This window comes from Enterobacter sp. CFEC122 (assembly GCF_052983755.1).
On sequence record NZ_JBRIQR010000025.1, the window covers coordinates 1 to 57,671 of the forward strand.

The window sequence follows — 57,671 nt, forward strand, 5'->3', positions numbered from 1 at the left end:
TCTGATCCTTCAACTCAGCAAAAGTTCGATTTATTCAACAAAGCCCCTTTTTGGGTGTCAATATTTGACCGAGCACCTGTCGCAGAGTCGTTATAATCCCTTGCTCTCTGGCTCATTCCCGCATTTTCATCAACCCATTTTACCTGTATATCATCGCTGGCCTTATTAATCAGCCTGGAAGCAGATTCAAGATCTCCTTTTGCAAGCGCTTTCTCTGCTGCCTTAAGCGACTTACCAACCAGTTCCCCGCCCGGCATTATCGCAATTATCGCCGCCAGATAATCTATTGCAGATTCCGCTTCCGCAAATCCCTTGATATCCCCGACAACAGGAACGAAGTCTACACCAAGCGAAGCCATATCCTTCAGTGCTTCCCGGCGTTGATCATACATTTTGGCACCACAGGCGTCCGAACTTAATCCTGCACATTCTTCCCGCCTGAAACGCTCTTCTTCTGCCTTATTCAGCTTGTCGAGTTTATCTGCCGGTGACTCGCCGGTGGCTAACTGCTCTGCAATATCACTCAGCGTGTTATTCTCCACCGTCGTCTTCCCGGTCTGCGCCCCTGCCATCGCAGATGCCGTGCTGTCGCCCGTCAGCCCGCCCGCGATGCCTGCGGCGAGGGTCGCCAGAGCGCTGATGGTCTGCTTTTCACTTTCACTCAGCGCAGCAACATCCTTCCCGTACATCTCCAGCGCGAGCGTGCCCGCCAGCTCTCCGGCCGCAGCGCCCGCGGCACCCGCAAGCGCGTCTTTCCCCTGCACTGCCGCCAGTACGGCACTGGCCACCGCGTGGGCAGCGGCTTTTTCCATACCGTCGTCCAGCCCGGACCGGTGACCGATAATCTCCGCCACGTACGGTGCGGCCGCTCCGGCCAGCGCGGCGCTGATATCGCCCCCGGCAATCCCCTGAGCCGCAGCGGTGGCGGCCTGGATGGCCCGCTGGATGTCGCTGCCGGTGCCGGACTGAGTGTCCCCGTTCAGTTCGCCCTGCGTCCGGGCGATATCAGACACCTGGCTCCCGATGTCGCTGATAAGCTGCGCTTCGTCGAGCCTGCGCTGCTCTTTCTCCTTATCGAAGATAGCGTCGATGCTGCCGTTTGCATTTGCCGTGTCGCGGGAGAGGGCGGCAGTGTCCTGCGTCTGATTCGCTTTATCACGGACAATCACCGTGCCATTTTCAACCGCAGCACGCGTGGTGCCCTCCGCGCTGCCGCTGCTGCCTGCCCCGCTCAGCATGCCGTTTGCCATATTCCCGGCGAACTGTCCTGCGATACTGCCGCCGGTGCTGATGCCCGCGCTCTGGTGCTCCACGTTGTATTCGGCTGTGTTATGAATATCCCGCCAGCCGAGCGTGCCGGTGTCGAGGCGGTTTTTATCCGCCGTGGCGGTGGAGGCCATCACCCCGCCGTCCAGCTGCGTGTGGCCGCCCACCGTGACGTCAAACCCGCCGGAGCCTGCGACTATCCCGCTCTGTTCCCGCACGGAGGCAAAATCGCTGTCCATTTTGTCGCGGCTGTAGCTGATGCCGCCCGAGCCGGTCATGGTGCCGAAGCTGAAGCTGCCGCCTGCGCTGATGTTCTTCTGGCTGCTGTCGTAGTGGTCGGTGTCCTGTTCGCTGGTAATGGTCAGGTGACGCCCGATATCGGCCAGCACGCTCTCCCCGCTGACCTGCGCCCCGGTGAGATTCGTATCGCGGCCGCTGACGATCGTGAGCGTATCCCCCGCGTTAACCGTGGTTTCGGTGTGGGTGAGGGTGGTGCCGTTCTCCTTACCTTTCCCGGTATTCACGCTGGCGGAAACGTTGATGCCCGCGCCACCGGAGCTAATGCCAATCCCGATGCCCGCGCTGCTGCCGTGGCTTTCATTTTTGCCTTCAAGCGTTGAGGTGTTTTGAGCTGATATGAGGTTCACGTCGCGGCTGGCCTGAAGCAGCAGGTCGTTTCCGGCCTCAAGCTGGCTGCCCTGCACCAGCACATCCCCGTCCGTCGCTACCAGCGAGAGATTATTTCCGGCGAAGAGGCTGCTGCCTTTCGCCGTCGTCTCCTTCATGGTCTGCGTCGATGTTGAGGACTGGCTGCCGTAAGAGAGGCTGATACCGACCGTGTTGTCATTGCCCGCCTGGTTGCCGGTGGCCTGGTCGGCAAAGACCGCCTGCGCCCCCTGTCCCGCGGTCAGCGCACCTTTTACCGCCTGCAGTGCGGCCAGACGATCGTTATCGGTCTCCCTGGCCTGCTTTAGGGTGCTCACGCTGGTGTTAAGCGCGCTGCCCGCGGTACCGGACAGGGCGAGCGTCAGGCCGGAGGACTTCTGCTCCACGGTGTGGGTCTGTGTGCTGTTGTCCATAGCCGCGGTGATGCTGACATTTTTCCCGGCAAGCGTCATGTTCTGTCCGGCTATCAGGTCAGAGCCGTGTACCGTCAGATCATGGCCTGCGCTGAGCGAGACATTGCCATTTATGGAACCGATGGTGCTGCCGCGATGGGTCACCTCCTGCGCATTATCCGTTACCTTCAGGCTCTGGCTGCCGTAGCTGATACCGATGCCGCCCGTGCCGGAGAGGCCGGATTTTTTCTCCTGTCGCTGATGGCTCTCCTGGCCGTGCTCTTCTGCAGAGGTGACGGTCAGGTTGTTTCCGGCGGCGAGCCGGACATCGTTATCTCCGACAATATCGCTACCCTGAACCCGTAAATCATGTCCCGCCTGCAGGGTGACGCTGTCGCCGCTGAACAGGGAACCCTGCGCCGTCTCGCTATTTACCACATCGTGCGTGGTCACGGTTTTTTTCGAGAACGCGCCGCTGCTGCCGGTGGATTGATGGTGTGATTCAAATTCGCTGCTGTCGATGGCGGCGGTGATGGACATGTCGCGACCTGCGGTGACGGCAAGACTGCTATCCGCTTCGACGGTCGCGGCCTGAGCGTTAACGTCGCGCCCGGCCATCATCAGGACATCGCCCCCGCCAGCCACCTCGCTACCCACCTGCTGCGTGGTGGACTGCTTCAGCCAGTTATTTTTATCCCAGGTCAGGTTATCGCTGGCGGAGGTGGTCACAGTGGTGAGGTTCAGGTCACGTCCTGCGTTAAGTACCGTCTGGCTTTCGCTACCGCTGTTAACGACCTGCGCTCCGGTCAGGTTGAGATCGCGCCCGGCGCTCAGCACAAGCTTCCCGTCGTCACCCTGAACGTAGATGCCCGCAACACGCTCAAGGGTGGTACGTTCAAAGCTGTTTTTCCCGACGGTGCGCTCAACGCTGCGGGTCGTTGTGGTGAGGTTGATATCCCGCCCGGCCGTTGCCAGGACGGAATGGTTACCTGAGATAGTGCCACCGATGTTGTTAATGTCCGTGCGGGCCAGCAGGCTGACATCCGCACCCTGAATGGTGCCCGCGCGGTTGGTGAGGGAGTCTGCGCTAAGCTGAACCCTCTCCTTACCGTGGAGCGTACCGCTATTGACCAGATCGCGGTTCAGGTTCATCACCAGGTTCTGCCCACCCATCAGCGCGCCAGCGCCGTCAACGTCACCCGGCTGTACGCGAACATAAACCTGCGGCACCATCACCGTCTGCCAGCTTCCGTCCGCAAGCTGGACGCGGGTGTTGACCAGCCAAACCATATCTTCCGTCAGCAGACTCATCTGCTCGGCAGTGAGCGCCACCCCCGGAACAAGCTGATGCGCCTTACCGAAGGCAATACCGGCATCCATCAGCGCTTTGAACTGCGTTTCGTCGTCACGGTGATCGCCCAGGTAACGGCCGCCAGTAAGCGCGATGACCTGCTCGCGCACCAGCCGCTGCTCGTAATAGCCGTCGCCAAGACGCTTGTGCATATTGTCATGGTCCAGCGCGAACGCGTCCTGCATGTAGTCGCTGCCCAACCACTCTTTATTGTTCGTGAAGCGTGGGTCGGTCTCGATCAGGTAATGAGCATCGGGGGCTGGCAGCGTGTTAAACAGACTGTTGTCCGGCAGGCGGATGTCCGGGGCGATTGCGCGGATCACGTCGCCCGCTGCGCCACTGGCAGGGGTTTCGATCCATTTTCCTGCCGTATTGCTGGCTGGTAACACCGGGGCGAGTTTTTCCTGTTCCGGTGACGCCGCGTTCACGTCGACTGTCAGGCTGCCCGTCCCATTGAGCGTGGCATCTGTCCCGTGTGCGGTGGTAGGCGAAAGGGTCATGCCGCTGCCCTCGGACTGGCTGTATCCTTCCATTTTCCCCGGCGACAGGGTGATCGACTGAATCACCACGGGGGGCAAATAGTCCGAGGTACTTTTTCCCTGAGAGTCGCCGCCTTTTTTGGTTTTACGGCTGTAATGGGTGACGGAACCTGCATCCGTTATCCACCGGCTGCCCTCCGGCATGACGTTATCCACCGTATCGGCGAAAATACCTAGCGTACCCCCCGCGACAATCTGGCTTTTGTCGTTCAGCACGTGGTTCGCGCTGATGGTCATTTGCCCGCCGGAGAGGATCTTGCCCGGCTCGCTCTCTGCGATGACCTCCTCTTCGATGGTGCGGGTGTAGTTGTACTCGTAAAAGTTGTCGTTGTTGGCGCCTGTGTCTTCCGGCGTGTTGAGGTTCAACAGGTCGTCGGCCGAGTTGTTGTCGACAAACACGCCTTCCTCATCAGCGCTCCAGCGAGTGGGCGAACCCTTGTGCTGGTACTCGTGGATCTGCTCGGTGGAGATCAACGCCACCTCGGTGCTGAAATGGTCGTTGATGTTATTAAGCTGGCTGACGGAGAGCGCCATGTCACCTGCGGACTCAATGGTCGCACTGTGGTTGTTCAGCGTTTGCGCCTGTCCGGTCGCAAAGCCGTTTTCATCCACTCGTCCACCGATGGCGAGCACGCCGTCGCTGTAAATCAGCGCGTGGTCACGGTTGTTGATCGTCTTCGCTCCGATGTCCACGCGCAGGCGTCCGGCGAGAGTTGCCGCCGTACCGTCCTGTGCAAGGTTATTGAGCGTTGTCGCCTGAAGTGAGAGATGGTCGCCATAAAGCCGCCCCGTTCCGACGTTGGTCAGCGTGTCCGCTTTGAGCCACGTCTGGCTGCCGTCGATAAGACCGTAATTACTGAGGGATGAGGAGACAGTCACCCAGGTCGCTCCGGCGGCAATCTCACCGGACGCGGTATTGAGCAGGCTGGCAGCGCTGAGGTCAAGTTTTGCCCCTGCCAGCAGGTTACCGCTGTTTGTCACGCTACCCGGCGTGGTAAAGGTCATATTGCCGTTAGCGATGACATCTCCCGAGTTATCAAAATTCTGCTGGGTGCGAACCATCATGTCGCCGAGCGACAGGATTTGGCCATCGCCGGTCAGGGAGTTGGTTTCCAGCGTGACGCTCTCGCCGCCAATCACGACACCGTCAGTGTTGATGAGGCGCAGAGCCGCGCCGCTTAGCGACAGCGTGCCCGCGGCGGACAGTTCGCCCTGAGCGTTATTAAGGGTTTCGACGCGAGCGATCTGCAGCGTATCGCCTGAAATCACCGTTCCCTGCGCGTTATCAAGCTGCTGGCTGGCGATGGCCACATCCAGCCCCTCAATCCCTTTCCCGGCAGCCTGAGTGTTCTGGTTGATCAAGCTGGCAGCGTTGAGCGTTACCGTTGCGCCGCTGCGCATTAACCCAAGCGTATTGTCGATGACCCCCGAAACGGCGTTAACCACCAGGTTGCCGAGAGATTGTATTTCTCCCTCGTGGTTATCAAGACGTTCGAGATTTAACGCCATCGCCTGCTCGCTGACTACGCGCCCGCCTGCGCGGTTATCCAGCGACGCGGCGTGCAGCGTGATATCACTCTTTGCTCCGATCGTGCCGTTCTGGTTATTCAGGCTGGCGGTCGCCAGCTGCATTGACGCCAGGCTGTAGAGCGTTCCTTGCTGGTTATCCAGCTGATATCCGTGTGTATCCAGGAAAATGCCTTTGCCCTGCATCACTCCCTGATGGTTATCGGTATCGCTGCGCGTTGCGAGCGTTAGCATATCCAGCGCCACCAGCGTGCCAGCGATATTGCTGAAGCGGATGGTGTCTAATGTCGCTTGTTTTGTCGCCAGCACGACACCCGCATCGTTTTGCACATCGGCCGCCAGGATCGTTATGTTCCCCTGGCTAACGATCCCGCCAGCGTCGCCGCTTTCGCGGTTGCTGATGCGGTCGACATTCAGGGTAAGATTGCCGCCGCTCTGCACCAGACCGCCGTTGTTGTTATCCAGCCGCTGCGCCGTGAGCGTAAGATCGCGTTGGGCGGTGACAATCCCTCCCTGGTTGATGATTTGCGCGCTTTCTATACACGCGTCGTCACCCGAGACCAGCGTTCCCTGCGTATTCTCAAGCGCCCCGGCAAGGGCAGTGAGCGCCCCCGCCGCGCTGACCGTACCGTTGCGGTTATTCAGCACGTCAGTTAAGTCCAGCGTCATGCTTTCGCCTGCGCTCACAGTACCGAACCGGTTGTCAACGGAGAGCGCATTCAGATGCAGGGTGGCTTCAGAGGCCAGCATGCCGTGCTGGTTATCTATGGCGCTGGCGAGGACATCCAGCTCGCCAAAGCTGATGATTCCACCGGTAGTAAGGGTGTCCTTGTTTGAAATCGTATTGCCATTTGTATTGATGCGCATTGTCGAACCGGACTGGATAAGGCCGCTATCGTTATTCAACGTATCGCTTTCGAGGGACAGCGTGGTACGGGCTACGATTTGTCCGCTGACGTTGGTTATTGGCTTTATGCTGGCGAGCGAAACATGGCCTTTATCCGCGCTGATAAGTCCATCGTCGTTGAGCAACTGGTCTGCAGTTACGTCAACGTTTTCTGCAGCAGCCAGTATACCTCCACGGTTATCTGCCACAGCTGTGGTCTGAACCGACAGGCTACCCGCGTCTGCTGCCAGGATCTGGCCCTGACGGTTATCCAGAGTGGCGGCCTTAACGGTTATAGCGGCGTTGGCGGCAATGGTACCGTCGCGGTTATCTATACCGTCCCGATGGCTGAGTTCAAGCGTCTGCGTTCCGCTCTGGCTTATCTGGCCTTTTTGGTTTTGCAGCTTTTTCGCGGCGAGCGTGACGGCGTCGGCTGCAAGCAGGCCGCTGCTGTTATCATGGGTGCCGGATGTCGTGATGCGGAGTTGGTCATTCGCGATGACCTGCGCGCTGGCGGTACTGATATCGCCTGGTCCGGCATTGAGCGTAATGTTTTTTGCCTGCGTCAGGCTGCCGGTAGCATCGAGGCCCTGTCCGGAGGCGTTTACGTTACCGCCCGCCGCACTCAGTCCATGCAGCTCAAGTTTTCCGCTGGCGTTGAGCGTTATATCGCCGTCGCTGCCTAACGTGCCGTCTGGCTGCACGCCTGCGGCCAGCGTGCCGATGCTGGCAATCGTGTTGCCCGTCAGGCTGACGTTACGCTGGGCCGCGATGGAACCGCTGTTCTGTACGGCAGCAGTGCCCGAGAGGGCAACGTCAGCCGAGGACCAGATTGCACCGCTGTTTTCAATATGACCATCGGCTGAGAGGGTGATCATTCCGGCTTCTGCGCCAATGTTGCCCGCATTCCGCACTCCGACGCCTTTTTCCGTCCCGCGAAGGCGAATTTTGCCAGCATACATGCCGCCAACCTGCGCGACATCCAGCGCCAGACTGGGTTTTGGCGTGCCGTTATCCGCGAGCGCGGTTACCTGCTCGTGAGCGGCATCCACGCTGTTGCGCCCGGTTGTGACGCTTAAATCCTGTGCATGAATGGCCGCATTTACCTTCACCGCGCGGCCAATAACATCGGTGTGATTCTGGCCGGTTGAATCCAGACCGTTGCCGTTAATGTGGATTTCACCCTGTTCGACCTGGTAGCCCGTTATCTGGCCGTTCTGCATTTGCGCCGTACCCGTGGTGAGCGTGGCTCGTCCGGCGTTGATAAATCCGCAGCCGTCGCAGGTAATGCCTGAGGGACTGGCAATAACGACGTCCGCTTTTTGTCCCGCCACTTCGATAAAGCCGTTAAGGCGGCTCGGATCGCGGGCGTTGACCTCGTTGAGGATTATTTTCGCTTCACCTTTTGCCAGCCATGGGTTGGCTGCCACCATTCCACCAAGCTGGGTGGCCGTGTTTTTATGAGAGTTATTAAGAATGACTCCGTTCTGCCCGACATCGAACTGGCTGTAAGTATTGCGGGAAACGCCGCCCGCTGATGGTGTCTGGATATTCACCTGCGGCGTACCGTTGGCGGTGCTGATAATGGTTGGCTGCTGCTTATTGGGTGCTGATTTATCCGCTACGATTCCTGCGGCCTGTACCGTTAACGCTCCACTTGCCAGCCACAGGCTGAGGCTTATCGCCCCGAGGCGGCAAATAATCTGAGAGTGGTTATGTCGGATACCGGAAGAGGGCGCGCGACCAGAACAGCCCCGAGCCAGCTCCGATACCACCATCAGCATGCCGCGCGCTTTGTTAAAGACGATACGGTAAAGACGTTTGTTCATGTGAAAATCCTTTTATGTTTATCCGTTCAGCGGGTGCGTCTTTTTCCAGTGCTGCAACGCGTCGCGCGTGACTCGTTGGCCGTAAAACGTTTTGATACGTCGTCCTTTTTCTTCACCGCGATGCCAGAGAGAACGGGCCATGTGATGCGGGAAAATCTCATCGCGTAACAGGCGGAACATGTCCCGCGCGTGACCAAAGGGGGCGATAAAATCGCGAAACCACAGACGATCGCCACAGCACCAGTCTTCCTCTGGCAGGAAAATTGCGGCCTCGTTGAGGTAGCGGTGTTCAGCCTCTTCATTCATCCACGCCCAGCTCAGAAAAAAGATCGGGCGACCTTCCTTTTCCACCAGCACGTACTGCTGGCGTTTGATCGCGGGCAGAAGAACAACGGGCAGCACGTGCAACGGCGCATCCCGGTGGTTTAAGGAGTGCATCCAGAGCCAGACCGATGCGCCCAGCGCCTCCGCTTCGTTAAGCGTGTTGCCGAGCACGGACGGGCAATGGACCGTGTATTCGCCATAACGCATCGTCAGAGATCCATATTCAGGTTGAAGCCGAACGTGGCCGGGCTGGTTTTGAAACCCTCAGGTCGGGAGAAAGGCACCCCGGCAAACACGTCGAAGCCCACTTTCCAGAGCGTGCCGCGAAGCCCGGCTGCGCCGCCGGCCAGGTGATTTCCCGTTAGGTATTCCGTGCCGTTGCCCGCCACTTCGCCGTAGTCGGCTGCCAGATAAAATTCGGTGCCCGGGAGAGGGGTCTGCCAGGAGAGATCGTTACGTACCAGCCAGCCGCGATCGGCATTCAGGGTGCGTTCACCATCAAAGCCGCGCACGGTCCAGCGCCCACCAATGGAGAATTGATCCTGCGAGGTAAGCGGGGTGTTACTGGTCTGCCGCTGCCAGGCAAAGTCGTAGCGGAAATGCTGGTCGAGCAGCTCAAATGGCAGGCTCAGGCGAGCATCCGTACGAAGAATGCGGCTCAGCGCCGTGGCTTCATCGAAAACTTCTTCTGGCGCAGGCTGTGCGCCAAACCAACGGGTGCCACGCTGATAGCTTATTCCTGCGTCCAGCGTGGCCGGGCCGATATAGTGACGGTGCGAAAGCCCCGCTTTCCAGGAGGAAACGTGCCGACGCTGGACCTCAATTTCGGTGTCACTGATGTAATTTCGCGTTGTGCGACTCTCAACGTCCCACGTGAATGAGGTCTTTTGCGCGCTGCTGCGGTGCAGTACCCGGCTGAGCTGGGCAACCACGCTTTGGCTCTTCCCACTGTAGCGGTAATCATCGCTTAACCCGGCGACCGTCTGATGATAGTGGTAGTCGCTACCCGTTATGGAAAATCCCCACCAGCCTACCGGAACGGACCAGTGGGCACTGAGGTTCTGGTTGCCCCTCTCCGGCCCGGTTTGCAGGTCATGGTTAATGGAAAACCAGAAGAGATCGCTCATCGCCAGCGGGTTATCCAGCGAGAGAGTCAGCCCTCCCTGATAGCGGCCGGTTGATGACGAACCGGCGTCGTCAAGCGACAGGCCAAGCCGCCAGAATTTGCTCTGCTGGCGGGAAATGACAATATCGCTTTCACCGGGCTGCTCAGCAGGGACTATCTCCATTCCCACCTGCACGGTGGGCAAACGCTGGAGGTTCTCAAGCCCTTGTTCGATGTCTCGCAAATCGAGCAGATCGCCGTCGTGCGCCGGGAAGGCGCTGTATAGCCAAATCCAGGGACTGCTCTCACCGGTTAAGGTGACGTGACGAATTTTTCCCGGTATCACAGCCAGTTTTAAATGGCCGCTTTTTATATCCTGAGCGGGAGCCAGCACGCGCGAGGTCGTCCAGCCATGGGAAATCAGCCGGTTCTGGAGCGTGCTCATGAGGTAATTAATCCCTTTCGCACCGAGGCATCTGCCTACCGCGCGATCCGCAAGGCGTTGTAGCGGCAACCAGTGTGGCAGGGCTTCCTGTCCCGACAGCCTAACATCGTGAATAACAAAGCAGGGCGTTTCGGCAGGAAATGCCGTGGTGACCCCTGTTTCAGCAGGAGATTGTAAGCGAACATCCGGTGCCTGAGGGGTCAACTGGGCCTCCATGGCCTGTTGACGTTGCTGCTGAAGAATAAATTGCTCATCGGCCGGGGCTGCGACTGCAGCCGATGAAAGGCTGAGAATAGCGCAGCAGAAAAAGACGGTTCTGTTCGTCACTAAGCGTCGAAATTCCTTTTTCAACATTTTCCCTTACAAATTGTAATGATTTATTGCCGGGGATAGTGACGGAGTAATAGAGAGTTTTCTACGCGTAGCGGCTAAATAAAATCCTAAAATTTAGCGACAGGAGAGGTATCAGAGAAGTGTGAGAGCGGACAAAAAGAGAAATTACAGGCCGGGCAAGCACGCGCCGCCCGGCACTGTCACAGGGAATTACTCCCCTTCACCCGGGAACAGGAACGGGTTGATCGAGCTGCGGGCAAAGCCCTCCTGCTCCATCTTCGCGTCCAGAATCAGCGAGGCGAGATCGTCGGCCACCGCTTCGACTTTCGGGTCCTTTTCCTGATAGAGAATCTTAAGGTAGGTGCCGCAGTCGCCGCAGCTTTCGGCTTTCACCGCCGCGTCTTCATTCTCCAGCGACCAGTAGTTCAGATCGCGGGTCTGCTCGCAGTTGCTGCACTTGATGCGCACCACGTGCCACTCGGTTTCACACAGGTTGCAGTGCAGGTAGCGCAGCCCCTGAGTGGTACCGATTTGCACCATGCTCGATACCGGCATAGAGCCGCATACCGGGCAGAACTGGCGCGCCTCGCCGTATTCGGCGCGAGCTTTGCCCGGGATAAGGCTTGCCATTTGTGCCCAGTAGAGCGACAGCGCAGCCCAGATAAACGGCGCTTTATCGCTGCTGACCAGCGAGAAGTCGGACGCGAACAGCGCGCTCGCCATCTCTTCAAGCTCTTGTTCGGACGCTTTTTCCAGATTCTCAATGACCGCCAGCGCGGTTCCGCTCATTTCCGGCTTCAGCTCGGCAATCAGCGAATGCAGCAGCTTTTGCCAGTGCTTGTCGCGCGGCAGGACGTGAATGTCCAGCGGCGGCTTGCCCTGCGCGTTGGCTTCTTTGATCCGCGCGGTCAGGTCCATTTGCAGCGGGTGGTCGTACAGCACCACTTCCTGCGCGTGGGCGACCAGCGCGGCAAAACGCAGAAAATCGCCCAGCGGGTTGTTCTCTGCCAGCTCGCGCAGACGCTCTGCGCGGCGGTTGTAGAGGTTCTTGAGTCTGGGGAATAACAACGGCGGAATATAATCCGCCGTGCGTTTCTCGCTCGACCCCAGCTCATCTTGCGGGATTATGCGAATACTCATTCAGATGACTTTTCCTGTTTCTGGCGGACTTCACGGTACCAGCGCGGGTGATGTTTCTTCGCCCACGTGCTGGTGACCCATCCCTCCACCATCGCGGTAATGGTGCCTTTCACCCAGAGGGCGGCGTAGATATGCACCATGATAACCACAATTAACGCCACTGCGGCAAATGAATGCAGCATCAGCGCGAATCGGATCACCGGGATTGAGAAAGCAGGCGCAAAGTAGGGACGCCAGATGATCACGCCGCTGACCAGCAACAGGACCAGGAAGATAATCGCCGCCCAGAATACGCATTTCTGGCCGAAGTTATAACGCCCGGTGTCACCCACTTCCTCGTTGACGACGATCTTACGAATATTCTTCGCCCAAAAGATATCATCCCGATTGATTAGGTTATGGTGCCAGTAGCGGAAAAACATGATGATGAACGACGCGAACATGATGACGCCCACAAACGGGTGCAGGATGCGCGCCAGCTGTGGTGTCCCCATGATCTGCATCAGCCAGTTGAAGGACGGGAAGAAGAACCCCAGCCCGCTTATCGCCGCCAGCATGAAGCAGAAGGCGGTGACCCAGTGGTTGATGCGTTCCGGCGCGGTGTAGCGCACGATGGTGTCACGTTTTCTCATTTGCGCACCTCGTCTTTCTCTTCATGCAGGTTGTCGTCTTCCTCTTCCGCGCGGTTCGGACCGACGCCGACGTAGTGGAATATGCTCGCTGCGAAGGTGGCAGCAAAGCCCACCGCTGCCAGCGGTTTCCAGATGCCTTTCCAGAATTTCACGGTAGCGCTGATTTCCGGGTTCTCCGGCAGGCCGTGATACAGGTTCGGCTTGTCGGCGTGGTGCAGCACGTACATCACGTGCGTACCGCCAACCCCGGCCGGATCGTACAGGCCCGCATTGTCGTAACCACGGGTTTTCAGCTCGCCCACGCGCTCTGCCGCCAGCGTTTTCATATCCTCTTTAGAACCAAAGTGGATGGCGCCGGTTGGGCAGGTCTTCACACAGGCAGGCTCCTGGCCGACGGTAACGCGGTCCACGCACAGGGTGCATTTGTAGACGCGGTTGTCTTCCGGGTTCAGGCGCGGTACGTCGAACGGACAGCCCGCGATGCAGTAGCCGCAGCCAATGCACTGCTCGGACTGGAAGTCGACGATGCCGTTGGCATACTGAATGATAGCCCCTTCTGACGGACATGCCTTCAGGCAGCCCGGATCCGCACAGTGCATACAGCCGTCTTTGCGGATAAGCCATTCCAGCTTGTCGTTCTGCTCCACTTCCGAGAAACGCATCACCGTCCAGGACTTGGCGGTCAGGTCCGCCGGGTTGTCGTACACCCCGACGTTGTGACCCACTTCGTCACGCAGATCGTTCCACTCAGAGCAGGCCACCTGACAGGCTTTACAGCCGATACAGGTGGTCACGTCGATAAGCTTCGCCACTTCCTGCTGGTGGTCCCGCGCCTGAGGCGCGGGCGTGAAACCGTTAGTCGCGGAACGACGGATGATGTCTTGAGATTGATAAGCCATAAGTCTTCTCCGTTACACCTTTTCCACGTTCACGAGGAAGGCCTTAAACTCCGGCGTCTGCGTGTTCGCATCACCGACGAATGGCGTCAGGGTGTTCGCAATGAACCCTTTCTTCGCCACGCCCTCATAACCCCAGTGAATTGGGATGCCGATGGTATCCACCTGCTGACCGTGAACGTTCAGCGTGCGAATACGCTTGGTCACCACCGCCTTGGCTTTGATATAGCCACGGTTAGAGGAGACCTTCACGGTATCGCCATGGGCAATGCCGAGCTTGTTCGCCAGCTTCTCGCCGATCTCCACAAACTGTTCCGGCTGCGCGATGGCGTTAAGCAGCGCGTGCTTGGTCCAGTAGTGGAAGTGCTCGGTCAGACGGTAAGTGGTGCCCACGTACGGGAACTTGTCCTTTTTACCCAGCGCTTCAAAATCGCTCTTGAAGATACGGGCTGCCGGGTTAGAAACCACGTTCGGGTGCAGCGGGTTGGTGCCCAGCGGCGTCTCAAACGGCTCATAGTGTTCCGGGAACGGACCTTCCGCCATCTTATCGATAGCGAACAGACGCCCCATCCCTTCAGGCTGCATGATAAACGGCCCGACGTCGCTGCCTGGTGCGGCAGTGCTGTAGTCCGGAATATCCACGCCGCCCCATTTCGCACCGTCCCACTTCAGCAGCTGACGCTTCGGATCCCACGGGTTGCCCTGCGGGTCAGCGGACGCGCGGTTATAGAGGATACGGCGGTTGAGCGGCCATGCCCATGCCCAACCCAGCGTATTGCCCAGACCCGACGGGTCGGCGTTATCGCGGTTGGCCATCTGGTTGCCTTTCGGCGTCCAGCTACCGGCAAAGATCCAGCAGCCGCTGGAGGTGGTGCCGTCGTCACGCAGGTGCGCGAAGGTACTGAGCTGATCGCCTTTCTTCGCCAGCACGGTGCCGGTGGCCGGGTCGATAACGTCCGCCAGCGCCTTACCGTTGCTCTCCATCGCCACTTCTTCCGGCGCTGGGTTTTCCGGCGTCGAGTAGTTCCAGGTCATGTTCAGCACAGGCTCAGGGTTCGCGCCGCCTTCAGCCGCATACATCTTACGCAGGCGTAAGAAGATACCGGCCAGGATCTCGCCGTCGTTCATGGCGATGCCCGGGGCGTCCGCGCCTTTCCAGTGCCACTGCAGCCAGCGCCCGGAGTTGACGATAGAGCCGTTCTCTTCCGCAAAGCAGGTCGATGGCAGACGGAACACTTCGGTCTGAATCTTCGACGGATCGACGTCGTTCGATTCACCGTGGTTCTGCCAGAAGGTCGAGGTTTCGGTATTGAGCGGGTCAATCGTCACCAGGAACTTCAGTTTCGACAGCGACTCAACAACCTTGTTCTTGTTCGGGAACGAGGCAACCGGGTTAAAGCCCTGGCACAGATAGCCGTTCACTTTGCCCTGATGCATCATCTCGAAATACTGCAGAACGTCGTAACCTTTGTCCCACTTCGGCAGCCAGTCAAAGCCCCAGCTGTTTTCCGCCGTCGCTTTATCCCCGAAGAACGCTTTCATCATCGAGACGAAGAACTTCGGATAGTTGCCCCAGTAGTTCACCTGGCCTTCAAGCAGCGGTTTAGGCGTGCTGGCCGTCAGGTAGGTTTGCAGGTCGGTCTGTTTCTCGCTTGGCAGGTTCATATAGCCCGGCAGGCTCTGAGACAGCAGGCCGAGGTCGGTCAGACCCTGAATGTTGGAGTGACCGCGCAGGGCGTTCACGCCGCCGCCTGCCATCCCCATGTTGCCGAGCAGCAGCTGCACCATCGCCATGGTGCGGATGTTCTGCGCGCCGATGGAGTGCTGCGTCCAGCCGAGGGCGTACAGGAACGACGCGGTTTTGTCTTTCGCGCTGGTTTCGGCGATCAGCTCGCACACCTTCAGGAAGTCCGCCTTCGGCGTACCGCAGATGTTTTCGACAACCTCCGGCGTGTAGCGGGAGACGTGCTCTTTCAGCAGGTTCCACACGCAGCGCGGGTGTTGCAACGTGGTGTCACGCTTCGCAAAACCTTTCTCATCCAGCTCGTAGTTCCAGCTGGTTTTGTCGTACTTGCGTTTTTCGGCGTCGTAACCGCTAAACAGACCATCTTCGAAGTGGTAATCCTCACGCACGATCAGGCTGGCGTTGGTATAGGCTTCGGTGTATTCGCGGTTATATTTTTCGTTGGTCATCAGGTACAGCAATACGCCTGACAGGAAAGTGATGTCAGTACCTGAACGAATAGGGGTGTAGAAATCCGCCACTGACGCTGTACGCGTGAAGCGGGGATCGATCACAATCAGTTTAGCACCGTTGTGGATTTTGGCTTCCATCGCCCAGCGGAACCCGACAGGGTGCGCTTCAGCGGCGTTACCGCCCATCACCACAATGAGGTTGGCGTTCTTGATGTCGACCCAGTGGTTGGTCATCGCACCGCGACCAAATGTTGGAGCAAGACTTGCTACCGTTGGTCCGTGTCAGACACGCGCCTGGTTGTCGACCGCGAGCATACCGAGTGCGCGCGTAAATTTCTGGGTTAAATAACCGGTTTCGTTGCTGGAGGCAGAGGCACACAGCATCCCGGTGGAGAGCCAGCGGTTGACCGTGACGCCGTCGGCGTTTTTCTCAACAAAGTTGGCATCGCGGTCTTCTTTAATCAGTTTAGCGATGCGGTCAAACGCCTCTTCCCAGCTGATTTGCTGCCATTTGTCGGAACCCGGCGCGCGGTATTCAGGGAATTTCAGGCGGCTTTCGGAGTGGATAAAGTCCACCAGACCGGCCCCTTTCGGGCACAATGCGCCGCGGTTAACCGGGTGATCCGGGTCGCCCTCGATATGGAAAATAGACGCTTTGGCGTTTTTAGCACCGTCGCCGAGGCTATACATCAACAGCCCGCAACCGACAGAGCAGTACGTACAGGTATTACGGGTTTCACGGGTGCGCAGCAGTTTATACTGCCGCGTTTCCGCCAGCGCTACGCCGGGCGCAAAGCCCAGTGCCGCTGCCGTGGTGCCTGCCATACCGCCAGCGCAGATCTTAAAGAACTGCCTTCTGCTGACCTGCATGGGTCACTCCTTGTTTCGACATTGCTTACATATGTAGTTTTGACTTCGCGGTTGAAGAATGACCGCAAAGGAAAAAATTTGCGTTAATCCCTCAATTCCACGAGGGATATCATCAGAATACCACATTGTCGGTACAGCTGTTCTAATGGCGTTAATACAAAGTGAACGTATTATCACCATGTTGATTATAAAGTGTGATATTGATCACGTTAACAGCTCTGCATGTTAAAGCGGTGTAGCCGGTGGCAGGTTGCACCCCTGCTAAATGAGTAGGAGAATGGTTGTCGAAAAGTTGATCCATACTATGCGTACAGCCTGTGGTTTATGCTGCAATAGCACGCTCGCTTCCGTGGTTGTTCAGGAATACCGCTGTGTCTAAACAAAACCGTGATCCCCACTCGTCACCCCTGCCTGCCGGCATTGTGGAACTGTCGGTACACCGACCGCCCCACATAACCGATGCCATACCCGATTTTCTGGCCGAAGAAGTGCCCGTTGCGCTCGTTTACAACGGCATATCGCATGTGGTGATGATGGCGTCTCCGAAAGATCTTGAGCTGTTCGCCATCGGTTTTTCCCTTTCGGAAGGCATCATTGAGCATCCGCAAGATATCTATGGCATGGACGTGGTGCAGGCCTGCAACGGCCTGGAAGTGCAAATCGAGCTCTCCAGCCGCCGCTTTATGGGGCTGAAAGAGCGCCGCCGGGCGCTGGCCGGACGTACCGGCTGCGGCGTGTGCGGCGTTGAACAGCTCAACGATATTGGCAAACCTGTTTCACCACTGCCGTTTACTCAGACCTTTAATCTGGCGCACCTCGACCCTGCGCTTGAGCACCTCAACGATGTACAGCCTATCGGCCAGCTCAGCGGCTGCACGCACGCGGCGGCGTGGGTATTGCCGTCGGGAGAGATTGCCGGTGGGCATGAAGACGTGGGCCGCCACGTGGCGCTGGATAAGCTGCTCGGTCGTCGTGCGCGTGAAAGTGAGGTTTGGCAGCAGGGCGCCGCGCTCGTTTCCAGCCGCGCCAGCTATGAGATGGTGCAAAAATCGGCGATGTGCGGGGTGGAGATCCTGTTTGCCGTGTCGGCGGCAACGACGCTGGCGGTGGAGGTGGCCGAGCGCTGCAACCTGACGCTGGTGGGTTTCTGCAAGCCGGGAAGGGCGACCATTTATACCCATCCACAGCGATTAATAGTTAATCAGTAATTTTGAATGATAATAGCAAATCCTTCCGCTTTTAGTTGTTCGCGATGAGGTCTAGTATTTATCTCATCAAGGCACGGTGCCTTACCTGAACAACTTAATGAAAGGGTTTATATTATGAAAAGCATCAAAACTTTTGTCGCTGTAATCGCTCTGGCTACTTCTTTCGGTTCTTTCGCTGCACAGACCGTAACCGCAACCGCCTCTACCATTGATGGTGCAGAAGCGAAAATCGCGGCTCAGGCTCAGGAAGCGGGCGCGTCTTCGTACAAAATTACCCAGGCATTCACCGGTAACCGCGTACACATGACTGCTGAACTGAACAAATAAGCGAGTCACACCGTCGAAAGAGCGCCCCCGGGGCGCTTTTTTAGTTTATGCCCGCCACGCGCAGCAATGCCGTCACCACCGCCGCAGCCACAATGACCACGATTAACGGCATTTTCCGCCAGGCCAAAAACACCGCAAACGCCACGCCCAGCACGCGCGCCATGCCCGCGAAGTGGTCTCCCTCATAAAAGGTGGTCGCCAGCGCCACGGAGAACAGCAATACCGTTGCCGCATCTGACAGCAGCGCCTGAGAACGCTCCGACAACGCCAGCCGGTTGCCGAGTTTGGCGCCGCCAAGGCGCATTAAATAGGTTCCGGCAGAAAGAATGGCGATGCCGAGAATAAAGACCGTCATGTTTTCCATTATTTTTTCCTCGCGGCAAGACCGAGTAAAGAGAGCAGTACAGGTAATCCCACCGGGGCAAACGGTACGGCGGCCAGCGATAACACGGCGCCGCTGCAGGCGCGGATCAGCGTGGTACGGTTTTTAAAAGCGGGAACCACTAATGCCAGCAGAATGGCCGGAAATACCGCATCCAGCCCGATGGTCTCCGGGTCGGGCAACAGTTTGCCGACCATAGCCCCCAGCAGTGCGCCAAGCGGCCAGACGAGGGCGACGCCTAAGCCGCACAGCCAGTAGGCGGCTTTACGCTGCTCGGCGGTTTTTTGCGACAGGCCAAACACCACGCTTTCATCGTTCATGATGTGGCAGCCTAGCAGGCTCAGACCGCGCTTGCCCACCAGCTCTCGCACCGTCACGCCAAACGGCACGTGGCGCGCGTTGACCAGCAAACCTGCCGCCGCGGCCGCCAGCGGATTGCCGCCGCTCGCCACGATGCCGATAAACATGAACTCAGACGCGCCCGCCAGCACGGTAATGGAGAGCACAAACGGCACCCAGACCGGGAAACCGTAGGCCATCGCCAGCGAGCCGTAGGACATCCCGACCACGCCCACCGCCAGGCAGACCAGGATGATTGCTTTTATGGTGTCGCCTTTCAGACAAGAGAGATGATGCTTCATACAATTTTAGCCATATCGAACGTGTATCCATTATAATGAACGCAACGAAACTGATTTTCAAGACGAACGATTTGTTCGTTTTATAGAACGCGAGGCCGTTATATGACGCAGCCGATCAGCCTGATCGCCAAAAGTCTGGTGCGAGAACGCCTGCGAACCGGGCTTTCACTGGCGGAAATCGCCCGCCGTGCCGGGATCGCAAAATCCACGCTTTCCCAGCTGGAGTCCGGCAACGGTAACCCTAGCCTGGAAACGCTGTGGTCGCTCTGCGTGGCGCTGGATATTCCTTTCGCCCGTTTGCTTGAGCCGCAGCTACCGACCACGCAGGTGATACGCCGTGGTGAAGGGACGAAAGTGGTCGCCGGAGAGGCTAATTATGAAGCCATTTTACTGGCGGCATGCCCTCCCGGCGCGCGCCGCGATGTCTATCTTCTGATGACCCAACCGGGTGCAGACCGTCTTTCTCAGCCGCATCCGCCGGGCTCGGTTGAACATATTATTGTGACGCAGGGGCGGGCGCTGGTCGGCCTGCTCGACGCGGCGGAAGAGCTTGGCGCAGGGGATTACATTTGTTATCCCGCCGACCAGCCGCACATCTTCAAGGCCCTGGAGCCAGACACTTACGCGCTGCTGGTGGCGGAACAAAACTAACGAAGATAGGGAAAATCATGTCGCTCAAAGCCATCGCCAAAGAACTGGGGCTCTCTGTTACTACCGTCAGCCGCGCCCTTAACGGATATGATGACGTTTCTGACGAGACGCGCGCTCGCGTAGAAGCGGAAGCCCAGCGACGCGGCTATCGGCCTAATACCTTCGCTCGTCGTCTGAAGATGGGCAAAATCGACGCCGTTGGGCTGGTGTTCCCGGTCCATCCTGTTCCGCTCAATAACAGCGTATTTATGGACATGGTGGGTGAGATTAGCCACGAGCTGGCGCGACATGAAATCGACCTGCTGCTCATCGCAGACGACGATCTGGCGGATAAGCACAGCTACATGCGCATGGTGCAAAGCCGCCGCGTGGATGCGCTGATCGTGGCCCACACGCTGGATCGCGATCCCCGTCTTGAGCAACTGCAGGCCGCCGGTTTTCCTTTCCTGGCGCTCGGGCGCAGCCAGCTACCGCAGCCGTACGCGTGGTTCGACTTCGACAACTATGCCGGTACGTACAATGCGACCCGCTGGCTGATCGGAAAAGGCCATCAGCGCATTGCCCTGCTGGGCGAAAGCAACAATCAGGCATTCATCACCCAGCGCCGTCAGGGCTATCTGGACGCGTTGCGGGAAGCCGGGCTTTCCAGCGAATGGCTGCGCGCCATGCCCCCTTCACGCCGGGTGGGGTATGCCACCACGAAAGAGCTTCTCTCGCTATCGCAGCCGCCCACGGCCATCATTACCGACTGCAACACTCACGGCGACGGCGCGGCGATGGCGCTGGCGGAGCTGGGCCGCCTGACCGGCGAGAACGCCGTTGCGCTGGTGGTTTATGACGGGCTTCCGCAGGACAGCATCGTCGACGCTGACGTGGCGGCAGTGATCCAGTCCACCCGTCAGGGCGTCGGGAAACAGATTGCCGATATGGTTCGCCAGCTGATCAACGGCGAGGCGATTGAGCAGCTCCAGGTGCTCTGGCAGCCCGAATTCTCTCCCGGCCAGACGGCCTGAATCTCTCCATTTTCTAAACCCGATCACAAATCCGAAACGTTTTGGTTTGTATCCGAAACGTTTCGGATCAAAACTCAAGGCATCCCATGACAGGAGATGTCTGATGCAAGATTCCATTTTACGACTCGAAAGCGCGACGGTGGATGTGGTGATAAAAACGCACCCGTTCGCCGAAATTATCTACTGGGGGCCGCATCTTCAGTACTTTTCGCCGCAGAATGCAGAAACCCTTTCCCGGCCGGTTGCCAACGGCAGGCTGGATGTGGATTCTCCGGTCACGCTGATGGCCGAGCTGGGGCACGGCCTGTTTGGGTCGCCCGGTATTGAAGGGCATCGTCTGGGCCTGGACGGTTCACCTCTCTTTAGCACCACAGACGTCCAGCAGCAGGGGCAAACCCTGACGATTACGGCAGAAGATGAACATGCGGGCCTGCGGCTGACCAGCGAGCTGGCGCTGGATGACAGCGGCGTGCTGGCGGTGCGTCACGGTTTAACCAACCTGAAAGCGCAGGCGTGGCAGGTGGACCGTTTTGCCATAACGCTACCCGTGGCCGAACGCGCACGGGAGGTGATGGCCTTCCACGGACGCTGGATCCGGGAATTTCAGCCGCACCGCGTGACGCTTGAACACGACAGCTTTGTGATTGAAAACCGCCGGGGTAAAACCTCCCATGAACACTTCCCGGCGCTGATTTCGGGTACGCCGTCGTTCAGCGAAATGCACGGCGACGTCTGGGGCGTGCATCTGGGCTGGAGCGGCAACCACCGCCTGCGTGCGGAAGCCAAAACCGACGGCCGCCGCTATCTGCAGGCTGAAGCCCTCTACCTGCCGGGCGAAATGGCGATTGAGGAGGGCGACACGCTCTGGACGCCGCGCCTGTATGCAAGCTACTCCGCACGGGGCCTGAACGGCATGAGCCAGCAGTTTCACCATTACCTTCGCGACAACGTTATCCGCTTCCCCGAAAACAAACCGCGCCCGGTTCACCTCAATACCTGGGAAGGCATCTACTTTAATCACGACCCGGACTACATCATGCGCATGGCCGACGAGGCGGCCGCGCTGGGCGTGGAGCGCTTTATCATCGACGACGGCTGGTTCAAAGGTCGCAACGACGACTACGCCGCGCTGGGTGACTGGTATCTGGACGAGAAGAAGTACCCGAACGGCCTCACGCCGGTCATCAGCCATGTGAAACAGCTCGGCATGGCGTTTGGCATCTGGGTTGAGCCGGAAATGATTAACCCGGATTCCGATCTTTATCGTGCGCATCCCGACTGGGTGCTGGCGTTGCCCGGCTACAGGCAACATACCGGGCGGCACCAGCTGGTGCTTAACCTGAACATTCCGCAGGCGTTTGATTACCTGGTGGAGCGCATGAGCTGGCTTCTGGGTGAACATGAGGTCGACTACGTGAAGTGGGACATGAACCGTGAGCTGGTGCAGCCGGGTCACGACGGGAAGGCCGCCGCCGACGCGCAAACCCGCCAGTTTTATCGCCTGCTGGACGTGCTGGGCAAGCGTTTCCCGCACGTCGAATTTGAATCCTGCTCCTCCGGCGGGGGGCGAATTGATTATGAGGTGCTGACGCGCTGCCACCGCTTCTGGGCCTCGGACAACAACGATGCGCTGGAGCGCAACGCTATCCAGCGCGGCATGAGCTATTTCTTCCCGCCGGAGGTGATGGGGGCGCATATCGGTCATCATAAATGTCACGCCACCTTCCGCCAGCACAGCATTGAATTTCGCGGTCTGACGGCGCTGTTTGGCCATATGGGGCTGGAACTGGATCCCCTCACCGTTGATGAGCAGGAGCGCGAAGGTTATCGCCGTTACGCCGCGCTGTATAAGCAGTGGCGCGAGGTTATCCATCAGGGCATCCACTGGCGCGTGGATATGCCGGATGCCACTACGCTGGCACAGGGTATTGTGAGCGAAGATAAAACGCAGGGACTGTTTATCGTGAGCCAGCTCGCCATGCCGGACTACACGTTGATGATGCCGCTGCGCATGCCGGGGCTTGAGGCCAGCGCGCAGTATCGTATTTCGCTGCTCGATCACCCTGATATTCACATCACCGGTGAAGGAGGCCATACCATGCGCAAGCTGCCGGCATGGATGGAGGCCCCGCAAACGGCGAGCGGTGAGTGGCTGATGCAGGCGGGCATTGCGCTGCCGATTCTCGATCCGGAAAGCGCCATCCTGATTGGCGTGGAACGCGTGTAAAGGTGACGGGCCGGGAAACTGGCCCTCCGTTGAGGATAAAAATAATGAACACAACAACCTGTACCCACAAAGACAACCCTAATTTCTGGATTTTCGGGCTGTTCTTCTTTCTCTACTTTTTCATCATGGCCACCTGCTTTCCGTTCCTGCCGATCTGGCTGTCGGATATCATCGGCCTCAATAAAACCCATACCGGCATCGTCTTCTCCTGCATCTCACTCTCGGCCATTGCCTTCCAGCCGGTGCTTGGGGTGATCTCGGATAAACTGGGGCTGAAAAAACACCTGCTGTGGATCATCTCCGTGCTGCTGTTCCTGTTTGCCCCTTTCTTCCTCTACGTCTTTGCGCCGTTACTGAAAGCCAACATCTGGCTGGGCGCGCTGAGCGGCGGCATTTATATCGGCTTTGTCTTTTCGGCGGGCTCAGGAGCCATTGAGGCCTACATTGAACGCGTGAGCCGTAACAGTTTCTTTGAGTACGGCAAGGCGCGCATGTTTGGCTGCCTCGGCTGGGGGCTGTGCGCCTCCACGGGCGGGATCCTGTTCGGCATCGATCCGTCGTATGTTTTCTGGATGGGCTCGGGGGCGGCGCTGCTGTTGATGCTGTTGCTGGTGGTCGCAAAGCCAAGACCCAACCAGACGGCGCAGGTGATGAATGCGCTGGGTGCCAACCAGCCGCAGATCACCGCGAAAACGGTCTTTAGCCTGTTCCGTCAGCGCAGAATGTGGATGTTTATTCTGTATGTGATTGGTGTGGCCTGCGTCTACGACGTCTTCGACCAGCAGTTTGCTACCTTCTTCAAAACGTTCTTCGCCACGCCGCAGGAGGGCACTCGCGCCTTTGGTTTTGCGACCACTGCCGGGGAAATCTGCAATGCGATCATCATGTTTTGTTCACCGTGGATCATTAACCGCATCGGCGCGAAAAACACGCTGCTGATCGCCGGGGTGATTATGGCGACGCGCACTATCGGCTCGTCGTTTGCCACCACCGCCGTAGAAGTGATTGCCCTGAAGATGCTGCACGCGCTGGAGGTGCCGTTCCTGCTGGTGGGGGCCTTCAAGTACATCACCGGGGTGTTTGATACGCGTCTTTCGGCGACTATCTATCTGATTGGCTTCCAGTTCGCGAAACAGTCGGCGGCAATCTTCCTCTCCGCGTTTGCCGGGAATATGTATGACCGGATCGGTTTCCAGGAGACGTACCTGATGCTGGGCTGTTTCGTGCTGGCGATTACGGTGGTGTCGGCGTTTACGCTCAGCAGCAGGGAGGAGATTGCGGCAGGCAATAAGGCGCTAGAAGTTCATTAACGCCCTGAACCCACTCACTATTCCGGCGTTGGTCAAAAAATGAATAACCTTATAAAAACTACGGCATTGATAATCATTTTCAATATCATTTAATTAACTATAATGAACCAACTGCTTACGCGGCATTAACAGCTGTGCCGCCCGACAATAATGGAGAGGATTATGAGTTATACACTGCCATCCCTGCCGTATGCCTACGACGCACTGGAACCGCATTTCGACAAGCAGACGATGGAAATCCATCACACTAAACACCACCAGACCTACGTGAACAACGCGAACGCCGCGCTGGAAAGCCTGCCTGAGTTCGCTAACCTGCCTGTTGAAGAGCTGATCACCAAGCTGGACCAGCTGCCAGCGGACAAGAAAACCGTGCTGCGCAACAACGCGGGCGGTCACGCTAACCACAGCCTGTTCTGGAAAGGCCTGAAAACCGGTACTACCCTGCAGGGCGACCTGAAAGCGGCTATCGAGCGCGACTTCGGTTCCGTTGACAACTTCAAAGCGGAATTCGAGAAAGCCGCTGCAACCCGCTTCGGCTCTGGCTGGGCGTGGCTGGTACTGAAAGGTGATAAACTGGCCGTGGTTTCTACCGCGAACCAGGACTCCCCGCTGATGGGTGAAGCGATCTCTGGCGCATCCGGCTTCCCAATCCTGGGTCTGGACGTGTGGGAACACGCTTACTACCTGAAATTCCAGAACCGTCGCCCGGACTACATCAAAGCGTTCTGGGACGTGGTGAACTGGGACGAAGCAGCAGCGCGTTTCGCCGCTAAAAAATAAGGTTGCATTGACGCCTGTGAGAAGCGAGTCTGATGGCTCGCTTTTTTTGTATCTGCGTAATGGAGGCAGCGATGCATTATCCGGTGAATGTATTTACAGGCAAGGTAAGGGAGTACGACGGCAGCCGCCCGAGCGCCATCGCCAAAATTCAGATCGACGGTGAGCTGACGTTAACCGACCTCGGGCTTGCGGGTGACGAGCAGGCCGAAAAGAAGATCCACGGCGGGCCGGAGCGCGCGCTGTGCCACTACCCGCGCGAGCACTATCAGCACTGGAAGGCAGAGTTCCCGGAGCAGGCGGATCTCTTCGTTGCTCCCGCGTTTGGTGAAAATCTCTCCACTGAAGGGCTCACCGAAAAGAACGTGTTTATTGGTGATATCTACCGCTGGGGCGATGCCCTGATTCAGGTGACGCAGCCGCGCTCGCCGTGCTTCAAGCTCAACTACCATTTCGGCATTCATGACATGTCGGCTCAGATGCAAAGCGCGGGTAAAACCGGCTGGCTGTACCGGGTGGTGCTGGCTGGGCAGGTTTCAGCGGATGCGCCGCTTGAGCTGGTATCACGCCTGAGTGAGGTGTCTGTTTACGACGCCTGCGCCATTGCGTGGCATATGCCGTTTGATGACGAGCAGTATCATCGCCTGCTGTCGGCGGCGGGGCTGTCGACCAGCTGGACAAGAACGATGCAGAAACGGCGTTTAAGCAGCAAGATCGAGGATAATTCGCGGAGGTTGTGGGGTAAATAGACCTCAGTAAAAAGTAGGCCGGGTAAGGCGAAGCCGCCACCCGGCACTAACAGCTACGAACGCTTATACAACGGTAGCCACAGCGTTAACCGCAGCCCACCCAGCGGGCTGTCGTCGGCTTTCACCCAGCCGCGATGCTGCTGCATGGCGGTTTCCACAATCGCCAGCCCCAGCCCCGTACCGCCCGATTCCCGGTCGCGCGCCTCGTCGGTGCGGTAGAACGGACGGAAGATCTGCTCGCGGTCTTCCGGGCTGACGCCAGGACCGTCGTCGTCGACGATGACGGTGATCCCGTCTTTATCCACCGAGAACGCCACCTCAATCTTCGTGTGCGAGTAGCGCAGGGCGTTACGCACGATATTTTCCAGCGCGCTTTCCAGCGCGTTGGGGTTACCGTACAGCGGCCATGGACCCGGCGGGAAGTTAACGGTGAAGGATTTGCCCATCTGCTCCGCTTCGAACGCCGCGTTATCCAGCACTTCATGCCACAGATGATTGGCTTTCACCGTTTCGCTCACCAGCGCGTTTTTCTGCTGATTGCGCGACATGACCAGCAGATCGTTGATCATGCTGTCCAGACGATGCGCTTCGGTTTCGATGCGCTCCAGCTCTTTGCTCTCACCGCTGCGGCGACGCAGCAGGGCGGTACCCAGCTGTAAGCGCGTGAGCGGGGTACGCAGCTCGTGCGAGATATCCGACAGCAGGCGCTGCTGGGCCGTCATCATGCGATCGAGCGCGCTCACCATCTGGTTAAAACTGGTCCCGGCGGCCAGGAACTCCTGCGGTCCGGACTCCAGTTCCGGGTGCTGCCTCAGGTTGCCCTGCGCCACTTCGTCGGCGGCGTTTTTCAGCTTACGTGCGGGTTTTGCCAGGCTCCACGCCAGCCATAACAGCAGCGGCGAGCTGACCAGCATCGTGACAATCAGCAGCAGGAGAGGGCGGTCAAACAGCAGGTTGATAAAATCGGACTGGGAGCTGCTCGCGGGGCGAATCAGGTAGAGCTGATAGTTATCCTCGCCATCTCTGACGGAGAACGGCCCCACCATCTCTACGCGGCCATATTTTTTCTTCTGGGGGTGATCGGCATTATCTGCCTGGCCAATGAAGTTGCGGATGATCTGCATTTCATTGCGATCGGCGCCAATCACGCGGCCTTCGCTGGTCACCAGCAGCAGGCGTTGTCCGGGCGGCGCCCACTTGTCGATAGCGCGAAATAGCCTGCGCCACCACATCAAATCGTTTGGCGGATCGTTTGCCAGCTCGGCTTCCACGTGCTGCTCGATCATCACGCCCTGACGTTGCTCGCTGTCGAGCAGCTCCGTCATCTGGCGTGAGTCGAGTTTTGGCAACATCAGTACGAGCATTAAAACCAGTGCCAGCGTCAACCAGAAGATGGCGAAGATGCGGGCGGTTAAGCTTCCTATCATGAAGCGGAAACCATCAGATAACCGCGACCACGCAGGGTTTTAAACCATGGGTGACCGTCTTTACGCTCCGGCAGCTTACGGCGCAGGTTAGAGATGTGCATGTCGATGGCGCGGTCAAACGGGGTAAGACGCTTGCCCAGCACTTCCTGACTTAAATGTTCACGCGATACCACCTGGCCGAGGTGCTGTGCCAGCAGATACAGCAGGGTGAACTCGGTGCCGGTGAGTTCGAGCGTCTGGCCATCAAAGCTCGCTTCCTGGCGGCCCGGATTCAGGCTCAGGGAGTCGACTTCAAGGGTAGGTGAGCTGTTGTCGGTATTCTGCTGCTGCTCGCTCCAGTGGGAACGACGCAGGATCGCGCGAATACGGGCGACCAGTTCGCGGTCGTTAAACGGCTTCGGTAAATAGTCATCCGCACCCAGCTCAAGGCCGAGTACGCGGTCGAGTTCGCTGCCGCGCGCGGTCAGCATGATAACGGGAGTCTGGTGTGTCTGGCGAAGCTCTTTCAGCGTATCAATGCCGTTTTTCTTCGGCATCATCACGTCGAGCAAAAGTAAATCGATGCTGTCGTCAAGGAGACTCAGCGCCTGCTCGCCATCATGGGCAACCAGGACGTTGAAACCTTCCATGTCGAGCAACTCCTTTAAAAGGGATGTGAGCTCTCGGTCATCATCAACTAACAGGATTTTATTCATTGTTTAAATACCTCCGAGGCAGAAATTACGACATCAAGGCTGTCTAATCCATGACTTTACGTTGTTTTACACCCCCTGACGCATGTTTGCAGCCTGAATCGTAGACTGTCTCTCGTTGAATCGCGACACGAAAGATTTTGGGAGCAAGTGATGCGCAAAGTTACCGCTGCCGTCATGGCCTCAACGCTGGCGTTCAGTGCGTTTAGCCAGGCTGCTGTAGCTATCATCAGCGATAACGGTCCCTTACAAGAGGGCGCAACGCAGAACAGCAGCCAAAGCCATATGTTTGACGGCATAAGTTTAACCGAACATCAGCGTCAACAGATGCGAGATCTGATGCAGAGGGCGAGACACGACCAGCCCCCTGTTAATGTTAGCGAAATGGAGACAATGCATCGCCTTGTCACCGCAGAAAATTTTGACGAAAGCGCTGTGCGCGCTCAGGCCGAAAAAATGGCACAGGAACAGGTTGCTCGTCAGGTTGAAATGGCGAAGGTCCGCAACCAGATGTTCCACCTGCTAACGCCGGAGCAGCAAGCGGTTTTGAACACCAAACATCAGCAGCGTATGGATCAACTGCGTGAGGTTGCACGGATGCAGCGAAGCTCAGAAACCTCGTTTTTCAGTAGCAATAGCAGTACCCGTAGTAACCAGTAAACCCTGTTTTCCTTGCCATAGACACCATCCCTGTCTTCCCCCACATGATGTGGGGGTTTTTTTTGCCCCACATTCTGGTTTGTTAACCGTTTATTCATCCTTCGACTCCACATGCTTCCGTTATACTAGCGGCATGACATGACAGGAGCGTTTATGAATCAATCCTATGGAAGACTGGTCAGCCGGGCCGCCATCGCGGCGACCGTCATGGCATCCAGCCTGTTACTGATTAAAATCTTTGCCTGGTGGTATACCGGCTCGGTCAGTATTCTGGCGGCGCTGGTGGATTCGCTGATGGACATTGCCGCCTCATTGACCAACCTGCTGGTCGTGCGTTACTCGCTGCAGCCAGCGGATGAAGAGCACACCTTTGGGCACGGTAAAGCGGAGTCGCTGGCCGCGCTGGCGCAAAGCATGTTCATATCCGGTTCTGCGCTGTTCCTGTTTCTCACCGGCATACAGCATCTCGTCTCGCCGACGCCGATGAACGATCCTGGCGTCGGCGTCGTTGTGACGGTCGTTGCACTTATTTGCACACTTGTTCTGGTAACGTTCCAGCGCTGGGTGGTACGCAAAACGCAAAGTCAGGCCGTACGGGCGGATATGCTTCATTATCAATCTGATGTTATGATGAATGGGGCTATTCTTATTGCGCTCGGTCTGGCCTGGTATGGCTGGCATCGGGCCGATGCGTTGTTTGCGTTAGGGATTGGTATCTATATTTTATATAGCGCCCTGCGGATGGGGTATGAAGCAGTGCAATCGCTGCTTGACCGCGCCCTCCCGGACTCAGAACGTAATGAAATTTTTTCTATCGTGACCGCCTGGCCCGGCGTCAGCGGTGCACACGATCTTCGAACGCGGCAGTCAGGGCCGACCCGCTTTATTCAGATTCATATTGAAATGGAAGACAACCTGCCACTGGTTCAGGCTCACGTGATTGCTGAGCAGGTCGAGCAGGCGATTTTGCAGCGTTTTCCTGGTTCAGACGTCATCATTCACCAGGATCCCTGCTCGGTTGTACCCGGACATGTTGGGCTTTCGTAATTCGTTGTAAAAAAGTGAGCCAGGCCAGCATTTTGTGTATAAATTACCGCCATTTGGTCTGACCTGAATCAATTCAGCTGGAAGGGATTGATATACTATTTGCAGTATTCGTTGGTCGATAAGTTTCTTCCGGCAACAGATTTCAATTTTGCATTCCTAAGTTCAGAGGTAGTCATGATTAAGAAAATCGGTGTGTTGACAAGCGGCGGTGATGCGCCGGGCATGAACGCGGCAATTCGTGGGGTTGTCCGCGCGGCGCTGACGGAAGGTCTGGAAGTTTTTGGTATCTATGATGGTTACCTGGGTCTGTATGAAGACCGTATGGTTCAGCTCGACCGTTACAGCGTGTCTGACATGATCAACCGTGGCGGTACCTTCCTTGGGTCTGCGCGCTTCCCGGAATTCCGTGATGAACACGTTCGTGAAGTGGCTATCGAGAACATGAAAAAACGTGGACTGGACGCCCTGGTGGTTATCGGCGGTGACGGCTCGTACATGGGTGCAAAACGTCTGACTGAAATGGGCTTCCCGTGCATCGGCCTGCCGGGCACTATCGACAACGACATCAAAGGCACCGACTACACCATCGGTTACTTCACCGCGCTGGGCACCGTTGTGGAAGCGATTGACCGCCTGCGTGACACCTCTTCTTCCCACCAGCGTATCTCTATCGTTGAAGTGATGGGGCGTTACTGCGGTGACCTGACCCTGGCTGCGGCAATTGCGGGTGGCTGTGAGTTTGTCGTGGTTCCGGAAGTGGAATTCAGCCGTGAAGATCTGGTAGCTGAAATCAAAGCCGGCATCGCGAAAGGCAAAAAACATGCGATCGTGGCTATCACCGAGCACATCTGTGACGTAGACGAGCTGGCGAAGTACATCGAAACCGAAACCAAGCGTGAAACCCGTGCGACCGTACTGGGGCACATCCAGCGTGGCGGTTCCCCTGGCCCGTACGACCGTATTCTGGCGTCCCGTATGGGTGCGTACGCAATCGAACTGCTGCTGCAGGGCCACGGCGGCCGCTGCGTCGGTATTCAGAACGAGAAACTGGTTCACCATGACATCATCGACGCGATTGAAAACATGAAGCGTCCGTTCAAAGGTGACTGGCTGGACTGCGCGAAAAAACTGTACTGATCGGCGTTTGGTTTGTGCCGGGTAAGGCGTAGCCGCCACCCGGCTTTTTTATGCGTACACGCTTTATTATTCCACTACGTTATAGCCAATCTTTTTTTATTCTTTAATCCTCGATTCGCTTTCTGGCACGCTGCATTCATCAAAACACTACACAAGAGAGCTGGGCGATGAATAAATGGGGCGTGGGTTTAACATTATTGCTGGCATCGACCAGCGTTCTGGCTAAGGATATCCAGTTACTGAACGTGTCATACGACCCGACGCGTGAACTGTATGAACAATACAACAAAGCGTTTGCGGCACACTGGAAGCAGGAAACCGGCGACAATGTCGTGGTTCGCCAGTCTCACGGTGGTTCTGGCAAGCAGGCGACCTCCGTCATCAACGGTATTGAAGCCGACGTGGTGACCCTGGCGCTGGCCTACGATGTTGACGCGATCGCCGAGCGTGGCCGTATCGACAAAAACTGGATCAAACGCCTGCCGGATAACTCCGCGCCCTACACCTCGACCATCGTTTTCCTGGTACGTAAAGGCAACCCGAAACAGATCCATGACTGGAATGACCTGATTAAGCCGGGCGTGTCAGTTATTACCCCTAACCCGAAAAGCTCCGGCGGCGCACGCTGGAACTATCTGGCCGCCTGGGGCTATGCACTGCACCACAACAACGGTGACCAGGCTAAAGCCCAGGAATTCGTGAAAGCGCTGTACAAAAACGTCGAAGTGCTGGACTCCGGCGCGCGCGGTGCAACCAACACCTTCGTGGAGCGCGGCATTGGTGACGTGCTGATTGCGTGGGAAAACGAAGCCCTGCTGGCGACCAACGAACTGGGTAAAGATAAGTTTGAGATCGTGACTCCAAGCGAATCTATTCTGGCTGAGCCGACCGTTTCCGTGGTCGATAAAGTGGTTGAGAAGAAAGACACCAAAGCGGTGGCGGAAGCCTACCTGAAGTATCTCTACTCGCCGGAAGGTCAGGAGATTGCAGCGAAGAACTTCTATCGTCCACGCGATGCGGCTGTGGCGAAGAAATATGACGGCGAATTCCCGAAACTGAAGCTCTTCACAATTGATGATGTTTTCGGTGGCTGGACGAAAGCGCAGAAAGAGCACTTCTCTAACGGCGGCACCTTTGACCAGATTAGCCAGCGCTGAACATAAATAAACGACACGGTGACCCGGCGTGAGAAATCCGCCGGGTTTTTTATTTGGTCATCATTTTGCGTTACTCTTTTGCCTCTATTGAAAACAGGGAACGCGTTGTGAAAAAAATTATCTTATTGATCCTCATTGTCATCGCCCTTGCCGCTGGCGGCTGGTACTGGATGAAAGCGGGTAATCCGAATGCGTTGCGACATATCGTTCTCGACCAGTGCCTGCCGAATCAACTGCAACACCGTAACCCGGCACCGTGTGCGCAGGTGAAGCCTGACGCAGGCTATGTAGTCTTTAAAGACCGCAACGGGCCGCTGCAATACCTGCTGATGCCGACATATCGCATCAACGGCACCGAAAGCCCGCTGTTGACCGAAGCGCATACGCCGAACTTTTTCTGGCTGGCCTGGCAGTCGCGAAGCTTTATGACCCTGAAGCGTGGAAGCGAGGTGCCCGACAGCGCCATTTCACTGACGATTAACTCGCCGACAGGGCGCACGCAAAACCATTTTCACATTCATATCTCCTGCCTGCGCCCGGACGTGCGCGAGAAGCTGAACGCGGCACAGGGAGACATCAGCACCCAGTGGCTGCCCCTTCCTGGCGGCCTGGAAGGGCATGAGTATCTTGCTCGTCGGGTGACGGAGAATGAACTGGTGCAGCGCAGCCCGTTCATGATGCTGGCTGAAGAGCTGCCGGAAGCGCGCGACCATATGGGGCGCTTCGCGCTGGCAATGGCGCAGCAGTCAGATGGTTCGTTTGTGCTGCTGGCAACCGAGCGCAACCTGCTGATGCTTAACCGCGCGTCTGCTGAGGAACTGCAGGATCATCAATGCGCTATCCTGAATTGACCCCACCATAAATAGCGTTTACTCGCCCTGCCTGTCGCCGTAGACTTGCTGAAAAATTCTACAGGAGACAGGTATGTCGCTCTGGTCAACGTATCCTCTGCTGCTGCCTTCACTGATCGTTGGCGTCACTATTGTGCTCTGGGCGACGTCGCTGTTGCCGGAATTCATCACCGCGCTGCTGTTCTTCACGGTGGCAATGACGGCGAAGATCGCCCCGCCGGAGGTGATTTTCGGCGGTTTTGCCTCGTCGGCCTTCTGGCTGGTCTTCAGCGGATTCGTGCTCGGCGTGGCGATCCGTAAAACCGGTCTGGCAGACCGGGCCGCCCGGGCGCTGTCGGCAAAGCTCACCGACTCCTGGGTGTTGATGGTAGCGAGCGTGGTGCTGCTGAGCTATGCGCTGGCGTTTGTGATGCCGTCGAATATGGGACGTATCGCGCTGCTGATGCCGATTGTCGCCGCAATGGCGAAACGCGCCGGTATCGCCGACGGCTCCCGCGCCTGGTTTGGTCTGGCGCTGGCGGTAGGGTTCGGGACGTTCCAGCTTTCGGCGACGATTCTGCCCGCTAACGTGCCTAACCTGGTGATGAGCGGTGCGGCAGAAGGTTCGTACGGCATCCACCTGAACTATGTCCCGTATCTGCTGCTGCACACGCCGGTGCTGGGCATTCTCAAAGGCCTGATCCTGATTGGCCTGATCTGCTGGCTTTTTCCCGGTAGCCCGAAACCGCCGAAGGAACAGGCGCCGTCTGAACCCATGGACCGGGATGAAAAGCGTCTTGCCTGGCTGCTGGCGATAGTGCTGGGGATGTGGGTGACGGAGAGCTGGCACGGCGTGGGGCCCGCCTGGACCGGGCTGGCGGCGTCGGTCATCGTTATGCTGCCGCGCATCGGTTTTATCACCGGGGAGGAGTTTTCTGCCGGTGTGAATATGCGCACCTGCATCTACGTTGCCGGTATTCTGGGGCTGGCGATCGTCGTGACGCAAACCGGTATCGGCACGGCGGTGGGCGAGGCGTTGCTCCGTATTATGCCGCTCGATGCAGACCGACCGTTCACCAGCTTCCTGGCGCTGACCGGTATTACCACCGCACTCAACTTCATCATGACCGCTAACGGCGTTCCGGCGCTGTATACCACCCTGGCGCAGAGCTTCTCGGATGCGACCGGCTTCCCGCTGCTGTCGGTGATCATGATTCAGGTGCTGGGCTATTCTACGCCGCTGCTGCCGTATCAGGCGTCGCCGATCGTGGTGGCGATGGGGTTAGGAAAAGTGCCTGCCAGGGCGGGGATGGTGCTCTGTCTGGCGCTGGCGGTGGCAACGTATCTGGTGCTGCTGCCGCTGGATTATCTGTGGTTTAGCCTGCTGGGACGGCTGTAAAAAAGCCCGGTGGCGCTGACGCTTACCGGGCCTACAGAACCGTAGGGCGGGTTAGCGAAGCGCCACCCGCCACAAAGGCAATTACGCCTGTTTAGCCGCTTCTGCCGCTTTAACGATCACCGCGAAAGCGTCCGCTTTCAGGGATGCACCGCCAACCAGCGCGCCATCGATGTCTGGCTGGGTGAACAGCTCAGCAGCGTTAGACGCGTTAACGGAACCACCGTACTGGATGATCACTTGCTCAGCCACTTTGGCGTCAGCTTTCGCAATGTGGTCACGGATGAATTTGTGAACCGCCTGAGCCTGCGCAGGGGTGGCTGATTTGCCGGTACCGATCGCCCAGACTGGCTCGTAAGCGATAACCGCGCCTTCGAACGCTGCTGCGCCCTGCGTTTTCAGCACTGCGTCGATCTGACGTGCGCACACTTCTTCAGTTTTGCCCGCTTCGTTTTCTGCTTCGGTTTCACCGATGCACAGAACCGGGATCAGACCCTGCTCTTTCAGCACGGCGAATTTCTTCGCGATGAACTCGTCGGATTCTTTGTGATAGGTGCGACGCTCGGAGTGGCCGATGATGATGTATTTCGCGCCGATATCTTTCAGCATTTCAGCGGACGTTTCACCGGTGAACGCGCCAGACAGGTTAACGTCAACGTTCTGCGCGCCCAGAATGATGTGGCTGCCGTCAGCGGCACGTTTAGCCAGATCCAGGTACATATCCGGCGGAGCGATAGCAACCGCGCAGCCGGTCACGCCAGCCAGCTCTTTACGCAGGTTCGCAACCAGTTCGTTTACCATGTGGCGGCTGCCGTTCAGTTTCCAGTTACCCATCACTAAAGGATGTCGCATTTCAATTCTCCACGCTCAATAAGCGAATTAAGGAATATGGCCACCCTGTCGGGCAGCATGGTCTGTGAATCAGTATAGAGATTTTCCCTCGAAAGGCTTTGCTTTTTGTCATTAATTCGCCCCGCCGAGAGTGTCAGATAGTGCCAGCTTAATCGGTTCAACAGCGAAGGTCAGTCCTTTTTCGCCGTTGTCCGCCACCACATAGCGGATCGCGCCTTCGGTATCGGCGTAGTAACGCTTATTTTTACCGGCGGTGAGGAGTTTTTGCAGCTTTTGCTGGCTTTGCTTTTTCGTCAGCGCAGGGGTAAACGCCTGCAGGACCGCGCTCATGTACTCCAGCGCTTTCGCCTTCGCGGCTTTCTGCTCTGGGCCCTGTATTGGCAGCCAGGTGATTTGCATGCTTTTGATTTTTAACGTCCCGCGCTCCAGCGCCGTGGAGGCATACAAATTCTCGTTAATCTTGCTTGCCGCACGGGTCAGGGTAGGCGTGTCGCGGGGGCCATCAATGGCACGAAACTCATCCAGTTGCAGCGTGGGATTGGCCTGATTGAAGGCTTCACGAAACTGGCTGATGGACTGATCGAACGACGGTGCGCCCGCCAGCAGGTACGGTGCTGTGGTCGGGGCTGTGGTTTCGGCGGCGTGCAGGGTAAAACCCGCGCTGAGCAGCGCTAAACACAGGAATAGAGAATGTGCCGAACTTTTCATCAACATTGCCCCTGGCCGTAAGTGCTCATGATTAAAACGATATCTGGTCGGCTTGTCAAAAGGTCACAACTCCAGGGTAAAATGCGGGCTAAACGATAATAAGGAACCTTACATGACCATACAGCAGTGGCTGTTTTCATTCAAAGGGCGTATTGGACGCCGTGATTTCTGGATCTGGATGGTGACGTGGGTTGTCGCCATGCTGCTTCTGTTTTTCGTCGCCTATAACGCGTGGCTGAGCACGCAAACGGCGGCCTTCGCGCTGGTCTGCCTGCTCTGGCCAACGGCGGCTGTCGTGGTGAAACGCCTGCACGATCGCGGTCGTTCCGGCGCGTGGGCATTTCTGATTATTCTGGCGTGGATGCTGGTGGCGGGAAACTGGGCGATGCTTCCATCCATCCTGCCGTGGGTGGTGGGCAGGCTGCTGCCGTCGGTCATCTTCGTGATGATGATTGTCGATCTGGGCGCGTTTATTGGCACCCAGAGCGAAAACAAATACGGTAAAGACACCGTTGAGGTGAAATACCGCTGATCACCAGTAGTGTTCGGCGGTCATATGGCCCGGTCGGCGGCGAAGATGTTTCGTCATCTGCCGGGTATCCTTCAGAAGCTGCTGCGTGTCGCGTACCATCTGCGGGTTGCCACACAGCATGACGTGGCTGGTTTCAGCCGTCATCGGTAAACCCACCGCCTCTTCCAGGGCACCATTCTCAATTAACGCCGGCACGCGACCGGTCAGCGTTCCTGCTACGGTTTCGCGGCTGACCACCGTCTGAATCTTTAACTTTCCGCCGTACTGCTGTTCCAGCGCCTGCATCTGCGGCAGGTAGCTCAGGTCTGCGGCGTAGCGCGCAGCGTGAACCAGCACGATGTTTTTAAAACGCTCCAGGTCTTTGCCGTACTGCAAAATAGAGAGATAAGGGCCGATGGCCGTACCGGTTGCCAGCATCCAGAGCGTGTCACAATCCGGGATCTCTTCGAGCACAAAGAAGCCTGCTGCTTCACTCACGATTTGCACCTCGTCGCCGGGCTTGAGGGCGGCAAGGCGCGGGCTGAGTTTACCGTCAGGTACGGTGACCAGATAGAACTCGAGAGCCGGGTTATCAGGCGCGTTAACGTAAGAGTAGGCGCGCTGCACGCGCTCGCCGTCGACATCCAGCCCCAGCTTCGCAAATTGCCCGGCTTTAAACGGGTGGACGGGAGCATGCAGGGTGAGACTAAATAGCGCATCGGTCCAGAACTGTACCTTTGTGACTTTACCTGTTACCCAGTCCGCCATGATCTTCTCCTGTGCTGTTTCTCTGTTCTATCTTCCGTACTTAACGGGGAGATTTCCAGCCCATTTGGGCCGGAAAGCTCTATCGATCAAACGGTTTTACAGAATGTGCGTCTGTACGTCCGGGTCTTTGCGGTCGAGATAGTGGATAGACTGGATGCGGCGAATGGTGCGTGATTTTCCGCGGATCAGCAGCGTTTCAGTGGTGGCCATATTGCCCTTGCGGCTGATGCCGTCCAGCAGATCGCCTTTGGTGATACCTGTCGCCGAGAAGACCACGTTATCGCTACGGGCCATATCATGCAGCGCCAGCACTTTGTTGGCCTCGATGCCCATCGCTTCGCAACGTGCCAGCTCGTTTTCCCCGATACGGCGGTTCTCTTCGCTGTCGCCTTTCACCTCGTGGCGGGGCAGCAGACGAGCCTGCATATCGCCGTCCAGCGCGCGGATCACTGCCGCAGAGACTACGCCTTCCGGCGCGCCGCCGATGCCGTACAGCACGTCTACTTCGCTGTCCGGCATGCAGGTCAGGATCGAGGCGGCAACGTCACCATCCGGAATGGCAAACACGCGCACGCCGAGCTTTTGCATCTGCGCGATGGTGGCGTCGTGGCGCGGTTTGGCCAGAATGGTGACGGTGAGTTCGCTCAGCGGTTTGTTCAGCGCGCTGGCGACGTTACGCAGGTTCTCTTCCAGCGGCAGGCTAAGATCGATTGCGCCTTTCGCACCAGGACCGACAATCAGCTTTTCCATGTACATATCCGGCGCGTTGAGGAAGCAGCCCTTATCGCCCACGGCCAGCACCGCCAGGGCGTTGGCCTGACCCATTGCGGTCATGCGCGTACCTTCGATCGGGTCGACGGCGATATCCACGGCATCACCTTTGCCGGTACCGACTTTTTCACCGATGTAGAGCATTGGCGCTTCGTCGATCTCACCTTCGCCGATCACGATGGTGCCGTCGATGTTGACCTGGTTAAGCACAATGCGCATGGCATGGACGGCTGCGCCGTCTGCGGTATTTTTGTCACCACGACCCAGCCACTTATAGCCTGCAAGGGCAGCCGCTTCGGTGACGCGGGAAAACTCGATAGCAAGTTCACGTTTCATGAGGTACTCGTACAATCAAAAGGAATTGCACGAAGTTTATCACAGAGTGGGGAGGGGTGAGGGGACCGGTGCGGTCCCCTCACCCTGACCCTCTCCCCAGGGGAGAGGGAATATATGATTACTCTTCGTGCTCTTCCCACGCCAGGGCGCGTTTCACCGCTTTCTTCCAGCCGCTATAGCGGAAGTTACGCTCGGTGGTTTCGATGCCCGGGCGGAATTCGCGTTCGATCACCGCTTTTTCCTGCAGCTCGTCCAGGTTCTGCCAGAAGCCTACCGCCAGACCGGCAAGGTATGCCGCGCCCAGCGCCGTGACTTCACGCACTTCAGGACGCTCAACGCGGGTGCCCAGAATGTCGGACTGGAACTGCATCAGGAAGTTATTCGCTACCGCACCGCCGTCCACGCGCAGGGCGTGCAGACGAATGCCGGAGTCCGCCTGCATCGCTTCCAGCACGTCGCGCGTCTGGTAGGCGATGGATTCCAGGGTGGCGCGAATAATGTGGTTAGAGTTAACGCCACGCGTCAGGCCAAAAATTGCGCCGCGTGCATACGGATCCCAGTACGGCGCGCCCAGACCGGTGAATGCAGGCACCACGTACACGCCGTTGGTGTCTTTCACTTTGGTCGCGAAGTACTCGGAGTCGAACGCATCGCTGATCAGCTTCATCTCGTCGCGCAGCCACTGGATAGACGCACCGGCCATGAACACCGCGCCTTCCAGGGCATAGTTCACTTCGCCGCGTGGTCCACAGGCGATGGTGGTCAGCAGGCCGTTTTCTGATTTCACCGCTTTCTCGCCGGTGTTCATCAGCATAAAGCAGCCGGTGCCGTAGGTGTTCTTCGCCATCCCTTCTTTGACGCACAGCTGGCCGAACAGCGCCGCCTGCTGGTCACCGGCAATACCGGCGATAGGAATACGGGTGCCGCCTTTACCGCCGATGTTGGTCTGGCCGTAAACCTCAGAAGACTTGCGCACGTCAGGCAGCATCGCACGTGGGATATCCAGCGCGTCCAGCATCTTGTCATCCCACTCCAGGGTGTTGATGTTGAACAGCATGGTACGCGAGGCGTTGGTGTAGTCGGTGACGTGGACGCGTCCCTGGGTCATCTTCCAGATAAGCCAGGTGTCGACGGTGCCGAACAGCAGCTCGCCGCGTTTTGCACGCTCGCGTGAACCTTCCACGTGGTCGAGGATCCACTTCACTTTTGTGCCGGAGAAATACGGGTCAACCACCAGACCGGTGGCGCTGCGCACGTACTCTTCCATGCCGTCGCGCTTCAGCTGCTCGCAGATCTCAGAGGTACGGCGGCACTGCCAGACGATGGCGTTGTAAATAGGCTTACCGGTTTCACGTTCCCAGACAATCGTCGTTTCACGCTGGTTAGTGATTCCAATCGCGGCAATCTCGTCGGAACTGATATCGGCTTTTGCCAGCACTTCGACCAGCGTGGAGCTTTGTGACGCCCAGATCTCCATTGGGTCGTGTTCGACCCAGCCTGGACGAGGATAAATTTGCTCAAATTCGCGCTGTGACACGCTGACGATGTTCGCGTCATGATCCATTACGACAGCGCGGGAGCTGGTAGTGCCCTGGTCGAGCGCAACGATATATTTTTTTTCGGTCATGGTATGTGTCCCGTAGTCAGATTACAGCGAAGCTTTTTGTTGTGCGGTAGAAGTCGTTTCCTTCTCCTCTTCCACACAGGTATCGCACGGTAAATGGTGACCAATTAATTTGCGGTAGCTGAACGCACCCAGCGCAGCCCCGACAACTGGCGCAAACAGCGGTACCAGGAAGTAAGGAATGTCTTTGCCACCGGTGAAGGCGACGTCGCCCCAGCCTGCGATAAAGGCGAACGCTTTAGGTCCGATATCACGCGCCGGGTTCATCGCGAAGCCGGTCAGCGGGCCCATGGAGGCACCAATCACCGCAATCAGCAGGCCAATCAGCAGTGGGGCCAGCGGGCCGCGCGGAATGCCGTTTCCGTCGTCGGTCAGCGCCAGGATAACGCCCATCAGAATAGCGGTAATCACCATTTCAACTGCGAACGCCTGCACAAAATTGATATGCGGGTTTGGATAGGTTGAGAAGATGCCTGCCAGATCCAGACTTACGACGCTGCCGCGCACCATATGATGCGTCTGTTCGAAGTCGATGAAAAGATTGTAATAAAGCCCGTAAACTAACGCCGCTGCGCAAAACGCGCCGGCAAACTGAGAAAGAATGAAAGGAACTACTTTGCGTCCGTCGAAGCACGCGAACAGCCACAGTGCGATAGTCACCGCCGGGTTAAGATGTGCACCAGACACCCCTGCAGTCAGGTAGATGGCCATCGCCACGCCCAGACCCCAGATGATACTGATTTCCCACTGACCAAAACTGGCACCCGCCACTTTCAGTGCAGCGACACAGCCCACTCCGAAGAATATCAACAACCCGGTACCAAGGAACTCGGCAATGCACTGGCCTTTTAAGGTTGATGTCTGACTCATAATCGGAATCCTGAAGAAATTGATGTTTATTGTTAGCATGGCCGCCCGTGACAGCCACGATGCCCTGTAGACATAGTGTTAATTTATCGTTAACGAGCAAAAACGAGAAATATCGAAATCGAAATGTGTGGTCTGCGTCAATAAAATGAGCGTTTTCGCGCCATAAAGCACATTTTTGCAGCAGTACAGGATCAGTACAGGAATGTGAGCTGAATCATTTCATTAACGAATAAGTTAACAATTTAGGGGTATATGACGCGAACGCACCAGGACCAGACCTAAAAGTGTTGCAAACCGCGATCTGCGCGGTGTGTCGCTGGACACAGAGCGCCGCGCTCCATACAATCGACGGTATATGTCGTGCGCGTTTATGTTAAAGCGTCGCCTTGCAATTCAGGAGAGGTAGCATCATGTCTTTAGAAGTGTTTGAGAAACTGGAATCGAAAGTACAGCAGGCGATTGACACCATCACCCTGCTGCAGATGGAAATTGAAGAGCTGAAAGAGAAGAACAGCAGCCTGGCGCAGGAAGTACAGAACGCGCAGCACAGCCGCGAAGAACTGGAGCGCGAAAACAACCAGCTGCGCGAACAGCAGAACGGCTGGCAGGATCGCCTGCAGGCGCTGCTGGGACGTATGGAAGAGGTTTAATTCCCATTGGGATTAATGAGTAGGCCGGGTAAGGCGAAGCCGCCACCCGGCTTTTTTTATGGTTTGATGTCAGTCGGCGATCACCATAAAAAAGGCCGCCAGAGGCGGCCTTAACGCTACTTGTCCTGCGCTATCATAGTAAAAGCAACGAACACATTCGGTTCATCACTCTTTACAACGAGTACGCTGGCGACAATGAACGCGATACATAAATAGCGTTTCATTATGCGGTCCCTGCAGCTAACCGCTCCACCGTTCACCACCGGTGATAAGTCGGTGGACACAAGCCTGATCAAGGGTTGCTTTACGGTTGTGAAGACACCTTTCCCTGGACCGATGCCCATGTGCGAGATGGCGGAAAGGGACGCAGCATCATAGTAAGCAACAGCAGCGTAGTTAAGGTCTGTATAGATAATTAGGAATTTATAAAGGGTCGAGGGGATTACCTGAGATTTGAATCAGGGTAAGATAAAAACCCTGGTCAAAGGTTGCAAGCCTTCCCAACGGACCGCGAATCCCGAGGGACAAAAAAACCGCCACATTACTGTTGGCGGTTTTTTTATGGTTCACGCTTACGGTTTTATTACTCGATATCCAGCGGATCTTCGGAAAGGATAATGCCGGTATTATCGGCGTAGAGATGGTCGCCGGAGAAGAAGGTCACGCCGCCGAAGTTAACGCGGACGTCGCTTTCGCCGATGCCGTCACCTGCCGCCCCTACCGGTATGGCTGCGATGGCCTGAATCCCGATATCCAGGTCTTCCAGATCGTCCACCTGGCGCACGGAACCGTACACCACTATGCCTTCCCACTCGTTTTGTGCGGCAATACCGGCCAACTCAGCATCAATCAATGCGCGGCGTACGGAACCACCGCCATCGACCACCAGTACGCGGCCACGGCCGTTCTGTTCGAGCAGATCGTACAACAACCCGTTATCCTCGAAACATTTCACCGTGACGATCTGTCCGCCAAACGACGACCGCCCACCAAAGTTGGAGAACAGCGGTTCAACGACATTGACATCTTCCTGGTAGATGTCACAAAGCTCGGAGGTATCGTATTTCATAGGTTTAACGCTCAGTTGCTGCGAATGTGTTCAGTATATCGTGCGAAATGCGTTGTTGGCAAAATCATCAATTGTTAATTGATATTTGTCAGCTAACTGAGCGTCTGGCTTAAGACAATCCCGATGACGAACAACAGGTTAGTCAGCAGCGCGCCTTTTACCGTGCGTTCCAGCATTGGCGGCATGGCGGCCGGGCTACGTTCACGCATCACAAAACGGGCCTGCTTAATCAGCAGCGGCGCGGCAAGCACAAACAGCCAGCCCCACAGACTGTGCAGGGAAATCAGGTTAAACAGCGCCAGGCAGACCAGGGCACCCATCAGCAGGCAGGCATGGTAGCGACGCGCATTCACCGGCCCCAGACGGACCGCCAGGGTGTTTTTGCCGTTCTCCCGGTCGCTGTCGATGTCGCGCAGGTTGTTGATGTTGAGCACCGCGGTCGCCAGCAGACCGCAGGCGGTCGCAGGCAGGAACAGCGCAGGGATCACCGTATGCGCCTGTAAGTACCAGCTTCCCATCACGCTCAGCCAGCCGAAGAACACCAGTACGGAGATATCCCCGAGCCCAATGTAGCCGTAAGGACGCGTGCCGACGGTGTAGGTGATGGCTGCGATAATGGCCAATAAACCCAGCACCAGGAAGCCAATAAAATCGCTGGGGGTCTTAGACGCCACTGTCACCAGCGCCAGACCCGATAAACAGATCAGCACCACGGTGATAATCAGCGCGCGCTTCATCTGCGCCTGGGTAATCACCCCTTTTTGCATCCCACGCAGCGGCCCAATACGGTCAGGTTTGTCGCTGCCTTTCACCGCGTCGCCATAGTCGTTGGCGAGGTTGGAGAGAATTTGCAGCAGGCCGGCGGTAATCAATGCCAGCGCGGCAACCAGCGGATCGAAATAACCCTGCCACCAGGCAAGCGCCGTACCGACGATAATCGCGGCGAAGGCCAGAGGGAGTGTTTTAGGGCGCAGACTTTCGAGCCACGCCTGAGTACGGCTGATGTCAGTCATAAGTATTTAGCCAATAAAAATGGGGGCATTAGCCCCCATTAAACGTGATGAGAATCCAGTAACCGCGATTATAGGATAAAACGGCTCAGATCTTCATCTGCCACTAACGCATCCAGATGTTTACTCACAAATTCTGCGTCAATGGTAACGGTTTGACCGTTCAGATCGCTCGCGTCGTAAGAGATATCTTCCACCAGGCGTTCCAGCACGGTATGCAGACGACGCGCACCGATGTTTTCGGTGGTTTCGTTCACCTGCCATGCAGCCTGGGCAATACGTTTGATACCGTCTTCAGTGAACTCGAGGTTCACGCCTTCGGTTGCCATCAGCGCTTTGTACTGAACGGTTGCAGAGGCGTTTGGCTCGGTCAGGATACGTTCGAAGTCTTCGGTCGTCAGCGCCTGCAGCTCAACGCGGATAGGCAGACGGCCCTGCAGTTCCGGGATCAGATCCGACGGGCTGGCAACCTGGAAGGCACCTGATGCGATAAACAGGATGTGGTCCGTTTTCACCATGCCGTGCTTGGTGGAAACGGTGCAGCCTTCAACCAGCGGCAGCAGGTCGCGCTGAACGCCTTCGCGGGACACGTCCGGGCCGGAGCTGTTGCCGCCGCGCTTACAAATTTTGTCGATTTCGTCGATAAACACGATACCGTGCTGCTCAACCGCGTCGATAGCGTCCTGCTTCAGCTCTTCCGGATTCACCAGCTTCGCCGCTTCTTCTTCAATCAGCAGCTTCATCGCGTCTTTGATTTTCAGCTTACGCGTTTTTTGCTTCTGACCGCCCAGGTTCTGGAACATGGACTGCAGCTGGCTGGTCATCTCTTCCATGCCCGGAGGTGCCATGATTTCCACACCCATTGGCGCGGCAGCGAGATCGATCTCAATCTCTTTATCATCCAGCTGGCCTTCACGCAGCTTTTTGCGGAACGCCTGACGCGCCGCAGACGGTTCCGCCTGCTGTTCAGCCTGACCCCAGTTGTTTTTTGCCGGTGGGATCAGCACGTCGAGAATGCGCTCTTCGGCCATCTCTTCCGCGCGATAGCGGTTTTTCTCAATGGCCTGGACGCGCACCATTTTGATCGCCGAGTCGGTCAGATCGCGGATGATGGAGTCCACTTCTTTACCCACATAGCCCACTTCGGTGAACTTGGTGGCTTCAACTTTGATGAACGGTGCGTTGGCCAGCTTCGCCAGACGACGGGCGATTTCGGTTTTACCGACGCCGGTCGGGCCGATCATCAGAATGTTTTTCGGCGTCACTTCGTGGCGCAGCTCTTCGTCAAGCTGCATACGACGCCAGCGGTTACGCAGGGCGATAGCCACGGAACGCTTGGCGTTATCCTGGCCGATAATGTGTTTGTTCAGTTCGCTGACAATTTCGCGTGGGGTCATTTCAGACATGGGAGATCCTTACGCTTTGGAGGTCAATTCTTCGATGGTGTGGTTGTGGTTGGTATAGATGCAGATATCACCTGCAATATCCAACGCCTTCACCGCGATATCACGCGCGTTCATGTCGGTATTTTCCAACAGTGCGCGGGCAGCAGCCTGGGCATAAGGGCCGCCAGAGCCGATGGCAATCAGGTCATTTTCCGGCTGAATTACGTCACCGTTACCGGTGATGATAAGCGAAGCGGTTTCATCGGCTACCGCCAGCAGCGCTTCGAGCTTGCGCAGCATGCGGTCGGTACGCCAGTCTTTTGCCAGCTCAACGGCGGCTTTCACCAGATGACCCTGGTGCATTTCCAGTTTACGTTCAAACAGTTCAAACAGCGTGAAGGCATCCGCCGTGCCGCCTGCAAAACCGGCGATCACTTTGTCGTTGTAGAGACGACGCACTTTCTTCACGTTGCCTTTCATGACGGTATTACCCAGCGTGGCCTGGCCATCACCGGCGATTACCACATGGCCGTTACGGCGTACACTTACTATTGTTGTCACGAGCAGACCCCCTGGTTACAGAATCGGGAAACAGAAGCCCTGAGCCTGTGCCCAGGGCTGAATTAAATGATAGATGGGGGGGATTTTGGGGGTTTCAACCCCCGGAGGCGAGTCGAATGCAGTTTGTGTGACCGGCGATTTTCAAACGAGAAAGGGTGCCATCGGCATTTTCTTTGCCTTTGACCGGACCTATCACCACGCGATTCCAGCCGTTATTGGTGGTAATACGCGAATCAAACCCTTCAAAGGCCAGCTGCGCGCGCACCGTTTCCGCCTGCTCCGCACCTTTGAACGAACCGCACTGTACCATCCAGCGACGTTCGTCTTTTTTCTCCGCCGTCTGCTTCGGCGCTTCGGTCTCTTTCGTGACCGGCGCGGCCTGCTGCGTTTTCGGCTGCTGCGCAGTGGTATGCGCTGGCGTCTGGAGCAGATCCTGATACGGCTGAGCCGCCTGCTTCTGCTGCTGCGCTTTAGGCTGCTGCTGGACAGGCTGAGACTGCACCGTACGCGTCGGCTGCTGATACGGCTGTTCCGTTACCCGCGGCTGTGCCTTAGGCTGCTGTACCGGCTGGGTTTGCGCCCACTGCTGTTGCTGCTGAATCTGCTGTTGTGCCTGGCGACGCTGCAGCGTTTGCTGACGCTGTTCCGGCGTCTGCTCATTCCACGGCACTTCGTTCAGCTGCGTAGGCTGCTGGCGCATATCGGCCTGCATTTGTGCCAGCAGCTGACGCTGTTCATCCGTAAGCTGATTCGCATTCTGCACTTCACCACCCGCAGAAGGTTCGGTTGGCGCACGTACCCCAGGCTGACGGCTTTCCAGCTCTTTGATATAGCGCCAGCGCTCTTCAGGCTTCGGAGGGAGGCCATTTCCGGCGACTTTACTGGCCTGAAGCGCCTCAGACTCTTCTTTTTTATGGTGCGTGATAAAGTACAGGCCACCAATAAAGGCGACGACTACAGCCGCAGCAATAGCGACCATTGCTGGCGAGACAGCAGGCAGGTTACGTTGCTTTTTTCTTGAGCTACTCTTTTTGCGTCGCGAAGGTGCCGGCTGGCCGCGACGTACATAATCTCGTTGTGCCACTATCGTTTCGCTGTATTTATTCGTTCGTCAGTCCGCCATGTTACTTAAGCGGCGGGGCTTTGACCAGATAAGGGTATCCGAAAGACGTTTACTTTAAGTCAATGCCTGGGTCGTGCCTCGGACGATCAGTTCGCAGTCCAGCAACCGTGAGCCGCTGCTAACTGTTTGACCGTGAAGCTGATCCAGCAGAAGCAGCATCGCTTCGCGGCCGATTTGGTAGCGCGGCTGAGCGACCGTTGAGAGCGGCGGATCGCAAAATTCCGAAAGCGAAATATTATCGAAACCGATGATGGATAAATCTTTCGGTATGCGAAGGCCGCGGCGTTTGGCATACGATAATGCGCCCAGCGCCATCACGTCGCTGTGGCAAAATACGGCGGTTGGCGGCTCAGGCAGGTCCAGAAGTTTCTCCAGTGCCTGTCCACCGGCTGCGAAGGTAAAATCACCGCGCGCAATGTAGTGCGGATCGACGGTGACGCCGGTCCGGCGCAGCGCCTGAACGTAGCCCTGCAAACGGTAGTGACACAGCGGCATCTCTTCCGGCCCGGCGATGCAGCCAATACGCTTATGCCCCAGCTCCTGGAGATAGTTTACGGCGTTGAACGCGGCGGTAAGGTTATCGATATGGACCGTCGGCAGCTCCAGCTCTGGCGCAAACTCGTTGGCCATCACCATCGGCGGTAAATTACGCTGCTCTTCGATGCTGGCATCAAACGGCAGGCGAGAGCCAAGCAGCAGCATGCCGTCGATCTGCTTGGTGATAATGAGGTCGATGAAGGTTTTTTCCTGCTGGTTCTGATGGGCGCAGTCGCCAATCAGCACCAGGTACCCCTGTTCCGCCGCGGTGACTTCAATACCGCGGATAATCTCGCTAAAGAAAGGGTCACAGATGTCCGGCACAATCACCAGGATGGTGCGCGACTCGTTGCGTTTGACGTTACGTCCCATTGCCTGCGGAAAATAGCCCACTTCAAGCGCAGCCTGCTCCACCCGGTTACGGGTCGCCTGGGAGACTTTATCCGGGTTCATTAATGCGCGGGATACTGTTGCCGTAGAGACCTGTGCTTTCTGGGCAACGTCTTTCATGGTCGCAGCCGCAACCTCTTTCCTGGACTTCAACGTCTTCTCCTCGCCTGAACACCGAACTTCTGCCATCACCATTTTTACAGATAGTTAATGGAATCGGTTACAGAATTTTCATAAAAAGTGTGAGGAGCGTTAAATTTTTCGATCCGTCTTCAACCTTCGATGGGATCGACGTCCAGTACCCACTTCACTTTTCGCGCTTCGGGCAGGGTATTAATCAGTGCCAGCGCGCCGCTGACGATGTACTGAAGACGAACGCGCGAGGGGTGCTGGAGCAAAATTTGCCAGCGGAAACGGCCGCCGCGTTTTGGCGCCAGCGCCGGCACCGGGCCCAAAATCCACAGCTGACTATCCACCAGCGGGCTGGCCTGCAGGAGGTTTCTCAGCTGCTGCAGGAAAAGTGGCGCCTGCTGGTTGTTATGATCTTCCGCGCGGATGATGACGTGGCTGGTCCACGGCGGTAGCTGCATGGTCTGGCGTTCGGCCAGCGCCTGCTCGGCAAAGGCGTCATAGCCTTTGTGCAGCAGGGTTTGCAGCAGCGGGTGCTCCGGGTGGTGCGTTTGCAACACCACTTCGCCCTGTTTACCGGCGCGTCCTGCACGCCCTGCAACCTGGGTGTAAAGCTGGGCGAAGCGCTCGGCTGAACGAAAATCTGCCGAGAACAGCGCGCCGTCCACGTCCAGCAGGGCAACCAGCGTCACGTCCGGGAAGTGGTGGCCTTTGGCCAGCATCTGGGTGCCAATCAGGATGCGCGCGCCACCGCGATGCACTTCCGCCAGCTGCTGTTCGAGTGCGCCTTTGCGGCTGGTGGTGTCCCGGTCGATACGCGAAATCGGCACGTCCGGGAAAAAGGGCCCAAGCGCCTGCTCCAGCTGTTCCGTCCCCAGACCGACCGGCACAATATGCGTTGAGCCACACGACGGGCACTGGCGCGGCACCGGACGCTGGCTGTCGCAGTGGTGGCAGCGCAGATGACGCTGGGCCTGATGGAAGGTGTAGTAGTGATCGCAGCGCGGGCACTCGGCAATCCATCCGCAGTCGTGGCACAGCAGGGCAGGTGCAAATCCGCGACGGTTGAGGAACAGAATGACCTGATTCCCCGCCTGCAAATGCTGGCGCATGCGGGTAATCAGCGCGGGCGCTAGCCCCGCCTGGACCTGCTGACCTTTCAAATCCAGCACGTGCTGAATGGCCGGACGGGCATTCCCCGCGCGACGCGTCAGGCGCAGCATGTGGTATTTACGCTGGCGCACGTTGTGCAGCGTTTCGAGCGCAGGCGTGGCGGATCCCAGAACAATAGGAATTTGCTCGCTGTGCGCGCGGTAGACGGCCAGATCGCGGGCGTGATAGCGCCAGCCTTCCTGCTGTTTATAGGAGCTGTCGTGCTCTTCGTCGATCACGATAACGCCAAGATTTTTAAACGGCGTGAACAGCGACGAGCGGGTGCCGATCACAATCGCTGCTTCGCCGTTTTTCGCTTTCAGCCAGGCGCTGAGCCGCTCGCTGTCGTTCAGGCCGGAGTGCAGAACCTCAACCGGCGCGTTAAAGCGCTCGCGGAATCGGGCGATGGTTTGCGGCGTCAGGCCAATTTCCGGCACCATCACCAGCGCCTGTTTGCCCTGCGCGAGCACGTTTTCCAGCACGCTCAGGTAAACTTCGGTCTTGCCGGAACCGGTGACCCCCGCCAGCAGCCAGGCAGAGAAACGATCGGAGGCGCTATGAATTGCGCCTACCGCGGTGGCCTGCTCGGTATTCAGACGCAGGCGATCCCCTGAAACGGAGAAACTCTCCCGCCAGTCGTTAAGGGCAGGCGCCTCGCTTGCCAGGTCGCTCAGCCCTTTTTTTCTTAATGCCTGTAGCGCCGTTTCGCTGACCTCAAGCTCGTCGACCTGATGCCGCCAGATTTTCCCCTGACGCAGCGCCGCCAGCGCCTGCTGCTGTTTCTGCGAGCGCTTCAGGCTGTTGATGTCGACGGCCTGGCCTTCCTCTGTGGCAAACCAGTACCACATCGGCGCATGGCTGGCGCTCTTGCCCTGACGCAGCATCATTGGCAGGGCGTGGAACAGGACGTCGCCGATGGGGTGATGATAATAATCCGCCGCCCACAGCAGCAGTCGCCAGGTGCTGGTGGAGTAGACGGGCTCGCTGTCCAGCACCTCAACGACCGATTTCAGTTCGTTAAGCGGCAGTTCGCTCTTATCGCTGACGGAGACCACAATCCCCACGCGCTGCTGTTTGCCAAACGGCACGGTCACGCGACAGCCCGCTTTGGCGCTCATGCTGTCGGGCAGCAGATAGTCAAAGGTGCGGGAAAGCGGAACGGGCAGGGCAACGTGAGCGACGGGCATCGAATCTTCCTGACTTGAAAAGTGGCGCGTTAGTATACACATTAGTAAAAGCGGCGTGCGGATCAGTTTGCATACGTTGGTCAAATTCTGTATGATTCGCCGCCTTTGGTGTACTTTACGCCAAAGAACTTACAATCAACATCGCGTGGTGTCTGGCGTTAGGGCTGGAAGAGCGACGCGGCCTTAACTGAGGTTCTCCCATGAAAAAAGATATTCACCCGAAATACGAAATGATTACTGCAAACTGTTCTTGCGGTAACTCTATCCAGATCCGCTCTACCGTGGGTCACGATCTGAACCTGGACGTGTGCGGCAAATGCCACCCGTTCTACACTGGTAAGCAGCGTGATGTTGCAACCGGTGGCCGTGTTGACCGCTTCAACAAGCGTTTCAGCATCCCGGGCGCTAAATAAGTTTCCCGAAAAAAAGGCACCGCAAGGTGCCTTTTTTGTATCCGCTTCTCAGTATTCCCACGTCTCCGGGTCAATACCCAGTTCACGCATGATCACCTTCGCCTCTTCCGGGATTTCATCACTACGCTCTTTGCGCAGATCGTCATCGTTCGGCAACGGTTGACCGGTAAACGCATGCAGAAACGCTTCGCACAGCAGTTCGCTGTTGGTTGCGTGGCGCAGGTTGTTCACCTGACGACGCGTACGTTCATCGGTGAGGATCTTCAACACCTTCAGAGGAATGGAAACCGTAATTTTCTTTACTTGCTCACTCTTCTTACCGTGCTCAGCGTATGGGCTGATATATTCGCCGCTCCATTCAGCCATGAGATACCTTTAATCCTCTCAGTCATTTATCTAAAGGTGCAAAACCGGTAACCACCCGTTTTGAACCGCAATCTTGCCTAGTTTACCGTAGAGACGATACCGTGGCACGGATATTGCCGCTGCAGCGTGCACTAAAGCATATAATTTTAACGGCTATTTGCGCATTGCTCAATCTATACGCAAAGAAGTTTAGATGTCCAGATGTATTGACGTCCATACTTTCAATGTTTACTCTGGTGCCTGACTTTTCACCTCATTCGCCAGGAAGCCCTCACCATGACGCGTAAACAGGCCACTATCGCAGTGCGTAGCGGATTAAATGATGACGAGCAGTACGGCTGCGTTGTCCCGCCCATTCATCTTTCCAGTACCTACAATTTCACCGGATTTAATGAACCCCGTGCGCATGACTACTCGCGTCGTGGCAACCCTACGCGTGATGTAACCCAGCGCGCGCTGGCCGAGCTGGAAGGGGGCGCAGGCGCTGTATTAACCAACACGGGGATGTCCGCCATTCACCTGGTGACCACGGTGTTCCTTAAACCCGGCGACCTGCTGGTTGCGCCGCACGATTGCTACGGCGGTAGCTATCGCCTGTTTGATAGCCTGGCAAAACGCGGCTGCTATCGCGTGCTGTTTGTCGATCAAAACGATGAACAGGCGCTGAAACAGGCGCTGGCAGAGAAACCGAAGCTGGTTCTGGTAGAAAGCCCAAGCAATCCATTGTTGCGCGTTGTCGATATTGCGAAAATTTGTCAGCTCGCAAGGGATGCGGGAGCGATAAGTGTAGTGGATAATACGTTCCTCAGTCCGGCCCTTCAGAACCCACTCGCACTGGGTGCCGATCTGGTATTGCATTCATGCACTAAATATCTGAACGGCCATTCTGACGTGGTGGCAGGCGTGGTGATTGCCAAAGATCCGGATGTTGTCACCGAACTGGCATGGTGGGCCAATAACATTGGCGTCACCGCAGGCGCCTTCGACAGCTACCTGCTGTTGCGCGGCATCCGCACGCTGTCGCCGCGCATGGACGTGGCGCAGCGCAATGCTCAGGCGATTGTCGACTTCCTGAAAACCCAGCCGCTGGTGAAGAAGCTGTACCACCCGTCGCTGCCGGAAAATCAGGGGCACGAGATTGCCGCGCGCCAGCAGAAAGGGTTTGGCGCGATGTTAAGTTTTGAACTGGACGGTGACGAGCAAACGCTGCGTCGCTTCCTGAGCGGGCTGTCATTGTTTACGCTGGCGGAATCCTTAGGTGGGGTTGAAAGCTTGATCTCCCACGCCGCGACCATGACGCACGCAGGTATGGCACCCGAAGCACGTGCCGCCGCCGGGATTTCTGAGACGCTGCTGCGGATCTCAACCGGTATCGAAGATTCTGAAGATTTAATTGCCGATCTGGAAAATGGCTTCCGGGTCGCAGCCAAGGGGTAATCATGAGTGTGATAGCGCAGGCAGGGGCGAAGGGTCGTCAGCTGCACAAGTTTGGTGGTAGTAGTCTTGCTGATGTGAAATGTTACCTGCGTGTCGCAGGGATCATGACGGAATATTCACAGCCGGGTGACATGATGGTTGTCTCGGCGGCGGGCAGCACCACCAACCAGTTGATTAGCTGGCTGAAACTGAGCCAGACCGATCGCCTTTCTGCGCATCAGGTGCAACAGTCATTACGTCGCTATCAGAGCGAATTGATTGCCGGCCTGCTGCCTGCGGACGTGGCGGACGGGCTGATCGGCGCCTTCACGCACGATCTTGAGCGTCTGGCTGCCCTGCTGGACAGCGGCATTACCGATGCGGTGTATGCCGAAGTGGTGGGCCACGGTGAAGTATGGTCCGCGCGCCTGATGGCTGCGGTTCTGCAACACCTGGGCGTGGACGCCGCCTGGCTCGACGCGCGTGATTTCCTGCGTGCCGAACGCGCCGCGCAGCCGCAGGTGGATGAAGGGTTATCCTACCCGCTGCTGCAGCAGCTGCTGGTGCAGCACCCGGGCAAACGCATTGTGGTTACCGGCTTTATCAGCCGCAGCAACGCGGGTGAAACCGTGCTGCTGGGCCGTAACGGCTCCGACTACTCGGCGACGCAAATCGGTGCTCTGGCGGGCGTGTCCCGCGTCACCATCTGGAGCGACGTGGCCGGTGTTTATAGCGCGGACCCGCGCAAAGTAAAAGATGCCTGCCTGCTGCCGCTGCTGCGCCTGGATGAAGCCAGCGAGCTGGCGCGTCTGGCGGCACCGGTGCTGCACGCCCGTACGCTGCAGCCGGTTTCCGGTAGCGATATTGACCTGCAGCTGCGCTGCAGCTACACCCCGGATCAAGGCTCCACGCGCATTGAGCGCGTGCTGGCCTCTGGTACCGGGGCGCGTATTGTTACGAGCCACGACGACATCTGCCTGATTGAGTTCCAGGTTCCTGCGGGCCAGGACTTCAGGCTGGCACATAAAGAGATCGACACGATCCTGAAACGCGCCCAGGTGCGTCCGCTGGCCGTGGGTGTTCATAATGACCGCCAGCTGCTGCAGTTCTGCTATACCGCAGAAGTGGCGGACAGCGCGCTGAAAATTCTGGATGAAGCGGGCCTGCCGGGCGAGCTTCGCCTGCGTCAGGGGCTGGCGCTGGTGGCGATGGTGGGCGCGGGCGTCACCCGTAACCCGCTGCACTGCCACCGCTTCTGGCAGCAGCTGAAAGGCCAACCGGTGGAGTTCACCTGGCAGTCGGAAGAGGGCATCAGCCTGGTTGCCGTTCTGCGCAAAGGGCCAACCGAAAGCCTGATTCAGGGTCTGCATACCTCTCTGTTTCGCGCGGAAAAACGCATCGGCCTGGTGCTGTTTGGTAAAGGCAACATCGGTTCCCGCTGGCTGGAGCTGTTCGCCCGCGAACAGGTCACGCTCTCGGCGCGTACCGGGTTTGAATTTATTCTCGCAGGCGTGGTGGACAGTCGCCGCAGCCTGCTGAACTACGAAGGGCTGGATGCCAGCCGCGCGCTTGCCTTCTTTAATGATGAAGCCGTCGAGCAGGATGAAGAGTCGCTGTTCCTGTGGATGCGTGCGCACCCGTATGACGATCTGGTGGTGCTGGACGTGACCGCCAGCGAACAGCTTGCCGATCAGTATCTTGATTTCGCCAGCCACGGTTTCCACGTCATCAGTGCGAACAAACTGGCGGGGGCAAGCAGCACCGATAAATACCGCCAGATCCACGACGCGTTTGAAAAAACCGGCCGTCACTGGCTGTATAACGCCACCGTGGGCGCGGGCCTGCCGGTAAACCACACCGTGCGCGACCTGATTGAAAGCGGTGACAGCATTCTGGCGCTGAGCGGTATCTTCTCCGGTACGCTCTCCTGGCTGTTCCTGCAGTTTGACGGCACCGTGCCGTTCACTGACCTGGTGGATCAGGCGTGGCAGCAGGGCTTAACGGAACCCGATCCGCGCGTTGACCTCTCCGGTAAAGACGTGATGCGCAAGCTGGTGATCCTGGCGCGTGAAGCAGGTTATGACATCGAGCCGGATTCCGTCCGCGTCGAGTCGCTGGTGCCTGCCGGCTGTGAGGAAGGCTCGGTGGATCATTTCTTTGAGAATGGTGAAGAGCTTAACGAGCAGATGGTGCAGCGTCTGGAAGCGGCGAACGAGATGGGTCTGGTGCTGCGTTACGTGGCACGTTTTGAGGCCAACGGAAAAGCGCGCGTCGGTGTCGAGGCGGTGCGTCCTGAACATCCGCTGGCGGCGCTGTTGCCGTGCGATAACGTCTTCGCCATCGAAAGCCGCTGGTACCGCGATAACCCGCTGGTGATCCGCGGCCCGGGCGCCGGGCGCGACGTCACCGCCGGGGCGATCCAGTCCGACATTAACCGTCTGGCTAAGCTGCTGTAAAAACTCAATTTCCCTCTCCCTGTGGGAGAGGGTTAGGGTGAGGGCATCGGACCGCGCTCACCCCCATCATGAATTTCCCTCATCTTCCCTGAGCAAACCTCACCGTTATTGTTGATTATTTCTATTGACGTCCCTCCGCTTTTCCGTCATTTTTACATCTGGACGTCTAAACGTATAGAAGTTCACAACACAACAGACAATGACACGCGATTGATAGGGGTAGGGTATGAGCTTTTTTCACGCCAACCAGCGGGAAGCACTGAACCAGAGCCTGGCCGAAGTAAACGGTCAGATTAACGTCTCTTTTGAATTTTTCCCGCCGCGCACCAGTGAAATGGAGCAAACCCTGTGGAGCTCTATCGATCGTCTCAGCAGCCTGAAACCAAAGTTTGTCTCCGTGACCTACGGTGCGAACTCTGGCGAGCGTGACCGTACGCACAGCATCATTAAAGGCATCAAAGATCGTACCGGTCTGGAAGCGGCGCCGCACCTCACCTGTATCGACGCTACCCGCGACGAGCTGCGTGCCATCGCCCAGGACTACTGGAATAACGGCATCCGTCATATTGTCGCACTGCGCGGCGACCTCCCGCCCGGCAGCGGCAAGCCAGAGATGTATGCGGCCGACCTGGTTGGGCTGCTGAAAGAGGTGGCAGATTTCGATATCTCCGTGGCTGCTTACCCTGAGGTTCACCCGGAAGCGAAAAGCGCCCAGGCGGATCTGCTTAACCTCAAGCGTAAAGTGGAGGCTGGTGCCAACCGCGCCATTACCCAGTTCTTCTTTGATGTCGAAAGCTACCTGCGCTTCCGTGACCGCTGCGTCTCCGCGGGCATCGACGTTGAAATTATCCCGGGCATTCTGCCGGTCTCTAACTTCAAACAGGCGAAGAAATTCGCCGATATGACCAACGTGCGCATTCCGCTGTGGATGTCCAAAATGTACGAAGGTCTGGATGATGACCCGGAAACCCGCAAGCTGGTGGGGGCCAATATCGCCATGGACATGGTGAAAATCTTAAGCCGTGAAGGGGTGAAAGACTTCCACTTTTACACGCTAAACCGCGCGGAGATGAGCTATGCCATCTGCCATACTCTGGGCGTTCGCCCCGCGTAAAACACCAAAAGCCCTCTTAAATAGAGGGCTTTTTAACAGGGTAAAAAGTTAAAAGGTATCAGCTATCGAATCTGTGGATTAATTCAACTATAACTTATTGCTAGTGGTGTATATCGTAACGGTAACACTGTAAAAGGGAGCATAGCGATGAGCACGTCAGACGAGACCAATAAAGCGGCATCAGTCGGCAAATGCCCGTTCCATCAGGGCGGCGTCGATCACAGCGCGGGCGCAGGTACAGGCAGCCGCGACTGGTGGCCAAAACAACTCCGCATCGATCTTCTTAACCAACATTCCAATCGTTCGAACCCGCTGGGTGAAGACTTCGACTACCGCAAAGAATTCAGCAAGCTTGATTACTCTGCCCTTAAAGGCGACCTCAAAGCACTTTTAACCGACTCTCAACCGTGGTGGCCTGCCGACTGGGGCAGCTATGCGGGCCTGTTTATCCGTATGGCGTGGCACGGTGCGGGTACCTATCGCTCCGTGGACGGGCGCGGTGGGGCAGGACGCGGTCAACAGCGCTTTGCGCCACTGAACTCCTGGCCGGATAACGTAAGCCTGGATAAAGCGCGCCGTCTGCTGTGGCCTATCAAGAAAAAATACGGACAAAAAATCTCCTGGGCCGACCTGTTTATCCTCGCGGGTAACGTGGCGCTGGAGAACTCCGGCTTCCGTACCTTTGGTTTTGGTGCCGGGCGTGAAGACGTCTGGGAACCGGATCTTGACGTGAACTGGGGTGATGAAAAAGCCTGGCTGACCCACCGTGACCCGGAAGCGCTGGCTAAGCGTCCTCTGGCAGCCACCGAAATGGGCCTGATCTACGTGAACCCGGAAGGGCCGAACGCCAGCGGTGAACCGCTGTCAGCGGCGGCAGCGATTCGCGCAACCTTCGGCAACATGGGCATGAACGATGAAGAGACCGTCGCGCTGATTGCAGGCGGCCACACCCTCGGCAAGACTCACGGCGCGGGTGAAGCCACCCACGTGGGTACCGACCCGGAAGCCTCACCGATTGAAGCACAGGGCCTGGGCTGGGCCAGCACGCACGGCACGGGGGTTGGCGCTGATGCCATTACCTCCGGTCTGGAAGTCATCTGGTCACAAACCCCGACCCAGTGGAGCAACTACTTCTTCGAGAACCTGTTCAAATACGAATGGGTACAGACCCGCAGTCCGGCAGGGGCGATTCAGTTTGAAGCCGTGGATGCGCCGGAAATCATGCCCGATCCGTTCGACCCGTCGAAAAAACGCAAGCCTACCATGCTGGTCACCGACCTGACGCTGCGCTTCGACCCGGAATTCGAAAAGATTTCCCGCCGCTTCCTGAACGATCCGCAGGCCTTCAACGAAGCCTTCGCGCGTGCCTGGTTCAAGCTGACCCACCGTGATATGGGGCCAAAATCGCGTTACCTTGGCCCGGAAGTGCCGAAAGAAGATCTGATTTGGCAGGACCCGCTGCCGCAGGCGGTGTTCAATCCGACGAAAGAAGACATTGAAAGCCTGAAGGCGGAAATCGCTGCTTCTGGTCTCTCCGTGAGCGAACTGGTTTCTGTTGCCTGGGCGTCAGCCTCGACCTTCCGCGGTGGCGATAAGCGTGGCGGTGCCAACGGCGCGCGTCTGGCGCTGGCGCCTCAGCGCGACTGGGACGTGAACGCTGCGGCGGTTCGCGCGCTGCCAGCCCTGGAAGCTATCCAGCGCACCACCAACAAAGCCTCCCTGGCCGATATCATCGTGCTGGCGGGCGCGGTAGGCGTTGAGCAGGCCGCAAAAGCGGCGGGCGTGTATGTCACCGTACCGTTCACGCCGGGCCGCGTTGATGCGCGTCAGGATCAGACGGATATCGAGATGTTTAACCTGCTCGAACCGATTGCCGATGGTTTCCGCAACTACCGTGCGCAGGTGGATGTGTCCACCACGGAGTCTCTGCTGATTGATAAAGCCCAACAGCTGACGCTGACTGCGCCAGAACTGACGGTGCTGATCGGCGGCCTGCGCGTACTGGGTGCCAACTTTGATGGCAGCAAGAACGGCGTGTTCACCAACCGTGAAGGCGTGCTGAGCACTGATTTCTTCGTGAATCTGCTGGATATGAACACGCAGTGGAAGGCGACCGATGAGTCCAATGAGCTGTTTGCCGGAAGCGATCGCACCAGCGGTGAAGTGAAATATACCGCCACCCGCGCCGATCTGGTCTTCGGCTCTAACGCCGTCCTGCGCGCGCTGGCCGAGGTTTACGCCA

46 protein-coding genes (1 of these 46 running past the window's edge) are annotated in these 57,671 nt (G+C 57.3%); 21 read left to right on the forward strand and 25 right to left on the reverse strand.

From position 1 onward, the window contains the following. Positions 1 to 14 precede the first annotated feature (14 nt). The 7 genes from ACVCAM_RS17135 to fdnG all read right to left on the reverse strand — a co-directional run bounded on the left by ACVCAM_RS17135 (position 15) and on the right by fdnG (position 16,397). Complete coding sequence (locus ACVCAM_RS17135; protein WP_447093628.1) at positions 15 to 8,456, reverse strand: hemagglutinin repeat-containing protein; 8,442 nt, start codon at positions 8,454 to 8,456, stop codon at positions 15 to 17. A gap of 18 nt (positions 8,457 to 8,474) precedes the next feature. After that, positions 8,475 to 8,987: a toxin-activating lysine-acyltransferase gene (locus tag ACVCAM_RS17140; RefSeq protein ID WP_023326328.1), complete on the reverse strand. Its 513-nt coding sequence runs from the start codon at positions 8,985 to 8,987 to the stop codon at positions 8,475 to 8,477. Positions 8,988 to 8,989: 2 nt separating this feature from the next. Next, the gene (locus ACVCAM_RS17145; RefSeq protein ID WP_248249932.1) at positions 8,990 to 10,684 is read right to left on the reverse strand and encodes a ShlB/FhaC/HecB family hemolysin secretion/activation protein; all 1,695 of its coding nucleotides are present in this window, start codon (positions 10,682 to 10,684) and stop codon (positions 8,990 to 8,992) included. A gap of 189 nt (positions 10,685 to 10,873) precedes the next feature. Further along, entirely contained in the window at positions 10,874 to 11,803 is a 930-nt protein-coding gene (gene fdhE, locus ACVCAM_RS17150) for a formate dehydrogenase accessory protein FdhE (protein WP_008501833.1), read from the reverse strand. Next, positions 11,800 to 12,435 (reverse strand): formate dehydrogenase cytochrome b556 subunit, encoded by a 636-nt coding sequence (gene fdoI, locus ACVCAM_RS17155; protein WP_008501832.1) that lies wholly within the window; start codon positions 12,433 to 12,435, stop codon positions 11,800 to 11,802. The genes fdhE and fdoI overlap by 4 nt, the downstream gene beginning before the upstream one ends. Then, on the reverse strand, positions 12,432 to 13,334 hold the full coding sequence (fdxH, locus tag ACVCAM_RS17160) for a formate dehydrogenase subunit beta (protein WP_008501831.1): 903 nt from the start codon (positions 13,332 to 13,334) through the stop codon (positions 12,432 to 12,434). Before fdxH ends, fdoI begins: the two co-directional genes overlap by 4 nt. A gap of 12 nt (positions 13,335 to 13,346) precedes the next feature. Beyond that, the gene (fdnG, locus tag ACVCAM_RS17165) at positions 13,347 to 16,397 is read right to left on the reverse strand and encodes a formate dehydrogenase-N subunit alpha (protein ID WP_088728449.1); all 3,051 of its coding nucleotides are present in this window, start codon (positions 16,395 to 16,397) and stop codon (positions 13,347 to 13,349) included. A 371-nt stretch (positions 16,398 to 16,768) separates the two neighbouring features. On the opposite strand from fdnG, the gene fdhD reads away from it, so the two are divergent. Both fdhD and ACVCAM_RS17175 read left to right on the forward strand, forming a co-directional pair. Next, entirely contained in the window at positions 16,769 to 17,605 is an 837-nt protein-coding gene (gene fdhD, locus ACVCAM_RS17170; RefSeq protein WP_023326326.1) for a formate dehydrogenase accessory sulfurtransferase FdhD, read from the forward strand. A 114-nt stretch (positions 17,606 to 17,719) separates the two neighbouring features. Further along, positions 17,720 to 17,932: a YdgH/BhsA/McbA family protein gene (locus ACVCAM_RS17175; protein ID WP_008501827.1), complete on the forward strand. Its 213-nt coding sequence runs from the start codon at positions 17,720 to 17,722 to the stop codon at positions 17,930 to 17,932. Between the two features lie 40 nt (positions 17,933 to 17,972). On the opposite strand, the gene ACVCAM_RS17180 is transcribed toward ACVCAM_RS17175, so the two are convergent. Continuing rightward, on the reverse strand, positions 17,973 to 18,296 hold the full coding sequence (locus ACVCAM_RS17180) for an AzlD domain-containing protein (RefSeq protein WP_021242796.1): 324 nt from the start codon (positions 18,294 to 18,296) through the stop codon (positions 17,973 to 17,975). Then, positions 18,296 to 18,955, reverse strand: coding sequence for an AzlC family ABC transporter permease (locus ACVCAM_RS17185; protein WP_023293608.1), 660 nt, complete (start codon positions 18,953 to 18,955; stop codon positions 18,296 to 18,298). The genes ACVCAM_RS17180 and ACVCAM_RS17185 overlap by 1 nt, the downstream gene beginning before the upstream one ends. 102 nt (positions 18,956 to 19,057) lie before the next feature. Here ACVCAM_RS17185 and ACVCAM_RS17190 point away from each other — a divergent pair, with 102 nt between their 5' ends. From ACVCAM_RS17190 to yiiM, 6 genes are all read left to right on the forward strand, one after another. Then, on the forward strand, positions 19,058 to 19,606 hold the full coding sequence (locus ACVCAM_RS17190) for a helix-turn-helix domain-containing protein (RefSeq protein ID WP_021242797.1): 549 nt from the start codon (positions 19,058 to 19,060) through the stop codon (positions 19,604 to 19,606). 17 nt (positions 19,607 to 19,623) lie between these two features. Beyond that, the gene (locus tag ACVCAM_RS17195) at positions 19,624 to 20,619 is read left to right on the forward strand and encodes a LacI family DNA-binding transcriptional regulator (protein WP_023345118.1); all 996 of its coding nucleotides are present in this window, start codon (positions 19,624 to 19,626) and stop codon (positions 20,617 to 20,619) included. A gap of 103 nt (positions 20,620 to 20,722) precedes the next feature. Continuing rightward, positions 20,723 to 22,846, forward strand: a complete 2,124-nt coding sequence (locus ACVCAM_RS17200) for an alpha-galactosidase (protein ID WP_025912305.1) — start codon at positions 20,723 to 20,725, stop codon at positions 22,844 to 22,846. Positions 22,847 to 22,890: 44 nt separating this feature from the next. Further along, positions 22,891 to 24,156: an MFS transporter gene (locus ACVCAM_RS17205; RefSeq protein ID WP_407223753.1), complete on the forward strand. Its 1,266-nt coding sequence runs from the start codon at positions 22,891 to 22,893 to the stop codon at positions 24,154 to 24,156. Between the two features lie 162 nt (positions 24,157 to 24,318). Next, positions 24,319 to 24,939: a superoxide dismutase [Mn] gene (gene sodA, locus ACVCAM_RS17210; protein WP_003861999.1), complete on the forward strand. Its 621-nt coding sequence runs from the start codon at positions 24,319 to 24,321 to the stop codon at positions 24,937 to 24,939. Positions 24,940 to 25,010: 71 nt separating this feature from the next. Continuing rightward, positions 25,011 to 25,685 (forward strand): 6-hydroxyaminopurine reductase, encoded by a 675-nt coding sequence (gene yiiM, locus ACVCAM_RS17215; protein ID WP_025912304.1) that lies wholly within the window; start codon positions 25,011 to 25,013, stop codon positions 25,683 to 25,685. 53 nt (positions 25,686 to 25,738) lie between these two features. On the opposite strand, the gene cpxA is transcribed toward yiiM, so the two are convergent. Together cpxA and cpxR are read right to left on the reverse strand one after the other, a co-directional pair. After that, positions 25,739 to 27,112, reverse strand: a complete 1,374-nt coding sequence (cpxA, locus tag ACVCAM_RS17220; protein ID WP_003862003.1) for an envelope stress sensor histidine kinase CpxA — start codon at positions 27,110 to 27,112, stop codon at positions 25,739 to 25,741. Beyond that, positions 27,109 to 27,807: an envelope stress response regulator transcription factor CpxR gene (gene cpxR / locus ACVCAM_RS17225; RefSeq protein WP_006179159.1), complete on the reverse strand. Its 699-nt coding sequence runs from the start codon at positions 27,805 to 27,807 to the stop codon at positions 27,109 to 27,111. Before cpxR ends, cpxA begins: the two co-directional genes overlap by 4 nt. Positions 27,808 to 27,957: 150 nt before the next feature. Between cpxR and cpxP the strand changes: the two genes are divergently transcribed. The 6 genes from cpxP to ACVCAM_RS17255 all read left to right on the forward strand — a co-directional run bounded on the left by cpxP (position 27,958) and on the right by ACVCAM_RS17255 (position 34,034). After that, the gene (gene cpxP / locus ACVCAM_RS17230; RefSeq protein WP_021242802.1) at positions 27,958 to 28,464 is read left to right on the forward strand and encodes a cell-envelope stress modulator CpxP; all 507 of its coding nucleotides are present in this window, start codon (positions 27,958 to 27,960) and stop codon (positions 28,462 to 28,464) included. Between the two features lie 153 nt (positions 28,465 to 28,617). Continuing rightward, positions 28,618 to 29,511 carry a CDF family cation-efflux transporter FieF gene (fieF, locus tag ACVCAM_RS17235; RefSeq protein ID WP_008501817.1) on the forward strand — a complete coding sequence of 298 codons (894 nt, stop codon included), beginning with the start codon at positions 28,618 to 28,620 and terminating at the stop codon, positions 29,509 to 29,511. Between the two features lie 174 nt (positions 29,512 to 29,685). Further along, positions 29,686 to 30,648: a 6-phosphofructokinase gene (gene pfkA / locus ACVCAM_RS17240; protein ID WP_008501816.1), complete on the forward strand. Its 963-nt coding sequence runs from the start codon at positions 29,686 to 29,688 to the stop codon at positions 30,646 to 30,648. Between the two features lie 167 nt (positions 30,649 to 30,815). Then, positions 30,816 to 31,805, forward strand: coding sequence for a sulfate ABC transporter substrate-binding protein (locus ACVCAM_RS17245; protein WP_021242803.1), 990 nt, complete (start codon positions 30,816 to 30,818; stop codon positions 31,803 to 31,805). 107 nt (positions 31,806 to 31,912) lie between these two features. Further along, positions 31,913 to 32,656 (forward strand): CDP-diacylglycerol diphosphatase, encoded by a 744-nt coding sequence (locus ACVCAM_RS17250; protein ID WP_025912303.1) that lies wholly within the window; start codon positions 31,913 to 31,915, stop codon positions 32,654 to 32,656. Positions 32,657 to 32,729: 73 nt separating this feature from the next. Continuing rightward, positions 32,730 to 34,034 carry an SLC13 family permease gene (locus tag ACVCAM_RS17255; RefSeq protein ID WP_025912302.1) on the forward strand — a complete coding sequence of 435 codons (1,305 nt, stop codon included), beginning with the start codon at positions 32,730 to 32,732 and terminating at the stop codon, positions 34,032 to 34,034. An 81-nt stretch (positions 34,035 to 34,115) separates the two neighbouring features. Here the strand turns inward: ACVCAM_RS17255 and tpiA are convergent, their stop codons facing one another. Together tpiA and ACVCAM_RS17265 are read right to left on the reverse strand one after the other, a co-directional pair. Further along, positions 34,116 to 34,883 carry a triose-phosphate isomerase gene (gene tpiA / locus ACVCAM_RS17260; protein WP_003862019.1) on the reverse strand — a complete coding sequence of 256 codons (768 nt, stop codon included), beginning with the start codon at positions 34,881 to 34,883 and terminating at the stop codon, positions 34,116 to 34,118. Between the two features lie 111 nt (positions 34,884 to 34,994). Beyond that, entirely contained in the window at positions 34,995 to 35,591 is a 597-nt protein-coding gene (locus ACVCAM_RS17265; RefSeq protein WP_008501812.1) for a DUF1454 family protein, read from the reverse strand. A 112-nt stretch (positions 35,592 to 35,703) separates the two neighbouring features. On the opposite strand from ACVCAM_RS17265, the gene ACVCAM_RS17270 reads away from it, so the two are divergent. Then, positions 35,704 to 36,123: a DUF805 domain-containing protein gene (locus ACVCAM_RS17270; protein WP_023293600.1), complete on the forward strand. Its 420-nt coding sequence runs from the start codon at positions 35,704 to 35,706 to the stop codon at positions 36,121 to 36,123. Here the strand turns inward: ACVCAM_RS17270 and fpr are convergent, their stop codons facing one another. The 4 genes from fpr to ACVCAM_RS17290 form a co-directional block, all read right to left on the reverse strand. Continuing rightward, positions 36,124 to 36,870, reverse strand: a complete 747-nt coding sequence (gene fpr / locus ACVCAM_RS17275) for a ferredoxin--NADP(+) reductase (protein WP_025912301.1) — start codon at positions 36,868 to 36,870, stop codon at positions 36,124 to 36,126. Positions 36,871 to 36,966: 96 nt separating this feature from the next. Further along, positions 36,967 to 37,977 carry a class II fructose-bisphosphatase gene (gene glpX / locus ACVCAM_RS17280; protein WP_023293599.1) on the reverse strand — a complete coding sequence of 337 codons (1,011 nt, stop codon included), beginning with the start codon at positions 37,975 to 37,977 and terminating at the stop codon, positions 36,967 to 36,969. Between the two features lie 118 nt (positions 37,978 to 38,095). Then, positions 38,096 to 39,604, reverse strand: coding sequence for a glycerol kinase GlpK (gene glpK / locus ACVCAM_RS17285; RefSeq protein ID WP_008501808.1), 1,509 nt, complete (start codon positions 39,602 to 39,604; stop codon positions 38,096 to 38,098). Between the two features lie 21 nt (positions 39,605 to 39,625). After that, positions 39,626 to 40,471, reverse strand: a complete 846-nt coding sequence (locus tag ACVCAM_RS17290; RefSeq protein ID WP_407223752.1) for an MIP/aquaporin family protein — start codon at positions 40,469 to 40,471, stop codon at positions 39,626 to 39,628. A gap of 410 nt (positions 40,472 to 40,881) precedes the next feature. Here ACVCAM_RS17290 and zapB point away from each other — a divergent pair, with 410 nt between their 5' ends. Further along, complete coding sequence (gene zapB / locus ACVCAM_RS17295; RefSeq protein WP_023326318.1) at positions 40,882 to 41,121, forward strand: septal ring assembly protein ZapB; 240 nt, start codon at positions 40,882 to 40,884, stop codon at positions 41,119 to 41,121. Positions 41,122 to 41,704: 583 nt separating this feature from the next. Here the strand turns inward: zapB and rraA are convergent. The 7 genes from rraA to priA all read right to left on the reverse strand — a co-directional run bounded on the left by rraA (position 41,705) and on the right by priA (position 49,664). Next, positions 41,705 to 42,190, reverse strand: a complete 486-nt coding sequence (gene rraA, locus ACVCAM_RS17300; RefSeq protein ID WP_008501805.1) for a ribonuclease E activity regulator RraA — start codon at positions 42,188 to 42,190, stop codon at positions 41,705 to 41,707. Between the two features lie 92 nt (positions 42,191 to 42,282). Continuing rightward, entirely contained in the window at positions 42,283 to 43,203 is a 921-nt protein-coding gene (gene menA, locus ACVCAM_RS17305; protein ID WP_008501804.1) for a 1,4-dihydroxy-2-naphthoate polyprenyltransferase, read from the reverse strand. Between the two features lie 68 nt (positions 43,204 to 43,271). After that, complete coding sequence (gene hslU / locus ACVCAM_RS17310; protein WP_407223751.1) at positions 43,272 to 44,606, reverse strand: HslU--HslV peptidase ATPase subunit; 1,335 nt, start codon at positions 44,604 to 44,606, stop codon at positions 43,272 to 43,274. 9 nt (positions 44,607 to 44,615) lie between these two features. Next, complete coding sequence (gene hslV, locus ACVCAM_RS17315) at positions 44,616 to 45,146, reverse strand: ATP-dependent protease subunit HslV (RefSeq protein ID WP_008501802.1); 531 nt, start codon at positions 45,144 to 45,146, stop codon at positions 44,616 to 44,618. Positions 45,147 to 45,240: 94 nt separating this feature from the next. After that, the gene (gene ftsN, locus ACVCAM_RS17320) at positions 45,241 to 46,230 is read right to left on the reverse strand and encodes a cell division protein FtsN (RefSeq protein ID WP_032622950.1); all 990 of its coding nucleotides are present in this window, start codon (positions 46,228 to 46,230) and stop codon (positions 45,241 to 45,243) included. Between the two features lie 93 nt (positions 46,231 to 46,323). Further along, positions 46,324 to 47,349, reverse strand: coding sequence for a DNA-binding transcriptional regulator CytR (cytR, locus tag ACVCAM_RS17325; protein WP_023293597.1), 1,026 nt, complete (start codon positions 47,347 to 47,349; stop codon positions 46,324 to 46,326). Between the two features lie 119 nt (positions 47,350 to 47,468). Beyond that, complete coding sequence (gene priA / locus ACVCAM_RS17330) at positions 47,469 to 49,664, reverse strand: primosomal protein N' (protein WP_407223750.1); 2,196 nt, start codon at positions 49,662 to 49,664, stop codon at positions 47,469 to 47,471. A gap of 200 nt (positions 49,665 to 49,864) precedes the next feature. Here priA and rpmE point away from each other — a divergent pair, with 200 nt between their 5' ends. Continuing rightward, positions 49,865 to 50,077: a 50S ribosomal protein L31 gene (gene rpmE / locus ACVCAM_RS17335; RefSeq protein WP_003862040.1), complete on the forward strand. Its 213-nt coding sequence runs from the start codon at positions 49,865 to 49,867 to the stop codon at positions 50,075 to 50,077. A 48-nt stretch (positions 50,078 to 50,125) separates the two neighbouring features. Here rpmE and metJ read toward each other — a convergent pair whose 3' ends face one another. Then, the gene (gene metJ / locus ACVCAM_RS17340; protein ID WP_003862042.1) at positions 50,126 to 50,443 is read right to left on the reverse strand and encodes a met regulon transcriptional regulator MetJ; all 318 of its coding nucleotides are present in this window, start codon (positions 50,441 to 50,443) and stop codon (positions 50,126 to 50,128) included. Between the two features lie 276 nt (positions 50,444 to 50,719). Here metJ and metB point away from each other — a divergent pair, with 276 nt between their 5' ends. The 4 genes from metB to katG all read left to right on the forward strand — a co-directional run. Next, on the forward strand, positions 50,720 to 51,880 hold the full coding sequence (gene metB / locus ACVCAM_RS17345; protein ID WP_021242813.1) for a cystathionine gamma-synthase: 1,161 nt from the start codon (positions 50,720 to 50,722) through the stop codon (positions 51,878 to 51,880). Positions 51,881 to 51,882: 2 nt separating this feature from the next. Then, the gene (locus tag ACVCAM_RS17350) at positions 51,883 to 54,315 is read left to right on the forward strand and encodes a bifunctional aspartate kinase/homoserine dehydrogenase II (RefSeq protein WP_021242814.1); all 2,433 of its coding nucleotides are present in this window, start codon (positions 51,883 to 51,885) and stop codon (positions 54,313 to 54,315) included. 226 nt (positions 54,316 to 54,541) lie between these two features. Further along, entirely contained in the window at positions 54,542 to 55,429 is an 888-nt protein-coding gene (gene metF / locus ACVCAM_RS17355; RefSeq protein ID WP_008501796.1) for a methylenetetrahydrofolate reductase, read from the forward strand. Between the two features lie 147 nt (positions 55,430 to 55,576). Beyond that, on the forward strand, positions 55,577 to 57,671 hold the 5' portion of the coding sequence (katG, locus tag ACVCAM_RS17360; protein ID WP_008501795.1) for a catalase/peroxidase HPI. Its footprint extends 86 nt past the window's final position; the window shows 2,095 of its 2,181 coding nt (coding positions 1–2,095); it begins with the start codon at positions 55,577 to 55,579; the stop codon falls past the right edge of the window.

Bases quoted from the DNA above. Each gene is read 5' to 3' on its own strand.
- ACVCAM_RS17135 (WP_447093628.1), bottom strand. From the start codon at position 8,456: ATGAACAAACGTCTTTACCGTATCGTCTTTAACAAAGCGCGCGGCATG.
- ACVCAM_RS17140 (WP_023326328.1), bottom strand. From the start codon at position 8,987: ATGCGTTATGGCGAATACACGGTCCATTGCCCGTCCGTGCTCGGCAAC.
- ACVCAM_RS17145 (WP_248249932.1), bottom strand. From the start codon at position 10,684: ATGTTGAAAAAGGAATTTCGACGCTTAGTGACGAACAGAACCGTCTTT.
- fdhE (WP_008501833.1), bottom strand. From the start codon at position 11,803: ATGAGTATTCGCATAATCCCGCAAGATGAGCTGGGGTCGAGCGAGAAA.
- fdoI (WP_008501832.1), bottom strand. From the start codon at position 12,435: ATGAGAAAACGTGACACCATCGTGCGCTACACCGCGCCGGAACGCATC.
- fdxH (WP_008501831.1), bottom strand. From the start codon at position 13,334: ATGGCTTATCAATCTCAAGACATCATCCGTCGTTCCGCGACTAACGGT.
- ACVCAM_RS17175 (WP_008501827.1), top strand. From the start codon at position 17,720: ATGAAAAGCATCAAAACTTTTGTCGCTGTAATCGCTCTGGCTACTTCT.
- ACVCAM_RS17180 (WP_021242796.1), bottom strand. From the start codon at position 18,296: ATGGAAAACATGACGGTCTTTATTCTCGGCATCGCCATTCTTTCTGCC.
- ACVCAM_RS17185 (WP_023293608.1), bottom strand. From the start codon at position 18,955: ATGAAGCATCATCTCTCTTGTCTGAAAGGCGACACCATAAAAGCAATC.
- ACVCAM_RS17190 (WP_021242797.1), top strand. From the start codon at position 19,058: ATGACGCAGCCGATCAGCCTGATCGCCAAAAGTCTGGTGCGAGAACGC.
- ACVCAM_RS17195 (WP_023345118.1), top strand. From the start codon at position 19,624: ATGTCGCTCAAAGCCATCGCCAAAGAACTGGGGCTCTCTGTTACTACC.
- ACVCAM_RS17200 (WP_025912305.1), top strand. From the start codon at position 20,723: ATGCAAGATTCCATTTTACGACTCGAAAGCGCGACGGTGGATGTGGTG.
- ACVCAM_RS17205 (WP_407223753.1), top strand. From the start codon at position 22,891: ATGAACACAACAACCTGTACCCACAAAGACAACCCTAATTTCTGGATT.
- sodA (WP_003861999.1), top strand. From the start codon at position 24,319: ATGAGTTATACACTGCCATCCCTGCCGTATGCCTACGACGCACTGGAA.
- yiiM (WP_025912304.1), top strand. From the start codon at position 25,011: ATGCATTATCCGGTGAATGTATTTACAGGCAAGGTAAGGGAGTACGAC.
- cpxA (WP_003862003.1), bottom strand. From the start codon at position 27,112: ATGATAGGAAGCTTAACCGCCCGCATCTTCGCCATCTTCTGGTTGACG.
- cpxR (WP_006179159.1), bottom strand. From the start codon at position 27,807: ATGAATAAAATCCTGTTAGTTGATGATGACCGAGAGCTCACATCCCTT.
- cpxP (WP_021242802.1), top strand. From the start codon at position 27,958: ATGCGCAAAGTTACCGCTGCCGTCATGGCCTCAACGCTGGCGTTCAGT.
- fieF (WP_008501817.1), top strand. From the start codon at position 28,618: ATGAATCAATCCTATGGAAGACTGGTCAGCCGGGCCGCCATCGCGGCG.
- pfkA (WP_008501816.1), top strand. From the start codon at position 29,686: ATGATTAAGAAAATCGGTGTGTTGACAAGCGGCGGTGATGCGCCGGGC.
- ACVCAM_RS17245 (WP_021242803.1), top strand. From the start codon at position 30,816: ATGAATAAATGGGGCGTGGGTTTAACATTATTGCTGGCATCGACCAGC.
- ACVCAM_RS17255 (WP_025912302.1), top strand. From the start codon at position 32,730: ATGTCGCTCTGGTCAACGTATCCTCTGCTGCTGCCTTCACTGATCGTT.
- tpiA (WP_003862019.1), bottom strand. From the start codon at position 34,883: ATGCGACATCCTTTAGTGATGGGTAACTGGAAACTGAACGGCAGCCGC.
- ACVCAM_RS17265 (WP_008501812.1), bottom strand. From the start codon at position 35,591: ATGAAAAGTTCGGCACATTCTCTATTCCTGTGTTTAGCGCTGCTCAGC.
- ACVCAM_RS17270 (WP_023293600.1), top strand. From the start codon at position 35,704: ATGACCATACAGCAGTGGCTGTTTTCATTCAAAGGGCGTATTGGACGC.
- fpr (WP_025912301.1), bottom strand. From the start codon at position 36,870: ATGGCGGACTGGGTAACAGGTAAAGTCACAAAGGTACAGTTCTGGACC.
- glpX (WP_023293599.1), bottom strand. From the start codon at position 37,977: ATGAAACGTGAACTTGCTATCGAGTTTTCCCGCGTCACCGAAGCGGCT.
- glpK (WP_008501808.1), bottom strand. From the start codon at position 39,604: ATGACCGAAAAAAAATATATCGTTGCGCTCGACCAGGGCACTACCAGC.
- ACVCAM_RS17290 (WP_407223752.1), bottom strand. From the start codon at position 40,471: ATGAGTCAGACATCAACCTTAAAAGGCCAGTGCATTGCCGAGTTCCTT.
- zapB (WP_023326318.1), top strand. From the start codon at position 40,882: ATGTCTTTAGAAGTGTTTGAGAAACTGGAATCGAAAGTACAGCAGGCG.
- rraA (WP_008501805.1), bottom strand. From the start codon at position 42,190: ATGAAATACGATACCTCCGAGCTTTGTGACATCTACCAGGAAGATGTC.
- menA (WP_008501804.1), bottom strand. From the start codon at position 43,203: ATGACTGACATCAGCCGTACTCAGGCGTGGCTCGAAAGTCTGCGCCCT.
- hslU (WP_407223751.1), bottom strand. From the start codon at position 44,606: ATGTCTGAAATGACCCCACGCGAAATTGTCAGCGAACTGAACAAACAC.
- priA (WP_407223750.1), bottom strand. From the start codon at position 49,664: ATGCCCGTCGCTCACGTTGCCCTGCCCGTTCCGCTTTCCCGCACCTTT.
- rpmE (WP_003862040.1), top strand. From the start codon at position 49,865: ATGAAAAAAGATATTCACCCGAAATACGAAATGATTACTGCAAACTGT.
- metJ (WP_003862042.1), bottom strand. From the start codon at position 50,443: ATGGCTGAATGGAGCGGCGAATATATCAGCCCATACGCTGAGCACGGT.
- metB (WP_021242813.1), top strand. From the start codon at position 50,720: ATGACGCGTAAACAGGCCACTATCGCAGTGCGTAGCGGATTAAATGAT.
- ACVCAM_RS17350 (WP_021242814.1), top strand. From the start codon at position 51,883: ATGAGTGTGATAGCGCAGGCAGGGGCGAAGGGTCGTCAGCTGCACAAG.
- metF (WP_008501796.1), top strand. From the start codon at position 54,542: ATGAGCTTTTTTCACGCCAACCAGCGGGAAGCACTGAACCAGAGCCTG.